Origin of the sequence: Paenarthrobacter sp. NPDC089675 (assembly GCF_044749185.1) — a bacterium.
Taxonomy (GTDB): Bacteria; Actinomycetota; Actinomycetes; order Actinomycetales; family Micrococcaceae; genus Arthrobacter.
In genome coordinates this window covers 165,821-210,712 of record NZ_JBIVHM010000008.1, presented here as the reverse complement: position 1 = coordinate 210,712, position 44,892 = coordinate 165,821, and the positions used below count along the sequence as shown (strand labels likewise).

Genomic DNA, 44,892 nt, shown 5'->3' with positions numbered 1-44,892 from the left:
ACCGCCGGACAACCATTACAGGCTGGAGCCCCGACCACGACGGTCGGGGCTCCAGCTACTTAACCACCACAGCACCACCAAAGACCCAGGCTCCCCCTACGATCTTGTGAGACTACCCAGGGTGACGCCCAGGGCAACCCGTAACCCTAGCCCGAGAAGAACCCGGCCAATTCCGCAATCAGCTTCTCCGGAGCCTTGTTCGGCCCGTCATGGCCGAAGCCGGGCAGGATGGTGTAGCTGGATCCGGACAGGACGTCATGGATCTGCCCGCAGGCCACCCCGAAGTATGCAGGGCTCTTCTCGCCCACCACAATCAGTGTCTCCAACGGCAGTTCCAGGAACGGCTCTGCGGGCATGTCGGCAGCAATGACAGCCTTGATCTCCCGTACGCCGCAGGACATCAACTCCCGCATTTGCTTCCCCAGTGGAGTGCCGGCGGTGAGTTTCGTAGCCAAGGTCAGCATCGACAACGGCATCCTGGCGAACGCCCCTCCAGTCTCCACTCCCTTGATAAGGACGGCGAGGGCGCGGTCGTAGTCTCCTGCCGCCGTCGCGCGTTCATACTCAGGCGCCCAATCTGCCTTGACGCTGTGGTTGACCGAGACCGCGGGGTCGTAGACCGCGAGCCGTTCCACCGGCAGCGTCCGGGCGGCGTGCAGTGCCACTGCCCCTCCGAAACTGTGCCCAAAGACGTCTGTGCTGGAGGTGTGCTTCATGACTGCGTTGAGGTCGCGGATATCGGCTTCCAGCGTGTAGTCCTCAGCCTGGGGCGAAGACTCTCCCCGCCCGCGTCGGTTGAAGGTATGGACGGGGCGGCCGAGCGCCTCGCTGAGCTTCTGCGCGAAGCGCGTGTAATCGGAGGCCGTCACCATCGACGCGGGCACGACGACGACGCCGGAACCTGCCGCTTTCAGGTCACCGCCGGTGGTGAGTACTTCGAGGTGTCCGCCGTCAGCTGTGGTGATGATCTCGCGAGTCATGACACGAGCCTAGCCGAGCCGCCTGAACGGGAGCCGGATACCGCAGGGATTCAGCCCTTGAAGTAATCGGAGATGTCGCTGACGAGCTCCTTGACCGCCGCCGGAACTGATCCGTGGAATCCTTTGGGAGAAACTTCCATGGTGCTGCCGGGGACGGCACGGTTCAAGCGGGCAGCGGTCACTTTATAGAACTGCGGACTTTTCTTGCCCACCATGAAGTGTGTGGTTGGCGGGAGTGCGGAGAAGTCCTGGGGTGTCTCCGCGGCTTCAAAGGCGGCCTTCAACTCGCCAACGCCCGATGGCAGGAGTTCCCGGAACAATTTGTTGACCTTGGTTCGCGAGACTACCGCCATGAGGCCGGCGAGCATGGGCTCGGGAACCCGCGCGAGGGCGGTACCCGGCTGCATCCCGCGCTTCATGCGGGCCATGGCACGGCTGATGTCGCCCTCATTGACTGCATCCTCGAAGCCAGCCAACCAGCCGGTGTCCATGCTGCCGTCGATGTTCACGGCGGCGTCGTAGACGGCGAGTTTTGCAGGCTCATGGCGGGTGCCCACGAAGGCCTGCGCGGCGTTGAGGGCCACCGAACCTCCCAGGCTGTGGCCCAGGATGTTCCTGGCGTTGGTGGCATCCATGATGGTCCGGACATCGGCGATTTCCGTGGCCATGGAGTAGTTGTGCGGCTGCGCGGTGGATTTGCCGCGGCCCCGGCGGTCGTAGACATCAACAGCCCAGCCATCCCCCAGGCCTTTCGCCAAGGCAATGGAGAAGGGGCGATAGATCAGGGCGGTGAGGAACGCACCGCCGACGACGATCACACGACGTTCACCGGGCGCGTCGTCAGCCCCGTACGTGTACAAGGCGAGGCGGCCGCCGTCGTGCGTCTTTACGTCCTGTTCCTTCACCGGTTCATCCTAGGTGCCCACGGCGGCCGATACGTGACCGCCGGACAGGAAACGGGCGATCCGTGTGGCCAGGCGTTTGCCGGGCCGCAGGGGTCCCTCGTGGAACTGCAGGGGCACGATGGCGAAGTCGATGGCTGGTACGGCGCCCGCCAACGCGCGGCCGGTTTCGGCGAAGTAGGACGGGCTCCAGCCGCCGCTGAGCATGAGGGTGGGCGTTTGGAGGTTCACGAAATCGGCAAGGTTGGCGTCGGCGGCCAGGACGGCGCGCATTTCGGTGACGGCCGTGGGCAGGAGCGAGCGCATTTCTGCGCCCAAACGGGTCTGCGCGGAAATGATGCTGAGCGTCCGCAAGGCGCCCATGGGCAGGTAGGAGATGGGGCCTGCGGTTCCCAGGCCTTGTACGAGGTGGGCCCACGCGTGATCGAGTTGCCCGGCCGTAACGGCATCCTCAAGCTCGGGCCGCCAGCGGCCGTGAAGGTTTCCGGACAGTGACACTGCGGCATCGTAGGTGACCAGCCGGTTGATCTTGGCCGACAGTACTGCGTTGAGTGCTACGAAGCCGCCGTAGCTGTGCGCCACAACGTCAGTGGAACCGCTGGCGCGCATCACGGCCTCGAGGTCGGCGATCTCTGTCTCCACGGAGTAGCCGGGTGGTTGGGGCGCGGAATGACCGCGGCCGCGCCGGTTGTAGCTGTGTACGGGCCGGCCAAGCAGGACGCTCAAGTGCCGGGCGAAGGGCCAGTACAGGGAATCAGTCACCAAGGTGCCGTGGACCATGACGACGCCGGATGGCTCCGCGGGTGCCTGCGAGCCGGGAATCGATGCTTTCGACGCGGGCCTGAAGGTGTGCACCTCAAGCTGGCCGCCGCCGTCGTCCGTTTCAACAGTCCATGTTTCCACCGTCCGAGTCTATGCTTTCCGCCGTTGCTGATGCCCGGAAGTGAAGGCCGGCAATCGGCGGTAAACTTAAGGATTGTGACTTCCGCAAACACCCCCGCCCCGAACACCTCCGCAGAACCCATCGATGCCAGCGAGCAGATGCGCATCCGCATGGACAAGCGCGCCAAGCTGATCGAGCGCGGCACGGAAGCGTACCCGGTGGGCGTGGAACGGACACACTCGCTGACTGAGGTCCGGGAAAAGTACGGCCACCTCCAGGCTGATGAAACCACCGGAGACATCGTTGGAGTCACCGGTCGTGTTGTCTTTGTCCGCAACACCGGCAAGCTGTGCTTCGCCACGCTCCAGGAGGGCGGTGTGGACGGCAAGGGCGTGCGTTTGCAGGCCATGCTGAGCCTTGCCAATGTGGGCGAGGAAGCGCTGGCCGAGTGGAAGGCGCTTGTTGACCTTGGCGACCACGTCTTCATCAAGGGTGAGGTGATTTCCTCCCGCCGCGGTGAGCTTTCCGTGATGGCAGACTCCTGGTCCATGGCCTCCAAGGCGCTCCGCCCGCTGCCGGTGCTCCACGCCGGCCTCAACGAGGAGACCCGGGTCCGCCAGCGCTACGTGGACCTCATGGTGCGCGACGAAGCCCGCGAAATGGTCTACACGCGCGCTGCGATTACCCGTTCGGTCCGCGACACCCTCGACCGCCACGGCTACGTGGAGGTGGAGACGCCAATTCTGCAATTGGTCCACGGTGGCGCAACGGCGCGTCCGTTCGAAACGCACATGAATGCTTTCGACCAGAAGATGACCCTGCGCATTGCCACGGAACTTTTCCTCAAGCGTGCAGTGGTGGGTGGCATCGACCGCGTTTACGATATGGGCCGGGTTTTCCGCAACGAGGGCGTCGATTCCACGCATAGCCCGGAATTCACCACACTCGAATGCTACGAAGCGTGGGCCGACCAGTTCGTCATGGCCGAGCGAATGAAGGAAATCATCCTGAATGTGGCCGACGTGGTGGGGACCCGTACCATCCAGACGGAAGCCGGTGAAATAAACCTCGACGGCGAATGGTCCTGGCTTGCCGTCTATCCGGGCCTTTCGGAGGCTGTTGGAGAGGAAATTACGCCCGACACCACGGTTGACGAATTGCTGGCCATTGCTGCCAAGCACGATGTCAAGGTGGACCCCAAGTGGGATGCCGAAAAGCTGGTTGTGGAACTGTTCGGCGAAATTGTGGAACCCACCCTGCTTAACCCCACGTTCGTTTACGATTATCCGCCGTCCGCCCAGCCCCTGGCCCGCCCACACCGAGAAGACGACCGCCTTATTGAGGCCTGGGACCTTATCATTGGCGGTATGGAGCGCGGTACGGCGTTCTCGGAGCTCATTGACCCGGTGATCCAGCGGGAGCGGCTCACGGAGCAGTCCCGCCGCTCCGCCGCAGGCGACGATGAAGCCATGCAATTGGATGAAGACTTCCTGCGGGCCCTTGAATACGGTGCTCCGCCGATGGGCGGTATTGGCCTTGGCATCGATCGCCTTGTCATGTTGTTCACGGGCGCCGGTATCCGTGAAACCATTCTGTTCCCCTTGCTGAAGCCTGAAGGTCACTAATCATGGAGTACATCGCAGTCCTGGCACCCTCAGTGGTGGTCGGTTTGATCTTCTGGTTTGCCATGAAGTCAATTTTTAATGCGGACAAATCGGAGCGGCAGGCCGAGGCGCGTGCCCAGGCGGAGGCAAATCTGCGCAATTCCGGTCCCGAAGCGGACGGTCCGGCCGCTAAATAGCCCCTAATTGGCGGGGAGTTAGCAGTAATCCACATATGCCTTTGACGTGCGCGCTTGCCGTGAACGATAATCATGATTAGCAACATGGGGATTTCTGAATATCCAACCCTCCAAAAGAGAGGCTACTCATGGCACAAAAAGTAAAAATCATCCTCGTTGACGACCTGGATGAAGGGGCAGCCGACGAAACTGTCCGCTTTGGCCTGGACGGCGTCAGCTACGAGATGGACCTGTCCACGGCAAACGCAGCTTCCCTGCGGAAAGCCCTGGAGCCTTACGTATCCAAGGCCCGGAAGACTTCTTCCGGCCGTGCGGCCCGGGGGCGCGCAACGGCAACCCGAAGCCAGGATTCCGCCCAGATCCGCCAGTGGGCGCGTGACAACGGTTACACCGTAAACAGCCGCGGCCGCATTCAAGCTGAAATCCAGGAAGCGTACCAGAAGGCCAATTCCTGATTCACTGCCTCAAAGCCCCGGCATCCGTGCCGGGGCTTTGGCGTTTAAAGGGTCTGCCAGTAGGGGCCCGGGATTATTCAAGGCCGTTGATAAATATTCGCTTCTGAAGTACCAGCTTGAATGCGCGGTAATAGGGGTACGTGGATATCAACGGAACCGCAGCCGGACTCTTTGCCTCGCGGGATCGGGCATGACGAGGCTGTCCGGCTGGGCGGCAACGAGGGAGGCTTAGAGGAGTGCAGGGGGTGCGCGGACTTCTCCCCGGATTTATTCCGCGGAGCGTCATGTTTCCCCTGTGGCGAACACGCTCCAAATCTCCCGCCCCGGCACGTAGCATCAAAGTACGTCGTAGCTAGGAGTGTGGCGAAATGTTTGAGAGATTTACGGACCGTGCCCGTCGCGTGGTCGTCCTTGCCCAAGAAGAGGCACGGATGCTCAATCACAACTACATCGGTACTGAACACATCCTCTTGGGTCTGATCCACGAGGGTGAAGGCGTTGCCGCCAAGGCGCTTGAGTCCTTGAGCATTTCGCTCGATGGCGTCCGCGAACAGGTTCAGGAGATCATCGGCCAGGGCCAACAGGCTCCGTCCGGACACATCCCCTTTACCCCGCGTGCCAAGAAGGTACTTGAGCTTTCCCTTCGCGAAGCTCTTCAGCTCGGCCACAATTACATCGGCACTGAGCACATCCTCCTCGGCCTCATCCGTGAGGGCGAAGGCGTGGCTGCCCAGGTCCTGGTGAAGCTCGGTGCGGACCTCAACCGTGTCCGCCAGCAGGTTATCCAGTTGCTGTCCGGCTACCAGGGCAAGGAAACCGCCGGTGCGGGCTCCGGCCAGGGCCAGCAGGAAGGAACCCCTGCAGGTTCGGTGGTGCTGGACCAGTTCGGCCGCAACCTTACCCAGGCCGCCCGCGAGAACAAGCTCGATCCCGTGATCGGCCGCGAGCAGGAGATGGAACGCGTCATGCAGGTCCTCTCCCGCCGCACCAAGAACAACCCCGTCCTCATCGGTGAGCCCGGCGTCGGCAAGACGGCCGTCGTCGAAGGCCTCGCCCAGGCGATCGTCCGCGGCGACGTCCCGGAGACCATCAAGGACAAGCAACTGTACACGCTTGACCTTGGCTCCCTGGTCGCCGGCTCCCGCTACCGTGGCGACTTCGAAGAGCGCCTCAAGAAGGTCCTCAAGGAAATCCGCACCCGCGGGGACATCATCCTCTTCATCGACGAGATCCACACCCTCGTTGGTGCAGGTGCCGCCGAAGGCGCAATCGATGCTGCGTCCATCCTGAAGCCGATGCTGGCCCGCGGAGAGCTCCAAACCATTGGTGCCACCACGCTGGACGAGTACCGCAAGCACATCGAGAAGGACGCTGCGCTGGAGCGCCGCTTCCAGCCCATCCAGGTCAAGGAGCCCTCGGTTGCGCACGCGATCGAGATCCTCAAGGGCCTGCGTGACCGTTACGAGGCACACCACCGCGTGACAATCACCGACGGCGCCCTCGCCTCTGCGGCGCAGCTGGCCGAACGCTACATCTCGGACCGCTTCCTGCCGGACAAGGCGATCGACCTCATCGACGAAGCCGGCGCACGCCTGCGCATCCGCCGCATGACCGCTCCGCCGGAGCTCAAGGCCATGGACGAGCGCATCGCAGACGTGAAGCTGGAGAAGGAATCGGCTATCGACGCCCAGGACTTCGAAGGTGCCGCTTCGCTGCGCGACAAGGAGCAGAAGCTCATTGCCGAGCGCGCGGAGAAGGAGCGCAACTGGAAGTCCGGCGGCATGGACGACATCTCCGAGGTTGATGAGGACCTGATCGCAGAAGTCCTCGCCAACTCCACGGGTATCCCCGTCTTCAAGCTGACCGAGGAAGAGTCCTCGCGCCTGCTCAAGATGGAAGAGGAACTGCACAAGCGCGTCGTGGGCCAGGACGAAGCCATCAAGGCCCTGTCCCAGGCTATCCGCCGTACCCGTGCAGGCCTCAAGGACCCCAAGCGCCCGGGTGGCTCGTTCATCTTCGCCGGTCCCACCGGCGTCGGAAAGACCGAGCTCGCCAAGGCACTGGCCGAGTTCCTGTTCGGTGAAGAGGACGCCCTCATCACGCTGGACATGTCCGAGTACTCCGAGAAGCACACGGTTTCGCGTCTCTTCGGTGCACCTCCGGGCTACGTCGGCTACGAAGAAGGCGGCCAGCTGACCGAGAAGGTCCGCCGCCGTCCGTTCTCCGTGGTGCTGTTTGACGAAGTTGAGAAGGCACACGCCGATCTCTTCAACTCGCTGCTCCAGATTCTGGAAGACGGCCGCCTGACCGACTCCCAGGGCCGCGTGGTGGACTTCAAGAACACCGTGATCATCATGACCACCAACCTGGGTACCCGCGACATCTCCAAGAGCGTCGCAACCGGCTTCCAGTCCGGCACGGACACCCAGACCGGCTACAACCGGATGCGTGCACGGGTAACGGAAGAGCTCAAGCAGCACTTCCGCCCCGAGTTCCTCAACCGTGTTGACGACGTCGTGGTGTTCCCGCAGCTGACGCAGGACGAGATCATCGAGATCGTGGACCTGTTCGTTACCCGCCTGGAGCGCCGCCTCAAGGACAAGGACATGGGCATCGAGCTCACCAAGGCCGCCAAGGTCCTGCTCGCCACCCGTGGTTACGACCCCGCGATGGGTGCCCGGCCGTTGCGCCGCACCATCCAGCGCGAGATCGAGGACCAGCTGTCCGAGAAGATCCTGTTCGGCGACATTCACCCCGGCGACATCGTTGTGGTGGACGTCGAGGGTGAAGGTGACGACGCCAAGTTCACGTTCGAAGGCAACGCCAAGCCGCGGATCCCGGAGATTGCTCCTACCGCGTAAGGAATAAGCTCTTCTGCAAAATGCCCCGCACATTCTCCTGGGAGTGTGCGGGGCATTTTTGTTCCTGGGCGGAGGGAAAGAGGAATCATGCGGGTATTGATGGTGGCTCCGGGAACCCGGGGAGATGTGGCCCCCATGGCGGGCTTGGGTGGTCGCCTGCAGGCGCATGGGTTCGAGGTCGCCATCGCGGCCAATCCGGCGTATGCCCCCTTGGTGGTGTCATCAGGTTGCGAATACCGCCAACTTCCCGGCGACCTGGGCAGGATCATCAAGCGCACGGCCCCGGCGGCGAAGGCCGCAGCACGAGACGTGCTCAGCTCCTGGCGGGACCTGAACGAGTACATGGACCAAGCCGCGTCGGGGACACTCGCGGCCGCGGAAGCCGGGGCCGATGTGGTCATGGCGAATTCGGTGGCTCCCTATGCCTATGACGTTGCGGAGGCGCTGGGAATCCCGGCCTTGGGCGCACACCTGCAGCCTGTGGAACCCAGCCGGGCCTATCCGCCGGTGCTGCTGGGCTCCGCGCGGAATCTGGGGCAGCTGGGCAACAAGTTGATCGGTAAGCGGGTGGCGGCAGGGCCTGCGCCGTATGACGCCCCGAGTGCCAAGATTCGGCGGGAACTTGGCTTGCCCCGGCAGTCCCGCCAAGCTGCCGACCGGCGTCGACGGCGGCAGCAGGCGACCATCCTGCATGGCATAAGCCACACCGTCCTGCCCCGGCCGGCGGACTGGCATCCCGGGCTGGTGGCGGCAGGATATTGGTGGCCGCCGGCTCAACCTCAGTGGCAGCCGGACGCAGAATTGGCGGATTTCCTGGCAGCCGGGCCGCCGCCGGTTTTTGTGGGTTTCGGCAGCGGGGCTAGGGTGGATTCGGACCTGGTCCTGGAGGCGGCGCGCAAGGCCGGAGTTCGGGCGGTCATCCAAGGCGGGGTTGTGGTCACCGATGACGCCGTCAGTGTGGGAGAGGTTCCGCACGAATGGCTTTTTCCGCGCATGGCGGCCGTGGTGCACCACGCCGGATCAGGTACGACGGCGGCCGGCCTCCGCGCCGGTGTTCCGACAGTGTGTGTTCCCGTGTTCACCGACCAGCCGCTATGGGCTTCCAGGGTTGCCGCGCTCGGTGCGGGACCGCCGCCGGTTCCTTTCAAGAAGCTCACGGCGGAGCGCCTAGGTGCGGCGATCGAGGCTGCGGTCAGCACGCCGGCATATACGGCCCGGGCCAAACTTCTGTCGGCGCGCATCGCCGCGGAGGACGGCGTTGCCCCGGTTTTGGCGGCCCTTCGAAGAATCTAAGGGGCAGTAAGTGTCGCCATGGACTGCCATTGGAAAAGGTGCTTTCCCTCTGCTGGGAGGGCAGGGATGTGAAAGTAGTGTTTCACTCTTAGTGAACCGAACTGTGATCGGCAACACATTCCGTGTTGAATCAAGACATGGATTCCACTGACTCCCACACTCCGCAACCCCCAACGCCCTTCCACGATTTCGACCACTACCTCTCCATCCCCAGGATTGGTGGCCTGACCCTGAGCCCTGACGGCGAACGGCTGGTGACCACCGTGACCACGCTGAACAGCAAGGGGACGGAGTTTGCCACGGCCCTCTGGGAGCTTGATCCCTCCGGCCGTAAGCAGGCCCGGCGCATCACCCGCAGTGCCAAGGGCGAAGCCGGAGCGACTTTCTCAGCCAGCGGCGACCTCTACTTCACCTCGGCCCGGCCGGACCCGGAGGAGCCGGACGAAGACCCTGTCAATGCCCTTTGGGTCCTCCCTGCAGGTGGTGGGGAGGCCCGGGTTGCCCACACGCGTGCGGGCGGAGTCGGCTCCGTCCTGTCAGCTGCGGACGCTGACGCCACGTTCGTCGTCGCCGAGGTCCTGGCCGGCTCCGCGGACGAAGAGAATGACGAAGAGCGCCGGAAAGCCCGCAAGGACAACAAGGTCTCGGCCATCCTGCACAGCGGTTATCCGGTGCGCTACTGGGATGCGGACCTCGGGCCCGCGGAGCCGCGGATCTTCGCGGTAGAGGCGGGCGAGCTCGGTGAACCTGGAAAGCCCGCCACCATCGACGCCCAACCGCCGGTCAAGCTCCGGAACCTGACTCCCGGCGTCGGAGGCTCGCTCCGGGAGGCGAAGACTGTGGTGAGCCCGGACGGCAAGACCATCTACACCAGCCTCAGCAAGCCGCTGGCAAAAGCGGACAGCCGCGAGGTGCTGGCCGCCGTCGACGTTGCCACCGGTGCCGTCAAGGTGTTGCTGGACCATGATGGCATGAGCTACTTCCCCGGCCCCGTCAGCCCCGACAACACTTCGCTGGTTGTGCAAAGCGAGAGCGACACCACGCCCACGGAGGCCCCTCAGGTGAAGCTGCACGTCCTGGACGTCTCCTCTGGCGGGACCACTGAACTTATGCCCCTGGCCCACGACTGGGACCGCTGGGGGACGCCGGTGGCCTGGCTTCCGGACGGCAACGCAGTTTTGGTCACCGCGGACGACGACGGCGCGGGGCCGGTTTTCCGGGTAGACGTCCGCAGCGGTGCGGTAACGCGGGTGACGAACGACGCGGCCGCCTATACCGACGTCGTGGTTTCCCGTGACGGAAGCGCTGCGTTCGCGCTGCGGAGCTCGTACGAGTTCCCGGCGGAGGTGGTTCGGATCGACCTCGCCACCGGAGCCGTGGATCGACTGCCGGCCCCCGCTGAACGGCCTGTGTTCGAGGGCCGGCTGGAACGGGTGGAGACCCCTGCCGAGGACGGATCGCGGGTGCCGGCTTACCTGGCTCTTCCGCCAGGCGCCTCGGCAGAGGCGCCGGCGCCGCTGCTTCTCTGGATTCACGGAGGGCCCCTGAACTCATGGAACGCCTGGACCTGGCGCTGGAACCCGTGGCTGTTGGTAGCCAAGGGCTATGCCGTGCTGCTGCCCGATCCCGCGCTCTCCACGGGCTACGGGCAGGAGTTTATCCAGCGTGGCTGGGGCGAGTGGGGCAAGAAGCCGTTCTCGGACCTGATGGCCATCACGGATGCCGTTGCTTCGCGCCCGGACATCGATGAAACACGCACTGCCGCGATGGGTGGGTCCTTTGGCGGATACATGGCCAACTGGGTTGCCGGGCAGACCGACCGTTTCAAGGCGATCGTCACCCATGCCAGCCTTTGGGCCTTGGACCAGTTCGGGCCCACCACGGATGCTGCACAGTACTGGCTCAAGGAAATGACCGCTGAAATGGCCATGGAAAACTCCCCGCACCGGAACGTCGGCAACATCAAGACGCCCATGCTGGTGATCCACGGAGACAAGGACTATCGCGTGCCGATCGGCGAGGGCCTGAGGCTTTGGTACGAACTCCTTTCCTCGTCCGGTCTGCCTGCCGGCGAAGATGGGCAGAGCCCGCACCGCTTCCTCTACTTCCCGGACGAGAACCACTGGGTACTTCAACCCCAGCATGCCAAGATCTGGTACGGGGTGGTGGAGCACTTCCTTGCCAAGCAGGTACTTGGTCAGGACGTTGCGCTGCCGGAGGAACTGGGGGTCTGAGGCAGCCTCGGGGTTAGCCTGCAGACATGCGGCGGATGCCTGCAGCGTAGGCGTCGAGCACTTCAAAGATGCCACGGTGCTGCCATATGCGCTTGCGGTCGCGCCCTGATGATTCGGTAAGTACACCGCGCTTGGTGAGCGCATCGAGCGCGCGCAGGGCTGCCATCTCGCCTAGCCCGAGCTGGTTCATGAGGTATTTGGTATTCACGGCAGGCTGGCCGATCAATGCAGGGAGGATTTGCCACGCTGCAGCGTCCGCGCGCAGCCCGGTCATCTTTGCACGGGACTCGTCGAGCTGTGCAACGAGGTCATCGACCAGCCGTGAGCCAGTGGCCGCTGCGATCCGGCTGGCCATCGCAAACTCCCGGACGATCGGACCGGCGTCGCCCTCGCGGAAGTAGTCCAGGGCAGCGAAGTAGCGCTCCGTGTTTACCAGCAGGCCCGCCGAGATCGGCACTGCCGTGGAGCCTACGAGTCCCTTGTTGCGAAGGATCGACTGCGCCAATGCCCTTCCGGTCCTGCCATTGCCGTCGGGGAAGGGGTGGATCGTCTCGAACTGAGCATGGCTGACGGCCACCTGGACCAGGATCGGGACATCCTGGCGCCCGATGAACGCGACCAAGTCCCCAATTGCCTCTTGGATGCGGTTGTGGTGGGGCGCGACGAACTCAGCCACCCGGGGTCCCGCTTGGCCGGGGCCTATCCACACCTGCTCGTCGCGGAACCGGCCGGCGCCGGCTGGATCGAAGCCGGGCTGGTGGAGCATCAGTGCCTTGTGCATCGCGAGGATGGAGTCCTCATTTATGTGATCGGCAAGCTGAAGGGCCGCCTCCATGGCGCGGACGTTGCCAATTACGGTCAGCGCGTTGGCTTTGTCGCCCTCCTCAATCTCGGCGAGTGCTAGTTGCTTGGCCGACGTGGTCAGCTGTTCGATCTGCGAGCTGGAAGCCGACTCGGTCCGCAGGAGGATGGCCGTCATCGGTCCAAGTGCGGGGTTGTTTGTGCCCAGGGTGCGTTGCGCGTGTTTATCGAATCCCACCAGTTGACGAGTGGCGTCCTCGATGTCAGCAGAGTCCTCGCCCGAGATGTGGGGCGTCCAGTCCGCAATCGAGGGCGTCACGCTGGCTTTATAGGGGCCGGTCTGCCGGTCCACCTCAGCTCTTGAGTACATTTCAGGAGCGCGAGGCTTCCAGTCGAAGGTCTCGAATGAGACCGGGTCAACTGGAATCCGGTTGTCTGGAGCCGTTGGCATGGGTGAAAGTTTACCAACACTTAGTGCCATAAGTGTTGGTTAGGCCACGCTTTAACCAACACCTGATCACGTAAGTGTTGGTAAAGTGTGGTTTCGCCCTCGGCTTTGGTCTTGCCGGGTCATCCATGACCTCACCCCGGCCGTTCAGACCGTCGCGGAACTGATGGAAAGCGGCAATCCGCAGAAATAGTCCTCCAAGCCGGGGGCACGCCCCGCTGGAACCTTAAGGAACTTGCCGAGGCCACGCTCGCGGAGGCGACTCTGAACGCGCAGCCGACGTCCGCGGCTCCGTGATGGAGGCGCTGGGAGGCAGCATCGCTGCCATCCGGCCCGGCTCGCATGAAGCCCGTGAAGTGAAGGAGGTGCTCAGCAAGCGGGGCATGTGGTCCCAATACCTGGAGGTCGGGCTCGGCCCGGACCCTGAAGTGTTCACGAAAGCGGCCGTGCTCTCGTCGGTAGGTTTTGGTGCTGATATCGGTATCCCCGATTTCTCGGAAGTGCTCCCCGGGAGTTCGCAAGTGACGATCTTCCGGGGAGCGGTCCGCATGGTCCTGGCGGGCCTCCCCGGCTGGCTAGGATGGGGGAGTGGATTCAGCCTTCAGCCTTCGCCCTGCCCGCACCAGCGATGTGGCGGCAATCAAGAGGCTCGTGGCCCGGTTGGCTGATGAACGGATCCTGATCTCCAAGGAGACGGTGGCCTACTACGAGAGCCTCCAGGAGTTCCAGATCGCCGAATCCGCGGACGGTGAAGTCATTGGTTGCGGTGCCTTGCATGTCATGTGGGAGGACCTGGCCGAGATCCGCACCCTGGCGGCGGCGGACTCCTGGCGTGGCAAAGGGGTTGGCCATGGTTTGGTGGAGAGCCTGCTGGAAAAGGCCCGCGACCTCGGAGTAAGCCGGGTTTTCTGCCTGACGTTCGAGGTGGATTTCTTCGTTCGGCACGGCTTTGAGGTCATGGCCGACCAAAGTGCCGTGGACCCCGAGGTTTACTCCGAGCTGCTGCGCTCGCATGACGAGGGCGTGGCCGAATTCCTGGACCTGGCACGGGTGAAACCCAACACCTTGGGCAACACGCGCATGATCAAGCACCTCCAGTAACAGCCGCCGCAAGCGGTGCGGATTATGGGCGATTTAAACTCTCTTCTTTTATCTAAATTTGATGGATAAACTGGTTGAGGCTTGCTGGGGAGCTTCCGCCACATCGGTTCACTCGAGAGAAGATCATGCAGTCCCACGCGTCCTTTTCAGGCATTTCAAGCATTTCAGAACTCCAACTCTCCGTGCGCGGCCCCGTGTTCACGCCCACGGATCCAGGCTTCGCAGACGAAGTCGCGGCATTCAACCTGTCCACTCAGCACCAGCCCGATGTTGCTTTCGGCGCCCTCGATGCAGAGGACGTGTCAGAAGCAGTGAAATGGGCGGCCGAACAGGGTATGCCGGTTTCGGTGCAGTCCACCGGGCATGGTGCCACCAACGCAATCCAAGGCGGCTTGCTGATCAGCACCCGCCGCATGCTGGAACTCAGCATCGACCCGGTCGAAAAGACCGCCCGTGTGGGTGCGGGCGTCCGTTGGAAGGCAGTGGTTGACCTGGCTGCCACTTTCGGGCTCATGGGTCTTTGCGGTTCCACAACCGACGTCGGCGTGGTGGGTTACACGCTCGGCGGCGGGCTTCCAATCATGGGTCGCAAGTACGGCTTCGCGTCGGACCACGTCATTGCCTTTGAACTCGTTACCGCTGACGGAACGCAGCGACGCGTCACCAAGGACGAAGACCCCGAGCTCTTTTTCCTCCTGCGCGGCGGCAAGGGAAACCTCGGCATCGTCACGGCCATGGAATTCCACCTCTTCCCGAGCCGGGATATTTTTGCCGGCGGGATCTACTTTGCCGGCGAGCATGCGGCCGCGGTCCTCCAGCAGTTCAGCGAATGGGTGCCGACGTTGCCAACTGAAGCATCGGCGTCGTTGGCTTTCCTTCGCCTGCCGGACATGGACATCATCCCCGAGCCACTGCGCGGCAAGTTCGTGGTGCATGTGCGCTACGCCTACCAGGGGGATCCGGCGCTGGCCACGCAACTGTTGGAGCCCATGCGGCGGAGCGCCCCGTTCATGATGGATGCCACCGGGCCCCTCGAATCGACCCGGTTCGATTCCATCCACCAGGATCCGGACCAGCCCGTGCCCGTGCGTGAGCGCGGCTTCCTGCTGAACCGTCTGGATGACCCCGCCAAGGAAGCCATCCTGCGGCACTTCGGGCCCGGCGTCGAAAGTCCCGTCCTGCTTGCCGAGGTCCGCCTGCTGGGCGGTGCACTGGCTAAGTGTGCAGACGGTGAGGACAGCGTGAACGGCCGCGATGCGGCGTTCAGCTTCTTCATGGCAGGGATGGCCGTCCCGCCATTGGCTGAGCTGCTTCCCGTGGTGTACGACGCCGTTCGCGAAGATCTCCGCGAAGCCTCCAGCGACAGCACTTTCGTGAACCTGCACGGGCACTTCGTAGACGCGGAGGACCGGGAGCGCGCCTGGGGCCCAGCGATCCGTGAACGCTTGCGCAAGGCAAAGGCCGAGCTGGATCCGCAGAACATGTTCAGCTTCGGGCACGTCGTGGGTCTTCCCGTCATCGACCAGACGGTGCTCCTGGAAGATGTTGTCAGCGCCGGCGGCGACGCCGTCCTGGGCAACTAGGAACATGCCATGCAGGATCGTGTGGTTTTTCCTGACTTCTCGGCGTTCCAAATAGACATCCCGCACGGCCCGTGGCCGCATGAAACCGGGTGGGCCGGGGCGGGGCATCCCCATCACGAGGTGTATGCCGATTTCTGGCCCGACGTCCAGGTGAGCCACGAGGGCGTGCCTTCGGAAGGGTCGGTGGAAGGGCCTGCGGAAGGCGGCTAAGGGCATTGCACACAAGGGACACTCCGGGCCTACCATGCCCCTGCCGCCGGTAGTAGGGTCAGAGCACCACACCACTGCAGGCCCAGGAGCATCCCATGAAAAAGCTCATCAATGATCCACGTGCGGTGGTGGACGAATCCGTTGAAGGTTTCGGCATGGCACATGCCGACCTCCTGGACGTCCACCCCGACCCCAAGTTCGTCGTCCGCAAGGGTGCGCCGGTGGCGGGCAAAGTGGCCCTCGTTTCCGGCGGGGGCAGCGGCCACGAGCCACTGCACGCCGGGTTCGTCGGACTGGGCATGCTGGACGCCGCCGTCCCGGGTGCCGTGTTTACCTCGCCCACTCCGGACCAGATCATCCCGGCGACGACGGCCGTCGACTCGGGTGCCGGCGTCGTGCATATCGTGAAGAATTACACCGGCGACGTCCTGAACTTCGAGACCGCCGCGGAGATGGCCCAGGCCGAGGGCGTGGCCGTCCGCTCGGTACTCGTGAACGACGACGTCGCCGTTGAGGACTCGCTCTACACGGCGGGCAGACGGGGCGTCGGCGGAACGGTCCTCGTGGAGAAGATCGCCGGAGCAGCCGCGGAACGCGGTGACGACCTCGACGCCGTGGCCGCCATTGCCGAGCGGGTGGTGGCCAACGTGCGCACCATGGGCGTGGCGCTCTCCGGCTGCACCGTTCCGCACGCGGGGACTCCCAGCTTCGAACTCGCTGACGACGAGATCGAAATTGGCATTGGCATCCACGGCGAACCCGGCAGGCACAGGATCGGCGTGGAAAGCGCCGATGCAATCACGGACCGTCTGTTGGAGCCGGTGCTGGATGACTTGTCCCTGGCGTCCGGAGAAAAGGTCCTGCTGTTCGTCAACGGCATGGGTGGCACCCCGCTCAGCGAGTTGTACATCGTGTACCGCAGGGCCGCCCAAGTGCTGGCCGAACGGGGCGCCACCGTGGAGCGCTCTTTGGTGGGCAACTACGTGACTTCCCTGGAAATGCAAGGTTGCTCCGTGTCGGTACTCCGGCTCGACGGCGAGATGACCACCCTGTGGGACGCTCCCGTCCACACGGCGGCCCTCCGTTGGGGAGTGTGACCGTGGGCTTGGGTGTTGACTGGGCCGTGAAGTGGCTGAAGCTTTCCGCGGAAACAATGGCTGATCATCGCACCGAACTCATTGAACTGGACAGGGCTATCGGTGACTCCGACCATGGAGAGAACATGGACCGCGGCTTCCAGGCTGTGCTCCAAAAGCTCGACGAGTCACCCCCTGAAACGCCCGGGGCTGCCCTGAAAGCTGCCGCCATGGCGCTGATGTCCAAGGTCGGCGGGGCCGCAGGGCCGCTCTATGGGACGGCGTACCTGCGTGCTGCCACCTCGCTTGGGGATGCCGCGGATATCGACGCCGGGAACGTAGTCTCCGCCTTGGCGGCGGCCCGGGACGGTGTTGTTGCCCGCGGTAAAGCCGAACCCGGAGACAAGACAATGGTCGACGCCTGGACGCCGGCCGTTGAAGCGGCTCAAAAAGCTGCCGACGATGGCGGCGATGCGCTCGCAGTGTTGGAAGCTGCGGCCGCGGCCGCAGAGTCCGGAGCGGAGGCCACCGAGCCATTGGTGGCACGCAAGGGCCGTGCGAGCTATCTTGGCGACCGGAGCGCGGGGCATCGTGATCCCGGAGCCCAATCCACTGCGTTGCTGCTGCGCGCGGCAGTAAACGCTGCCAAAGAGGGCGCGGCCGCATGACGGTTTCCATCGTGGTGGTCTCGCACAGCAGCAAGATCGCTGAAGGTGCTGTTGAACTCGCCGCCCAGATGGCGCCCGACGTCGTACTCGTCGCCGCCGGGGGAACCGACGACGGGCGGATCGGCACCAGCCTTGAGAAGGTGCTTGCCGCCGTCGAGCAAGCACTGGCCGACGCCGGGGGCGACGGTGTGGTGGTGCTGACGGACTTGGGCTCGGCCGTGATGACGGCAGAATCTGCCGTGGAGTTTGCCAGCGAACCGGACGCCCTGCGGTTGGCCGATGCACCGCTGGTTGAAGGTTTGGTGGCCGCGGCCGTCGCTGCCCAAGGGGGTGCCGGCGTCGAGGATGTCCGCAAGGCTGCCGAAGCTGCCGGCAGTGCTGCCGCTGCGGAGGCCGTGGATTTGGGTGAGCCTGAAGCCTCGGGGGATTTTGAACTCGTTAACGCCATGGGCATCCATGCACGGCCCGCGGCGAAGATCGCGGGGGGCTTGTCCGGGATGGACGCCGAGGTCACCATCAACGGGGTGGACGGAGCGTCCATGATGGAGCTCATGGCACTCGGCGCCGGACAAGGGGCCAACCTCCAGGTGAAGGCGTGGGGCAAGGATGCTGGGAAAGCCGTTGACTACCTCCGAAAGCTGGTGTCGGAGGGGTTTGGAGAGCTCTGACGCGCCGCAATTTAGGCCAAAAGATTGCTAAGTACCCTGATTAGTGATGTTGTAGAGGTACAGGTTCACTACGAGAAAGAGGTGCAACATGGGTGCAGATGACAAGGCACAGAACACGGGCGAGAAGATCGCAGGCAAGGCCAAGGAAGCTGCCGGCAAGCTGACCGACAACGAGCGACTCGAAGCCGAAGGCAAAGGCGAGCAGGCCAAGGCCGACCTCAAGAACGCCGGTGAAAAGGTAAAAGACGCCTTCAAGAATGACTAGGAATTCGGGCAGGGCCGCTGTGATGCAGCGGCCCTGCCTTGTTTCCGGACGTTTGAATTTGGCGGCCCGACGGCCCATGGAAGGAACTTCGTGAACATACTGGTGAAACTTTTCGGCCTGGCGGTCAGCCTCGGAGCCGGTGCCCTGGCAAACAAGACACTCGAGGGGCTCTGGGAAAAGAAGACCGGAAAGCCCGCGCCAAAGGACGGGACGGACCTGGACGATTCGCTGCCCGGTGTCCTCGTCTTCGCCGTTGTGTCGGCCGCGGTTGGTGCCGTGGTGCACGTCTTGACCCAACGGGGCACGAAGAGTGCCCTGGCACGTTTGAAGAACACCGCAGATGAGGTTTAGCGAATGGCTAAAGCAAAGCACCCCAGCGTCGTCATCGACTGCCCGGACGCCCGCGCCCTGGCCAACTTCTACGGCGAACTCCTCGGCTGGGAAGTCACCCGCGAGGACGGCGATTGGGCCGAAGTCCGTCCCGTCGACGGCAGTAACTGCATCGCCTTCCAGCAAGTGGAGGTCTACCAGGCGCCCGTTTGGCCCGGTCAGACCATTCCCCAGCAAATGCACTTCGACGTCATGGTGGATGACCTGGACGAGGCTGAAAAAGCGGTCCTTGAGATCGGAGCCACCAAGCACGACCACCAGCCCGGAGAAACCTTCAGGGTTTTCCTTGATCCGGCCGGTCATCCTTTTTGCTTGTGCGTTTCCTAGCCTTGTTGGGCGGCCCATTCCTCTACGCGGCGGTTGCTCTCTTCCTCTGAGAGATCCTCCACGCGGGTCATGATGGACCAGCGCACGCCGAACGGGTCGCGGATGCTCGCGTACCGGTCGCCTGAGACAAAGGTGCTGAGTGGTTCGCGGATAGTGGCCCCGGACTGCTCTGCCCGCTGGACAAGGGCGTCCGCATCCGCGCAGTAAAGGCCCATGGAATAGCAGTCGTCCTCGCCGTTCGGTGCGGGCACCAGGTGGTATTCGGGGTTCGGTTCACCCAGTTGCAGGTGCCCGTTGCCGAAGTCGAGCTCTGCGTGGACCACCACTCCACCCATCTCCGTGGCGCCTACGACGCGGGCTCCGAAAACGTCCCGGTAGAAGTCGATTGCTTCCTTGGCGTTCTTGACCGCCAGGAACGGAGTGAGGCTGGTCAGGCCCTTGGGGATTCCGTGGACGGTGTGCTCGCCGTGCGCGGCCGTGGTTGATTCGGTGCTTGTAGTATCGGTCATGTCTTTGACGCTACGCTTTCGCGCGTTGGCCTCGCTTGGAGATTTGCGACAGCCTTTTGTTCGGAGGGGGCGCATGCAAGGTTCGTACAAGGGGATCCTCTATCCCGCACGACTGCCCACCTTCAACAGGCTCCCCGCGCCTACTTCGGTGGAGCATCTGGTGCAGTGGTTCTGGATTCCCGAGTGGGACATCGAGCCCGGGCGTACGTCGCGGCAGCACGTGATTGCCTACCCTGCCTGCAACCTGGTGGTTGGTCTTGAGGGGGTGGTTCTTGCAGGACCTGCCACCCGTGCGGGCTACCAGGACCTGAGTGGCAACGGCTGGGCTGTTGGTGCGTTGCTGCGGCCCGCAGCGGTCCCGCTCTTAACGGAAGACCCCGCTGGCTGCCGCGACGCGGAAGTGGACTATCCCGCCGTCGAACTTCACCGCAGTGTGGTTGCGGCGATGTCGCCTTTGCCATCGGATGCGCACGACGGCGGCACCCGCCGGGAACGCGCGGTGGAGGCGTTTGTTCTTTGGTTGGCCTCCTTTGCCGGTGCCGGGTTGTCCGAGGAAGCCGCGCTGGCCAACCGGATGATGGAGCTCCTGGCAACTGATCCGGCGGTTCTGCGGTTGGAGGACGCGGCTTCAGCCTTGGCAGTCTCACCGCGCACTTTGCAGCGCGTGGCCAGGAAGTACATCGGCCTCAGCCCGGCCGCGCTCATCCGCCGTCGAAGGCTGCAGGACGCCGCCGAGCGGGTCAGGCTTAACCCCTCGGCAGATCTTGCGGCAATAGCCGCTGAGTTGGGATACGCCGACCACGCCCACCTCAGCAACGACTTCCGAAAATACCTGGGATTTACGCCCAGCCGCTATCGCACATCAGTTGGTGAGGGCGGCTAGTCACTGGGTGTCGTCGTCGTCCGTGTCCTCAAGAAGCCCCCGCTGGGCGAGGTCGGCTTCCTCCGAGGCTTCCTCTGGTAGCGGGTCCGTGGCGTCGGGCACTGCGCTGGGTGCATAATCGGCCAATCCTGCGGCCACGCGTTCCTGCTCGACTGCTTCCTGGTAGGTGTCGTCGTCGATATTCTCCGGCATCTTTCCGTGGCCCGTCCGGGAGGGGGCCGGCAGTGCATCTTCCTGAGGGATGATGACGCCTTCTGCGGCAGTCGGTTGTTCATTTTGGTTGGACATGACTCTCCTTGGTTGTTTAGTCGTCTGCTGATCCTGGTTCGCTGAGCCGCCGGCCGAACGCTGCGCCGGCGGCGTCGGGAAGTATGTTCGAGCCGAGGCCCAGCGTGCGGGACTTCACTGAGCCGCCCAACACGTTTCCTTCCCCTTTCATCAATGCCTTGAAACCCTGTTCTGCCACTCTTGGGCGGCATCGTCTTTCTCTTCCGCGCCCACCTTCGTGTCCAAAAGGTCTGCCTTCTCGAAGAACGGTGTTTCCGTGGGTCCGGGAAGGAGCATCGTGACGGTGACTCCTGTGTCCTTCAATTCGTTCCGCAGGGCCTGGCCGAACGACTGGACGAAGGCTTTGGAAGCCCCATAGATCGCCTGGAAGGGCGCGGGGGTGCGGGCGATGATCGACGATGTGAAGAGGATCCGCCCTTTGTTGCGCGCGGCCATGTCCCTCGCCACCCACTTGGCGATAGCCACGGTTGACGCCACATTGAGGTCGATGATCCGGAGTTCCTGGGCCAGGTCCGTTTCGATGAACGGTCCGCCTGTTCCGATTCCGGCGTTGATGGCGGCCGCTTCCAGTGGTTTGCCGAGCACGCTGACCGCGGACTGCAGTGTCCCTGGTCCGTGCCTGTCGGCAAGGTCTATCTGCAGTGGCGTAGGGATTCCACCCAAGCCGCTGAGGCTGTCCGCGGCGTGGCGGATGTCTTCGCCGTCGGCCACCATGACGGTATCGAAGCCGTTGCTGAGGAACTGCCTCGCCAGCTCGTAGCCGATGCCGGAGGATGCGCCAGTGACCATGGCCAAGGGGCGTTGGGTGGCTGTCATAATAGACAGCCTACTTACTATTCCGTCCGAACGGCAGGGTTATTTTGGGAACTCCACAGCCAAAATCGCCCGCGACAGGGTCACGGCGCGCTCGGCAAGCGTTTCAAGCTCGGCGTCGGAGCAATCAGTGGGAGCCCAGCGGGTGGCGCCTTCAAGGAGCGTGACCACAACCCGGACATGCTCCGCGGGATCGGCACACCCCATGTCGCGCGCCGCCGCCTCATACATCTGCTCGTGAAGGGCAACCCATTCGTCGACCTGCGCTCGCAGGTCCTTGGGCAGGACTCCCGCCATCCTGTCCGTGGCAACCAGGAGATCCCAAAGATTGCTCTCGGGGAGCCTTACCTGCCGGGTGAAGTGGAGTTTCACCATGGCGTCCCAGAACTCTTCCGCATTTCCCGCCGGAGCAACAGCCTCGAGCAGGGCGACACCAAAGCGGTGGAAGTGCCAGCGCAGCGATTCGGCAACGATTTCGTCCCGGCCGTCCGGGAAGTGCGAGTAGAGACTGGGTGGCTTGATGTTGACGGCGTTGGCGATGGTCCGCATGGAAACGGAGTTGAAGCCATTGGCAATCGCAAGTTCCAGGAATGCTTCGAGGATGTTCTGCCGGCCCGCCTTCTGGCCCGTCCAATTCCATTCCTTCAGTTGCGATTCGAAGGCGCGGGCGGCGGCTTCGTATGACGTCACGCTCATAATTCGCCATCCTAACAGTCGTTAGCTTTTGTTCGCGTGGAAGCGGCAAAACTCTTCCCTAACGTCTGTTAGTTAGGTACTCTGGAAATGGCATCAAGCAGTACCGCTGCCGGTGCATCTCAAAGCGTTGAGCGGGAAGAGAAAAGCAATGGTCACCGAAAACACGAGCCTGGGGGCCACTCGGAACAGCAACGTCATCCTCGGAAGCGGTCTTTCCGGAATGGTTGCCGCGTACATCGGCGCACGGGCGCTGGAAGACAACGCCGCGCAGGATGAGGCTTGGCAGGCGCAACTCGCGTTCCATCCCAAGCGCTCCCGGCGGCTGCGCCACAGAAGGACCACATCGGGCGGACCCGGCCCGGCACTGGCATCCTGAACCGCCAACCCAGAGAGAACTCCCCAATGTCAGCAGAAGTACTGTCTCCGTGGCCGAATGAGACCCCGCGCGAAACCAACCGCGTCCGCGAGCTTTTCCTCATGCAACCCCATGCCGATCTCAGCGGTATCCGCCCCATCGTTGCCCGCTCGTGGTACCGGAGCCGTGCTGCGGGCGTCGATGCCTTCGCCGACCGCGGTTTTTTCGACGAGGGGCGGGTGGACGAGTACACCATTGCGGCTGCCGGCCCGCACCTTCAGAAGCTGGATGAAGTGGCTGCCGATCTGGGCGGTTACGTCAACATCACGGCCCCCAACGGTGTCCTGGTCAAGGCCAGCTTCCTGCGGGATGACGGGTTCCCCGCCGGGTACTCCTTGCTGGAGGAGAGCTGCGGAAGCAACGGCGAAGGCCTCGCCCTGGAGGAAGGGCGCGGCGTCTGGCTGGCCCCGGAAGAACACTTCCGCGAGGACATGCGCGGCAACTGGTGCTTTGCCTCCTTGGTACGCGACCCGTTCCATAACCGTGTGCGGGCCGTGATCGGGCTGACGCTCCCGGCAAACCGGGTCAGCACGCTGGAACCATCGTCGACCCTGCTCATGTTGGAGGGCGTTGCCTCCCGGATTGAGCGGGACATTGAGGTCCGTACGTCATCGAAAGAGCGGGCACTCCTGAGCGAGTACCTCAGAATCTCGCGCCGACGGGGCAACCGGGCCGTGATCGCCGTCGACGGCAAGAACTCGCTCCAGAACGCATCGGCGACGGCGACGCTGGTGGACAGTGATTTCTCGATCGTCTCCGGCTACGCCAAGGCGGTCATGGCCTCCGGCCGGGAGATGAACTGCGAAGTCATGCTCGAGGGGCCGGGCTTGTCCACGTTGGAGATATCACCAGTGACCCTGTCCGCCGCAAACGTCGGGGCAATCGTCGTGGTCCGCCCCCATGCCCCGGCCAAGGACCGCGCCGTCAACTCCACCAGTGCGCCACTCCAGCTGGCGTCGGCGCCACAGGGGACTGCCGAGCGCTTGTTGAAGCACGTGGACGGCACCAGTACGGAGTTCAAGCGCACACTCAACCTGGCGCGGAAGGCCGTGGACCAGGACAGGTCCGTGGTGATGATCGGTGAACTCGGCAGCGGGAAACTGCGGCTGGCCGATGCCATAGCATCACTGCGGGGTGGTCGGATGGTTGTGGACGCGCGCAACGGAGACCTCAGGAATGCCAACTTCAGGGACGTCCTGCATCGGGTGGCCACCGAGCTCCCGGCCACGTTGATCGTGGAGCACGCTGATGAGTTGTCGCAGAACGAAGCCAGCGAGATCGCCCGAAACCTTCGCGGCAACGCCACCACCAAGCTGATCTTCACCGTCGCCCGCCCCACGGATGCCACTCTCCTGCTTTCGGAGGCGTTCGACGTCCTTGAGGTCTCCGTGGCGCCCCTGCGCAACAGGCGCGAAGACATCCCCCAACTGGCCAACGCCATCGCAGGGGAGCTGGGGGAGCGGCGCTTGTCCCGCAGGCTTATCACCACCCTCACCCATGCCGACTGGCCACGGAACATCGACCAGCTGCGGGCCGTGGTCTCCAACGCCGTCGAACGCGCGGAGGGTGGCGAGGTGACAGTCGACGACCTGCCCCAAGGATTCCACCGCGTCCTGACGAAGGGCCGGCTGTCCCGTCTGGAAGACGCCGAACTCAGCGAACTGCGCACGGCCCTGCAGGAAGCAAAGGGCAACCGCAGCCTGGCCGCGGAAACCCTGCAGATCGGGCGGTCCACCCTGTACCGGCGCATGGACTACTTCCGCAGCCGCGGCTTCGACCTCTAATTGCACGCAGGGAACAGCAGCCGACCCCTAACGGGGTCGGCTGCTACGCGCTGCCCAAGAACGAAAGCCCGACGGCGGGTGGCCGCGTTTGCGCGGCCGAACATCCCACCCCCACGGCCGCTGGGACAGTGTCCCACCCCGGTGTCTCGATCTGGCACGGATGGCCGCGCCGATATCGCGTTGTACTGGAAATCACCCGACACCGGCACCCGTCCCAAGGAGTGTCCGGCAGCGACCAAGGGTTCGAAGACGAAGAGGACGACTGACTATGACCCGCGATGCCAAGGGAACCATTCTTGTGGCCCCTCACCATTTCCCGCACCTGGACCGTGAGCACGCGCTCGCGGAGGAGTTCGGTTACACACTCAACCCCGCGGCAGACACAGACGCCTTCCGTGCAGGGCTGCCCGAAGCCGACATTGTGATGATCACGCCCTACGCCAAGCTCACTGCCGCCGACTTCCCGCTGATGGCCAAGTGCCGTGCAGTGATCCGGTACGGAATCGGCTACGACAACATCGACGTTTCAGCGGCCACCGAAGCGGGCATCCCGGTCTCGATCGTTCCCGGCACGGCGTCGGAGGAAGTCGCCTCCCACGCCTTCGCGATGGGGCTCGCGCTGGCCCGCCGCCTTCCGGCCGGGAACGCCGCGATCAGCAACCTCGGCTGGGCCGGAACCATCGGCTATGACACTCCTGTCCTCTCCGAGCTGGAAGTCGGCGTCCTGGGCATGGGACGCATCGGCCAGCACGTAGCCCGCATGTACTCGGCCGTCGGAGCCAGTGTCCGGGCCTACGATCCCTTCGTCACGGAGAGCTTCGTGGAGATGACCGGGCTGGAGGACATCCTCGAGAATTCCGACGTCGTTTCCCTCCACCTGCCGCTGAACGACGAGACAGCGGACCTCATCTCCACCGATGTCCTCGCCAGAATGCGCAAGGGGACAGTGATCGTCAACGTGTCCCGCGGCGGGCTCATCGATGAAGCCGCGCTGGCCGAGGCGCTCGCCTCGGGTCACATCGCAGGCGCCGGCATCGACACTTTCGCCCAGGAGCCGCTCGCTGCTGAGCACCCTCTGCGCACGGCACCCAACGCCATCCTCACGCCGCACATTGCCTGGCGTTCCAACCGGTCGACAGGTGCCCTGCAGGACGGCGCCGTGGAGCGGGTACGCCTCGCGCTGACCGGCCAGCCGCTCATCGATCTTGTGAACTGAAAAGACTGGAGAAACCCGACTTGGCTACCACCAACCATTTGGAAGACCTCGCTGCATTGCAGAACCCCGTGGAAGACCCACACCTGCGCCGCGGACCGCGCGGTTTCCCGCTGCTGCCTGGCGGCTACGGCCGCTCAACGTACTACACCGGAGCGCCCAGCCCCTACGCCATCAAGGGCGAAGGCTACCGGGTGTGGGACGACCGCGGCCGTGAACTGATCGACGCGAACAACAACTTCACGTCCCTGATCCACGGCAACGCCCACCCGGAAATCACCGAAGCCGCCACCAAGGCCCTCACCACCGGGGCGAGCTGGGGCATCCCGAACCTCTACGAATGGGAACTCGCCGAACTCCTGCTCGGACGCCTTCCCGAATTGGACCAGGTCCGCTTCGCGAACTCCGGCACTGAGGCCGTCATGTCCGCGATCCGCATCGCCCGTGCCAGCACAGGTCGTGAGCGCGTCATCGTCACCAAGGGCGGTTACCACGGAACGTCCGAGGTTGCACTGGTCCCGGGCGGACCGTCCTACCAGCGCGGCGTCACCCGCGGCGTGATCGACGACGTCACAGCGGTGCCGCTGAACGACGTCGAATTCCTGCGCCAGGCGGTTGAAGCCGCTCCGGACGCCTACGCCGCCATCATCCTGGACCTGCTGCCGAACCGCGCCGGCCTTCTCACCATCAATGAGGAATTCGTCCAGACCGCCCGCGAGCTGGCTACCCGCTACGGCATTGTGCTGATCATCGACGAGGTCATCAGCCTCCGCCTGGGCTACAGCGGCTTCAGCGGTGAGTACGGGGTTTCCCCGGACCTGCTGACCACGGGCAAGCTCATCGGCGGCGGATTCCCCGTTGGGGCAGTCTGTGGCAAGGCCGAGCTCATGGCCGAGGTGGACCCCACGCGCCCGGGCAGCCTGCCGCACGGCGGAACGTTCTCCGGTAACCCGGTGAGCATGGCCGCAGGTTCCGTGGCCCTGCGCCTCTACACCGAAGAGGAGGTCACGCGCCTGAACCAGTTGGGCGACACCGCCCGCGAAACGGTCAACGCCAGAATTGCCGACGCCGGCTGGGAGATCCGTGGCCGCGGCTCGCTCCTCCGCGCGGTTCCTGCCGGTGCGGAGAAAGTGGACGAGCACACCCAGCACAAGCTGTGGTGGGCCTCCTACGAGCGCGGCCTGCTCGGCTCCCCGGCCAACCTGCTGTCCCTGTCCACGCCCATGGACGAAAAGGTGGTGGCTGACATTACCGACCGCCTGGCCGACGCCGTCCTTGCAGTCGCCTCGGAGGCTCCCACTACGGAAGGTGCCAAGTAACCATGAAGATCGTTTCCTACGAACACGAATCCGGCATCCGCGGTGGCATCCTGATCGAGGACACCGTCTATGACCTGGAACTGCTGCTGCAGGGTTCCAGCCAGGCAGTGCACGGAGCCACCACGTCCGTCCGGGAATTCCTGGAACTCTACGGCGACCGGCTGGAGGCCATCTCCTTGGAAATAGCCGCCTTGGCCGGACAGGATCCGGAAGCACACGTTGGTGCCCGGGCGGACGTCCGCCTGACCACGCCGGTGCCCAATCCCTCCAAGGTTCTCTGCATCGGCCTGAACTACAAGGACCACGTTGCCGAGACCGGCCGCGCGTTCCCGGAGTACCCGGACGTCTTTGCCAAGTTCGCATCCACCCTGGTTGGGCCCGAGGACGAGATTGGCGGTGCGAAGGTCAGCGAAAACCTCGACTTCGAGGGGGAACTGGCAGTAGTCATCGGGCGCAAGGCCAGCGAGGTCACCGAAGAAGAAGCATTGAACTACGTTGCCGCACTCGCCCCGTTGAACGATGTGACTGCCCGCGACCTGCAATACCGCGGCACCCAGTGGCTGGCAGGCAAGGCCGTTGATGGGTCAACCCCGTGGGGTCCGGCCCTGGTCACCCTGGAGGAAGTGGGCGATCCCCAGAACCTGGACCTCACAACCCGCGTGAACGGCATCGAAGTCCAGCGCTCCAACACCAGTTACCAGATCTTCCCGATCGCGCGGATCGTCTCCTACCTCTCAAGCTTCCTCACCTTGGAACCCGGCGACGTCATTGCCACAGGAACCCCGCAGGGCATCGGTGCCAAGCGGAACCCGCCTGTCTGGTTGGAACCGGGAGACACCGTGGAAATCGAAATCGACAAGGTAGGTCTGCTCCGCAACACCGTGGGCAAGCCCCAGCTCTAACCCCCTGCAAGCTCTACGAAAGTAATGAAGACCATGAGTGATGTACAAACACAACCAGGCGAGGCCCGGTACCGCATCGCCGTCGACACCGGCGGTACCTTTACCGACGTCGTGGTCGGTTCCAATAGCGGTGACATGGCTGTCGGCAAGGCGCTGACCACCTACGACCGCGTGTTCACCGGCTTCGAAGCCTCGGTTCGCCGTGCGGCCGAGTCTGTTGGCTGGAGTGGCGACGACGTGCTGCGCAACGCCGACGTCATTGTCTACGGCACCACCCACGCCACCAACGCAGTGCTCACCGGCAAAGTGGCCAAGACCGCACTGCTGACCACCGACGGTTTTGCCGACACCCTGCTGCTCCGCGAAGGTGGCCGCCGCGACGCCTTCGATTCCAAGGCCGCCTATCCACCGCCGTACATTCCCCGCCACCTGACCTTCGAAATTACCGAGCGCATCTCCGCCGAGGGCGACATCCTGGTGGAACTGGACGAAGAGCAGGTCCGCGAAGTCCTCGGTTCCTTCAAGGAACAGGGCATCGAAGCCGTTGCGGTGTCCTTCCTGTGGTCCATCATCAACGACGCCCACGAGAAGCGGGTTGCCGAGCTGATCCAGGAAATCCTCCCCGGGGTTCCATACACGCTCTCCAACGCGGCCAACCCCACCATCCGCGAATACCGCCGCTCCTCGGCAGCCTCGATCGACGCTTCCCTGAAGCCGTTGATGGCCGACCACCTGGGCAAGCTCCGCTCGGACCTCCAGGAATACGGCTTCGCTGGCGATCTCCTGGTGGTGACCTCCGAAGGTGCCGTGCTCGACGTCGCCGATGTCCTTGACCGTCCCGTCCTGCTGCTGAACTCCGGCCCGTCCATGGCACCGCTCGTGGGTGCGGCGGCGGCCCCGGACCACGACACCGTGGTTGTCTGCGACATGGGCGGCACCACCTTCGACGTGTCCCTGGTGGAGAACGGCGTGGTCCGCCACACCCGCGAAGCCTGGCTGGGGGAGCCGTTCGTCGGTCACCTCACCGGCTTGTCCTCCGTCGCCGTGTCCAGCATCGGCGCCGGCGGTGGCAGCATCGCGTGGATCGACGGCGGTGGCCTCCTTCGCGTGGGCCCGCAGAGTGCGCGCAGCACTCCCGGTCCGGCGGCCTACGGCCGCGGCGGCGAGGAACCAACCGTCACCGACGCCTGCGTGGCGCTTGGCTACCTCGACACGGAGGGCTTCGAAGGCGGGTTTACCTTGAACCGCGAGGCCGCCGTCAAGGCCATCGACACCCGCATCGCCGGGCCACTGAAGATGGACACCCTGCAGGCCGCCCAGGCCATCCTGGATGTCTCCGCCAACCACATGGCCACTGCCATCCGCCAGTCTGCCTTGGAACAGGGCGTTGACCCCCGTGGCGCGCTCATTGTTGCCGGCGGTGGCGCAGGCGCCATGGTCGCAGCGATCATTGGCAGGCTCCTGGAAGCCGACACCGTGCTGATCCCGGCGACCGCCGGCGTCCTCGCCGCCTACGGCGCCCACCGCGCCCCGATCGCCACCGAGTTCCTCTCCCCGCTGCACAACGACACTCGCAGTTTCGACGCTGGTTCGGCCTCCCGCGCCGTGGAGGACCTGACAGCCAAGGCTGAGGTCTTCGTGAAGCGCTTCGATGGCGTGGGCGAAGCACCCAAGGTCACCTACTTCGTGGATGCCCGGTATCCCGGCCAGGCCTGGGACCTCCGCGTCTACCTCGACGCCGCCCCGGACACCTCCGGTGACGCGGCAGGCATCATCGAGCGCGCCTTCCACGAAGAGCACGACCGCCGCAACGGCACCCACGATCCGGACAGCCGCGTGGAGCTCATCACCTGGGGTGTCCGCGTGGAGATCCCGCGTCCGGAGCACACCAAGTCCGAAAGCGAACTCAGCCGCACTGCGGAAATCCACCGCACGGACAGCATCGTGTTTGGCGGCGAACCTTTCAGCACCCAGCGCTACCGCGGTGTGACGCTCGCTCCGCGCGACAAGATCGTGGGACCGGCCGTCATCGACCAGCCCACCACCACCATCGTCGTGCCGCCGGAATGGGACGCGACGCTCGATGAACGATCCAACATCTACCTCACCCGTAAGGAGGCGTAACCGTGACCCGCGAATTCGATCCCGTAAAGCTCTCGGTCCTTGCCAACGCATTCGACGGCATTGTCCGCGAGATGACCAGCGGCCTGCTCCGCTCCGCCCGCTCGTCCGTCATCAACACGGCCCGCGACTTCTCCTGCGCCGTGCTGACCGCGGACAACCAGTTGCTTGCCGCGGCTGAAGGTGTGCCGGTGCACGTCTTCGGTGCCGGTCCGCTGGGCGAGGACATGGTGGAACTGCATAAGGACATCCGCGAAGGCGACGCTTTCCTGCACAACGACCCCTACATGGGTAACTCCCACGCAGCGGACCACGTGATCCTGGTGCCCATCTTCATCCAGGGCCGCCACCTCTTCACCGCCGTGACCAAGGCCCACCAGGCCGACTGCGGCAACTCGCTTCCCACCACGTTCTTCGCCACCGCGCGGGACGTGTACGAGGAAGGCGCGTTGATCTTCCCCTGCGTGCGGATCCAGCGCGACTACACGGACATCGACGACATCATCCGCATGTGCCGGTCCCGCATCCGTGTTCCGGACCAGTGGTACGGCGACTACCTGGCCTCCGTCGGTGCCTCGCGCATCGCCGAGCGCCGCATCCACGAACTCGCTGAAAAGTTCGGCGTGGATGACCTGGTGGACTTCGTGGACGCCTGGTTCGACTACTCCGAGCGCCTCACCGCCAGCGCGATCGAGAAGCTGCCCGAGTACGTCCTCCACGGCACCTCCGCCCACGATCCATTCCCCGGAACCGGCCCGGAGGGCGTGCAGCTGCAGGCAACCCTCGAGGTGAAGCCCAAGCAGGGCAAGGTGGTGATCGACCTCCGCGACAACCCGGACAACCTGCCCAACGGCCTGAACCTCACCAAGGCAACGGCTACCGGTGCAGCACTGGCCGGCATCCTCTCCGGCATCCCGGAGAACCTGCCGAGCAACGCCGGGACCTTCCGCCGCGTCGAGGTGCTGCTGCGGGACGGCTGCGCCGTAGGCGTTCCCAAGCACCCGTACTCCTGCTCGTCCGGCACCACCAACCTTGCTGACCGCGTGGTCAACATCGTCCAGGCCGCTTTCTCCCAGATCGACGACGGCTACGGCACCGCCGAGGGTGCGGCCGGCCAGGCACCCGCCAAGTCGGTCATCTCCGGGACGGACGAACGCAACGGCAACCCCTACGTCAACCAGATCCTGGTAGGGGGCGTCGGTGGTCCCGCAACACCGTACGTTGACGGCTGGCCCACCTACCAACGTCCAGTGTGCGGCGCCCTGCTGTACCACGACAGCGTGGAAGTGGACGAGCAGCGTTACCCGATCCTGGTCCACGAGCGCACCTTGGTTGCCGACTCCGGCGGAGCCGGCCGCCAGCGCGGCGGACTCGCAACACGCGTCACCATGGAGCCCCGGGGGGAGAGCGTCACCCTCACCTACGGCATCGAAGGCAAGATCAACCCGCCCAAGGGCGTCCGCGGCGGGCACGACGGCGCCGAGCCCTCAGCCTGGGTGGAAGACCTCAAGACCGGCGAACGCCGCGAAATCCCGGTGGTGGGCCGCTACGACCTGCAATCGGGCGAGAAGGTTGTGTCCATCACTCCCGGCGGTGGCGGCTACGGCGACCCGCTGGAACGCGACGTCCTGGCAGTCCTCGATGACTACCGCGAGTCCCGCGTCACCCTCGACGCCGCGGCGGCACACTACGGCGTGGTCATCACCGACGGTGCCGTGGACGAGGCAGCGACGGCGAAGACCCGTCAGGAACGCCTGGCCAGCTAGCTCTCGCAACCCATCCCGGGGCGAGATATCCTCGCCCCGGGATGTTCCAACAATCATCAAACGGAGATTCACATGGAACCCATTCGAGTCGGCATTATCGGCGTCGGAAACGTCCTCAACCAATACCTGGACAAGATCGGCGTCCACCCCGACGTCGACATCGTGGCGCTCGCCGACGTGAACCCCGAGGCCGTGCGGAAGCGTGCTGCCGAGTACGACGTTCCCAAGGCCCTCACCCCGGACGAGTTGCTGGCAGATGAGGACGTGGAGCTTGTCCTGAACCTCACACCGCCCAAGCTCCATGCGCCGGTCACGCTGCAGGCGATTGCGGCCGGCAAGCACGTTCTCTCCGAGAAGCCTTTTGCTACCTCCCTTGAGGAAGCGAAGCAGATCCTGGACGCGGCACGGGAAGCGGGCGTCAAGGTAGGTTCCGCACCCACCACCTTCCTGGGCTCCGGGATGCAGACCAGCCGCAAGCTGATCGACGATGGCTGGATCGGCCAGCCGGTTGCAGCCTTCGCGTCCTTCGCCTGCCGCGGATATGAGCACTGGCACCCGAACGTGGACCCTTTCTACAGCCCCGGAGCCGGCCCCATGCTGGACATCGGACCGTACCTGATCACCAACCTGGTGAACTTCTTCGGCCCGGTTTCCCGCGTCTCCGCGACCACGCCGCGTTCGTCCGAAACCCGGCCCCGCCCCGGCAAGGACGGCGAAGTCATCCAGATCCAGACGCCCACGCACGTCACCGGCACCCTCGATTTCGAGTCCGGCGCTGCTGCCACCGTGATCGTCAGCTGGGACATCTGGAACCACAACCTGCCGCACCTGGAGATCTACGGCACCGGTGGTTCCCTGGCGGCACCAAACCCGGACCACTTCTCCGGCGCTCCGGTGTTGCGCCGCGGCGAGCCGGGCGACCTCGCGCTGGACATGACGCCTCCCGGTGGCGGTGATTGGCGCGAAACGCCCATCACTCACCGTGACGACGCCTACCGCGGCATCGGCCTGGCCGAATTCGGCTACGCCATCCGCAACGGCGTGGAACCCCGGACGGGCGGCGACTTCGCCTACCACGTCCTGGAAGTCCTTCTCGCCTTCGAGGCCTCCTCGGAGCAGGGCAAGCACATCGCGATCGAAAGCACCTGCGAGCGGCCCCGGCCGCTGCCCTCAGTAGGACCGCAGGAGCCTTACCGCTTCGACTAAGAGAAGCGAAAACAAACAGCAGCCGACGGCGGTACGCACGTACCGCCGTCGGCTGCTGTTTTGTTGCGAGCAAGAGATCTAGGAAGCGGCATCTGAAGCCTGCAAGGTCCACCGCCCTCACAACAGACGGCAAATGCCGCTTGCCCTCGGAAGGGCCGGTTACGGTTCAATGTCCTGGGAATGGATACCGAGCTTCAAGCAGAGACCACTTTTGGTGCTGTGCGCAGGGATTCGTATAGCCCTGCCAGTTCCGGATGCCGGTAGCCTATGGACCCGATCTGCTTGGTGCGCATCAGCACACGGGGATCCCTGAGCACCTCGCTGTTATGGATGTCGCGTTCGCTGCCAAGCAGACGAATTTTGGACTCATAAGTGAAAGAACCGGTTAGCTTGGCCGAGAATTTTTCCTCCACCCAGGTGAAGCTCGAGTCAGCGATCAGCTGGTAGTCAGCTGCACGGCCAACCAGACCGCAGACCCAATCGGCGAACTGGACACTGGAGTTCACCTTGCTGTCCACGTGCAAAGGAGGCTCAACAATGAGCCGCATTTCTTCAAAGGTTTTTGTTCTCGCGTAGATGTGCCCGTACATTTGCGCGACGAGTTCGCGGCGGGACTTCTCGGTGAAGTCGTCCATCAGAATGACAACTTCCTCGCCTTTATGCTCGGCATACCGGCAGATTCGGTTGATGGTTTCTCGAAGGGCGTCGACGGTGTAGTCCTCAGAGGTTTTCTGCGTTTGTTTGACGGTGCCGCGGCGCTTCTCGTCGCCGTAGAAGAAGAGGTTGCCGCCCGTAGCCACCAGTTTGGTCACTAGTCCTGTGAAGGCACGGACCTGCTCGGGCCGTTTGGTAATGCTGCCAGTGCTGAAGTACTCCGCGCCTTTGCGCTCCCACTGGGCGGGCTACTGTCCTGCTCGATTTCGGTCTTGAACAGGGTTCGCTTAACCCGCAGGAACTCAGCTCCAAAGTAGCGGGCGTGCTGGGCCGGAATGATGTATCCGGCGTACCCGAACACTGGATGATCCTTGTACTTGGCGTGGTCCCGGCTGACGTACGGACCAACATGCCCGAACTCATCCAAGTAAGCAATCAGCAAGCCTAGTTCCCCATCGATCTCTTAACGCAAGAACCCACGCTCAGGGCGTGGGCTCTTCGAAGTGGTGCGCAATCCATTATTTCAGGAACCGCTACCGCGCTAATACTAGGCAGGGTTGTATTAAAAACACAAACCCGCATCCCGTACTGTTCGGTGCCGTCGACTGTGGCCTGAGGTCCGGGGTGAAGAGCTTCACTGCCTACTACCCGTGTGGCCTGCGTCCCAAACTGGGACACAACTTTGCTTCCCCGCGGTGAAAACCTGATGTTCGGGCGAATCGGTTTGCAAATGCCGACGCACCTACGAATTTAGGAGAACGCATGACTAGCACAGCCGCTGCTGATATCGGCACCGAGGTCAATATCGCAGCCGATAAAAAGGCCGTCCGCCGCCGCACTGTCGCACAAGCGATCGTCGAGTATTTGCAGGTCCAGTACAGCGAGCTCGACGGCGAACAACGTCGCCTTATTGCCGGCATGTACGGCATTTTTGGCCACGGCAACTCCGTAGGCCTGGCCCAGGGCATTGACGAATACGGCGTGGACTTCCCCCACTACCAAGGCAAGAACGAGCAATCCATGGTCCACGCGGCCATCGGCTTTGCCAAGGCCTCCAACCGTGCCGCCACCCTGGCCTGCACCGCTTCCGCCGGCCCCGGATCAACCAACATGGTCTCCGGTGCGGCCACGGCCACTACCAACCGGCTGCCCGTGTTGCTGTTCCCCGCGGACATCATCAACAACCGCTTCGGTGACCCGGTGCTGCAGCAGATCGAGCACCCGGTGGAACGTGACGTGTCCGCCAACGACTGCTTCCGTCCTGTCAGCCGTTACTTCGACCGCATCACGCACCCCGCCCAGTTGCTGTCCACGCTCCCTGAGGCAATGCGCGTCCTCACCGATCCCGTGGAAACCGGTGCCGTGGTGGTTTGCCTGCCGCAGGACATTCAGGGTGCGGAGTTCGACTTCCCGGAGTCCTTCTTCGCCCCGCGCGTCTGGCACATCCGCCGTCGTCCGGCTGTTGAGGACGAACTCCGCGACGCCGCCGAAATCATTCGCAACGCCAAGAGGCCGCTGCTGATCGCCGGTGGCGGCGTCCGCTACTCCAAGGCCCAGCAAGAACTGGCCCGTTTCAGCGCCGAGTTCGGAATCCCGGTCTCCGAGACCTACGCGGGCAAGGGCAGCGGACCCATCACCGACCTCAACCTCGGTGCGCTGGGTGTGACCGGAACCGTGGGCGCCAACGAGATCGCCGATGGTGCGGACTGCGTCATTACCGTGGGCTCGCGCCTGCAGGACTTCATCACTGCCTCGCACTCGCTGTTCCAGAACCCGGACGTGAAATTCGTGAACCTCAACGTGGGTTCGTTCGACGCCCACAAGATGGGCTCATTCCCGGTGATCGGCGACGCCAAGCTGAACCTGGCCGCCCTGCGGGAGCGGCTCGCCGCCGTCGGGTACTCGACGTCGGACGAGTTCCGCAGCGACATCGCGGACGCCCGCAAGGCCACGCTGGAAGTTCGCAAGCACGACCTCCAGGCCTTCCCGGGCGAGATCATGAGCCAGGCCCAGGTGATCGACGTCCTCAACAAGCGCACAAACAGCGACGACGCCCTGATCCTAGGCTCCGGCGGCGTAGTTGAAGGCATCCACAAGGCCTGGGACCCCTCCAACGGCACCGAAATCCACTTCGAGTATGCGAACTCATGCATGGGCCACGAAATCCCGGCCGGCCTCGGCTACCGTCTGGCCCGCCCAGACGCCGCTGGCGAAGTGTATGTCCTGATCGGTGACGGCACTTACTTCATGCAGCCCACGGAACTGGTCACGGCCGTCCAGGAACGCAAGAAGATCATCACGATCGTCATCGACAACCGCGGACACCAGTGCATCTGGCCCCTCCAGGTTGCCAAGGGTGGCCCGGGCCGCGAATTCGGCACCCAGTACCGCGAACGCAGCAAGGAATCCGGTCGGCTGGACGGGGCGGTCCTCGAGTTCGACATCGCCGCCAACGCGGCCAGCATGGGCTGTGCCGCCTGGTCCACGACGACGATCGAGGAGTTCTCGGCCGCCCTCACCGAGGCGCAGGAAACCGAGGGCCCCGCAGTGATCGTCGCTCGGGTGGAGCCCTGGCGCTACCTGTCAGGTAACGGCGCCTTCTGGGACGTCGGAGCTCCGATGACCTCGGAGCGGCCCGCCACCCTGGAGGGTGCTGCCAAGCACCTCAAGGGCCGTGAGCGCCAGCGCTTCTACGCTGCCACCACTGCACCTGAAACGCGCTAAGCGCACCGGGCGGGACCGCTACGCAGCGGTCCCGCCCGTCGTCTTACGGGCTTACCCGTTTTTCTGATTTTCGTAACAAAGGAGCATTCATCATGAGCGCATTTGCCGTTACTGATCCGGCTACCGGAACCATCCACGCCGAGTACCCCGCGGCCACCGACGCTGAGGTCCAGGCCGGACTCAGCGCAGCCCAGAAGACCTACCAGGAGTGGTCACGAACCACCACGGTGGCCGAACGGGCGGCCCTGGCCAAGCGTCTTGCGGACCTGTTTGTAGAGCGCAAGGACAAGCTGGCAGCCATCATCAACCGTGAGATGGGGAAGCCACTGCAGCAGGCCGTGGGCGAGGCAGAGTTCTCCGGTTCCATCGCAGCTGCCTTCGCTGAAAATGCCGAAGAATGGCTGGCCGACGAGCAACTCGAGGTAGCCGACGGCCTCCGGAGCTTCTTCCGCTACCAAGGCCTCGGCGTGATCCTGGGCATCATGCCGTGGAACTACCCCTACTACCAGGTGGCACGGTTTGCGATCCCCAACATCATCCTGGGCAACACGGTGATCGTCCGGCATGCGAGCCAGTGTCCGGAGTCGGCGTTGGCGTTGGAGGAACTTTTCCGCGACGCAGGTTTCCCTGAGGGCGCCTACGTCAACCTGTTCGCCACCCATCAGCAGATCTCGGACATCATTGCCGACGACCGCGTGCAGGGTGTCTCGCTGACCGGCTCGGAGCAGGTGGGTGCGATTGTTGCGGAGCAGGCCGGCCGTGCGCTGAAGAAGTGCGTCCTGGAACTCGGCGGCGCCGATGTGTTCCTGGTCCTGGACACGGACAATGTTGACCTTGCCGTGAAGAAGGCCGTCATGGGCCGCATGGGCAACACAGGCCAGTCCTGCAACGGTTCCAAGAGGATCGTGGTGCTGGACAAGTACTTTGACGAGTTCTCCGAAAAGTTCAAGGCTGCCATCGCCGGCCAGTCTTACGAGAACGGCGATTTTGGCCCGATGTCCTCGGACTCGGCCACCAGATTCCTGGCTTCCCAGGTGCAGGGTGCCTTGGACCAAGGCGCAGAGATCCTGGTGGGGAACAATGAGCCCCAAGGTAACGTCTTCACTCCGACGATCATCACCAACATCACCCCGTCCATGGACGTCTACAGCGAGGAACTTTTCGGTCCCGTTGCGCAGCTGTACAAGGTCAGCAGCGACGAGGAAGCGATCAAGCTGGCCAACTCCTCGCCGTACGGCCTGGGTTCGGTAGTGATTTGCGACGACGTTGAACGCGCCGAGCGCGTCGGCAACCAGCTCGACGTCGGCATGGTCTTCGTTGGTGCCTACGACCTCAGCGGTGCGGACGTGCCGTTCGGTGGCGTCAAGAAGTCCGGGTACGGCCGCGAACTGGGCAAGGTGGGCATGCTGGAATTCGCCAACAAGAAGCTGTTCCGCTTCGCGAAGTAGTTCTTAAGCACAAAAGGAGGCCGGATCACTCTCCGTGATCCGGCCTCCTTCTTTGCCCTGGAAGACTAGGCTCCGTACGTGGTGTTCCCTGTGACTTCCGGGACCTCCACCCAAGCTGAAGAGTCTGCGCTGCGCAGCGAGGCATCAACCAGCTCCGATGCCGACCAGCCATCGGCCACAGAGGGGCCGAGCTGCTTGCCTTCGGCGACGGAGCGCAGGAACAGCGCAGCCTCGATTGTCTTCAGATCGTTGAACCCAATGCCAGGGCCGGCATTCGGCTGGAAGCGCCCGAACTCACCGTAGGACGGCGGGGTCATGATGGTCCGGTAACCGCTGCGGTCGGTGGCGACCTCCAGCTGGTTCATGCGCTCAAAGTTCCAGCGGATGGATCCTTCCGTGCCGTAGACCTCCACAATGTATTCGGCGTGCGGGCCGATCGCCACACGGGTTGTCTCGAACATGCCCACTGCACCACCCTCGAACCGGGCAAGCATGGCCGTGTAGTCCTCATTCTCCACCTCACGGGTCACATCCGAAGCTTCACCCTTGTCGAAGGAGTTCGACGACGTTCCCGCCGGCAGCGGACGTTCCTTGATGAAGGTTTCCGTGACGGCGTTGACCGAGGTAATGCGGCCAACCAGGAACTGGGCCAGGTCGAAACCGTGGCTCAGGATGTCGCCCAGGACGCCGGAACCAGCACGCGCCTGCTCGTACCGCCATGTGAACACCTGGGTCGGGTCCGAGGCGTAGCTGGTCAGCAGACGGATCTGCACGTTGGTTACCTTGCCCAGCGCCCCGGAACGGATCAGCCGTCGTGCTTCAGCGATGGACGGTGCATGCCGGTAGTTGAAGCCCACCGAGGTAATCAGCCCGGCAGCTTCGGCGCCCTGGGCAATTTCGCGGGATTCCTGGGCGCTGCGGCCCATGGGCTTCTCGATCCAGAAATGCTTGCCGGCCTCGATGGTGGCCAGGGCGATTTCGTGATGCAGGAAGTTGGGGGAGCAGATGGAGACGACATCGACGTCCGGGTTCTCCAGCACTTTGCGATAATCGGTGGCCGTTTCCTTGTAGCCGAGCGCGTCCTCGGCGTGGTGACGGCCGGCGTCGTCGGGGTCTGCGGCGATCACAAGCTCGGGGTGGCGCGGCAGTTCAGGGAAGAACTGTTTGGTGGCGAGGTAGGCGCGGGAATGCAGGCGCCCCATCCACCCAACCGAGATGAGGCCAACGCCAATGCGGTTCTGGTCTTCCAAAGTGGACTCCTTAGGTTGTGCCGCTTTTCGGCGGTGCTGTGCCGCGCAGAAAGGCGGCATCTGCGGATCAGCCTATGAACGCAAGGAGTGTGCGCTGTGTCTCAATCTGAGACATCCGGCGAAGGCCTGCGGCTGTTTGAGTAGAACGTACTAGTCCAGCAACGCCAACCAAGAGGAGCCCGTCGACGATGATGGACCGCAACAAACGGATTCGAACGGAACCCCTCCGGGTACTCGTCACGGGTGCGACATCCGGCGTTGGAGAGGCGACCGCGAAACTCTTCGCGGCGCGGGGTGCGCGGGTGGCGCTCATGGGGCGCCGTGCCGGAGAGCTGCAACGGGTTGCGGAGGAGATCGACGGCGGTGCTCACCAAGTGGTTACGGACGTCGCTGACGCCGCATCGGTCCGGAACGGTGTCCGGGGAGCGATTCACTCCCTCGGGGGCCTGGACGTGGCGGTCAACGCTGCCGGGGTTGCCGGCTACGCACCCCTGGAGGACCTGGACGAGCACCGTTGGCGCGAGGTGCTGGATACCAACCTCTCCGGAACGTTCTACGTCGCCAGGGAAGCGGGCCTCCACCTGCGCAGAGCCGGGGGAGGGGCAATCGTCAACGTTGCCTCAGACCTCGCAACCATGGGCGTAGCCGGGCTGGCCCACTACTGCGCCGCGAAGGCAGGCGTCGTGGGGCTTACCAAGGCGCTCGCCGTGGAGTTGGCGCCCCATGTCCGCGTCAACGCTGTCTGCCCGGGCCCGATCGACACTCCCATGCTGCGTTCCGGCCTGGACGCCGAGCCGGACCCCGTCCTGGCCCTGCAAGAGAAGGAAAGCACCGTGCCGCTGAACCGGCTCGCAGACCCGGAGGAAGTTGCGGCAGCCATCTACTTTCTGGCGGTCGAGGGCACCTTCGCCACCGGCACCAGCATGGCGTTCGACGGCGGCACGTCCGCCGCGTAGCAGTCTCACCCAAGACCTCATAAAGACAAACAAGCCAAGGAGCTTTGAAGGATATGTCCGAGTCGAACTACAACGATCTCCGCAGCGCACGCTGGTTCGCGCCGCACGACCTCACGGGATTCGTGCACCGCACCGCCATCCAGGCCGAGGGCTTCTCGCGCTTCGCCATCAAGGACCGGCCGGTGATTGGCATCGCCAACTCCTGGTCGGAACTGGTCAACTGCAATATCCACTTCAAGCTGCTTGCCGAGGCCGTGAAACGCGGGGTGCTCATGGCCGGAGGCTTGCCGCTGGAGTTCCCCACCATCTCCCTGGGCGAGAGCCTCATGAAGCCCTCCGCCATGCAGTTCCGCAACCTGATGGCCATGGACGTCGAGGAATCCATTCGCGCCTACCCGCTTGATGCGATCGTGCTGCTGGGCGGTTGCGACAAGACAGTTCCCGCGCAGCTCATGGGTGCCGCCAGCGCCGACATCCCCACCATCATGCTCACTGGCGGTCCGCAGGAACCGGCGCACTTCCGCGGCAAGCAGCTTGGCGTTGGCACGGACACCTGGAAGTACGCGGATGAGCTGCGGGCCGGTAGGATCACCGAGGCCGACTTTGACGAGCTCGAATCCGCGGCGAAGCCTTCCGCCGGCCATTGCAGCGAAATGGGTACGGCGTCCACCATGACGTCCCTCGTTGAAGCTTTGGGCATGTGCCTGCCCGGCAGTGCCTCCATTCCCGCCGTCGACTCACGCCGCGGGCAGGCCGCGGAAGCTACCGGACGCCGGGCGGTGGAAATGGCCTTGTCAGGTCCGAAGCCCAGCGAGATCCTGACCAAGGAAGCGTTCGACAACGCCATCACCCTGCTCATGGCCGTGGGTGGGTCCACCAACGCCGTGGTTCACCTTCTGGCACTGGCCCGCAGGGTCGGCTACGAACTTCAGCTGGACCGGTTCCACGAAATTTCGCAGCGGACCCCGCGCATCGCCAACGTCCGCCCTTCGGGTGAGTACCTGGTTAAGCAGCTCTTCGAGGTTGGCGGCATCCCCACGGTGCTGAAGGCCCTGGACCCGCTGCTGAACCGTGATGCCCTGACCGTTACGGGCGAGTCCCTCGCAAAGGGTTACGAATCGGCACCCGAGCCGGACGGCGTCGTCGTGAGCACGCTCGACGCGCCCTTCGACGCTTCAGGCGGTATCGCCGTCGTCCGTGGCTCCCTGGCCCCGAACGGCGCGGTGATCAAGCGGAGCGCTGCCTCCAAGGACTTGCTGCAGCACAAGGGATCGGCCATTGTCTTCGACGACATCTACGATCTCGGGCGGCGGATCGACGATCCTGACCTGGACATCACTGAGGACTCGGTCCTGGTACTCCGCAATAGCGGTCCTGTGGGTGCGCCCGGTATGCCGGAGTGGGGAATGCTGCCCATCCCGCAGAAGCTGCTGCGCCGGGGCATCCGCGACATCGTGCGCATTTCCGATGCCCGCATGAGCGGGACCGCATTTGGCACGACCGTGCTACATGTCTCGCCTGAGGCTGCGGTGGGTGGTCCTCTGGCGATTGTCCGCGATGGGGATCCGATCGTGCTGGACGTCGAGAACCAGCGCCTTGACCTGGATCTTCCCGAGGAAGAAATTGAAGCCAGGCTTGCCGAGCTCAAACTGCCTGAGCCGAAGTACCGCCGTGGCTACGGACGCCTCTTCATCGACCACGTCAACCAGGCGCATGAAGGTTGCGACTTCGACTTCCTCAAGGGCCTGCCGGACGAGGAGCCCCAGCGGCTGCCCTACGGCCTGATGAGCGGTTGGCAGGGCGGCTGGTAAGAAGCCGCAACGACCGAGAAGACCAGCCAGGAGGAAACAAGCGTGTCACGACCTAAAGTAATTGTCATTGTCCAGGAGGGCCGGCCTGTACCACCGGTGGAACGCCTGGAAGCGGAAGCCGATGTTGTGGTGGTCCGGACGGCGGATGAATTCCGGGCTGCGCTGCCCGGAACGGAGATCCTGTTCCTCAACGATTTCCGGACCAAGCTACTGCGCGAAATTGGTCCGGGGGAGCTGCGCTGGATCCACACCTCCAGCATTGGCGTGGACAGCCTCATGACCGAGGAGATCATCAACAGCGACATCGTGGTCAGCAATTCCCGGGGTGTTTGTGAACGCCCCATCGCAGAATGGGTCCTGGGCGTCTTGCTCATGTTCACAAAGGACCTGCGCCGCACCATCGAGTTGCAGCAGGCCCGGACATGGCAGCACCGCGAAACCGAGCCACTGCTGGGCCGCAAGGTGCTGGTGGTCGGTCCGGGGCCGGTGGGACGTGAAACGGTGCTGCTGCTGCGCGCTGCGGGCATGGATGTGTCGGTGGTGGGTCGGACCGCCCGCGAGGATGCCCAGCTCGGAGCGATTGCGTCCTTTGACGAGCTGGACGTGCTCCTTGGCGAGGCCAAGGATGTGGTGCTCACAGTTCCGCTCACTGAGGAAACCCGTGGCCTGTTCAACGCTGCCCGCTTCGACAAGATGCGTCCGGGTGCCCGTTTGGTCAACGTGGGACGCGGAGCAGTGGTTGTGGAGCAGGACCTCCTTGATGCGATCGATGCGGGGCACCTGGGAGCTGCGGCCTTGGATGTCTTCGAGAACGAGCCCTTGACGGCAGAAAATCCGCTGTGGAGCCGCAGCAACATCCTGGTCTCACCGCATGCCTCAGGAGACTTAATCGGATGGCGCGGGAAGGTTGTGGACTGCTTCTCGAGGAACCTGCAGCAGTGGAAAGCGGGCCAGCCGCTAAACGACATCGTGGACCTGAAAAAGCTGGGCGGAGCCGCTCCAAAAGCGCTGTCCCAAGCTGGTACAGTGCTCCCACAATCCGCGTCGATAGTGTGATTCAGCACTCTAAATTTCGTGACGAGGATTACATGTCTAGCTCAACAAAAGGGAAGCCGATAACGCCTACCCAGACCCAGGAACACAAGCTCAGCGGCAACATGGGGGTCGGCGAGCTCGTGATGAACGTGCTCGCGTTCTCCTCCCCGCTGACCACCGTTGCGGGCACCCTGCCCGTGATGCTTCTTTTCAGCGGCCATACCGCTCCGGGAATCTACCTCCTGGTCACGCTGATGCTGCTGATTTTCTCGGTGGGGTTCGTCAAGATGAGCCGGAGCGTCGAGGCGCCCGGTGGCTTCTACTCCTTCGTCACGGCAGGCCTGGGCAAGCCGGCTGGCCTGGGCGGGGCGCTCCTGGCCTTGGTTGGCTATGTGTTCATCGGCTTTTTTGCGCCGTCACTGTTCGCGCTGACCCTGCAGGGCTTTGTGGTTAATACCCTCGGTGGCCCGGATATCCCGTGGTACTGGTACGGCTTGGGCATCATCGCCGTCACAACCTTGCTGGCCTACAACCGCATTGACCTTTCCGCGAAGGTGCTGACGGTGGTCATGCTGCTCGAGTCCACGGTGGTCATCATCTTCGATGTTGCGGCGTTCGCTTCGGGTGACGTCTCACAGGGCGTCGGGTTCTCCATGCCGTGGATTACCGACGCCGGATTGGGCCTCGCGCTGCTGTTTGCAGTTGGCAACTTCTTCGGTTTCGAAGCAACGGTCATCTACCGTGACGAGGTCAAGAACCCGGACAGGACCATTCCCCGGGCAACGTACCTGGCCGTGGTGGGCATTGGTCTGTTCTACGCGGTGGCCGCGTGGGCGTACACGGCATTCCTTGGTGCTGACAACGTCCAGGAAGAGGCCAAGGCCAATACTGTGAACTTGTTCAATGACGGTGCCACGGTGCTGGTGGGCAAGATCTTCGCGGACATCGGGGTTGTCCTGCTCATTACGTCCATCTTGGCTTCCATGCTCTCGATCCAGAATATCGCTGCCCGCTACAGCTTCTCGTTGGCCGCCGACGGAGCGCTTCCGAAGGCCCTGGGCCGGGTGCATCCCCGCCACAAGTCCCCGTACGTTTCAGCGATGGCCGTGGGCATTTTGTGGGCCGTGGCCACCGTCGTTTTCACCGTGCTGGGGGTTGCTCCGGAGGCTCTTTATCCGATCGCCAGTGGCAGCGGTACCTTCTCTGTCCTGTTGCTGATGTTCATCACGAGCTTCGCCGTCCTGGTGTACTTCGTACGACGCCGTAATTTCGCACCGGAGTCGGTCTGGAAGACAATCGTGGCGCCGATCGTGAGCGTAGTCTTCCTCGGGCTGATTACTTACTTGGCGATCGCGAATTACCCCGAGCTGATCGGCGGCTCAACGGTTATGACGGCCATATTCATGACCTTCACTTTCGCCCTGTTTTTCGGCGGAATTGTCTATGCCTACTTCCTGCGCTCAAAGCGTCCGGACGTTTATGCCCGACTGGGTCGGCAAAAGGTCGATCAATAAACAACTTCAACATCTGGAGACATGCAATGACGCAACAGATCAGAGTTGGCCTGTTCGGGACCGGCAGGATCGGTCAAGTGCATGCCATGAGCCTGGCCACGTTGGAAGAAGCGACGTTGACCTGGGTGTGCGATCCCTTTATTGAGGGTGCCAAGCGAACAGCCGCTGAATACGGTGGGCGCGTGAGCGACGATCCGGTAGAGGTCTTTGCTTCCGGGGAAGTCGACGCCGTTATTGTTGCCTCTCCCACGGCCACTCACGTGGACCTGATCGAGCAAGCCATCGACGCCGGAATCCCGGTTCTGTGCGAGAAGCCGATCGACCTTGAGATTGCGCGGGTTGATGCACTCAGGGCCAAGGCGGCGGCAACCGACGTTCCCATCGCTTTGGGTTTCAACAAGCGCTTTGACAGGCATTTCGTGGAGCTCAGGCGGCGTGTGGGGGCCGGCGAGATCGGTGACTTGGAGCAGCTGATCATCACCAGCCGGGATCCGGGGGAGCCCCCGGCAGCCTACCTGCCCCAGTCCGGCGGAATTTTCCGGGACATGACCATCCATGACCTGGATATGACCCGCTACTTCATCCCGGACATCGTGGAGGTCTCGGCCCGGGGTGCCAACGTCTTCAGCGACGGCATCC

43 protein-coding genes (1 of these 43 running past the window's edge) are annotated in these 44,892 nt (G+C 63.7%); 31 read left to right on the top strand and 12 right to left on the bottom strand.

Features of this window, described 5'->3' with window-relative positions:
• Positions 1 to 146: 146 nt before the first annotated feature.
• The 3 genes from ACIPY2_RS17400 to ACIPY2_RS17390 are packed head-to-tail and all read right to left on the bottom strand — an operon-like array spanning position 147 to position 2,785.
• Positions 147 to 980 carry an alpha/beta fold hydrolase gene (locus ACIPY2_RS17400; protein WP_400267645.1) on the bottom strand — a complete coding sequence of 278 codons (834 nt, stop codon included), beginning with the start codon at positions 978 to 980 and terminating at the stop codon, positions 147 to 149.
• A gap of 50 nt (positions 981 to 1,030) precedes the next feature.
• On the bottom strand, positions 1,031 to 1,885 hold the full coding sequence (locus tag ACIPY2_RS17395; protein WP_400267644.1) for an alpha/beta fold hydrolase: 855 nt from the start codon (positions 1,883 to 1,885) through the stop codon (positions 1,031 to 1,033).
• 9 nt (positions 1,886 to 1,894) lie between these two features.
• Complete coding sequence (locus tag ACIPY2_RS17390; RefSeq protein WP_400267643.1) at positions 1,895 to 2,785, bottom strand: alpha/beta fold hydrolase; 891 nt, start codon at positions 2,783 to 2,785, stop codon at positions 1,895 to 1,897.
• A 75-nt stretch (positions 2,786 to 2,860) separates the two neighbouring features.
• Here ACIPY2_RS17390 and lysS point away from each other — a divergent pair, with 75 nt between their 5' ends.
• The 6 genes from lysS to ACIPY2_RS17360 all read left to right on the top strand — a co-directional run bounded on the left by lysS (position 2,861) and on the right by ACIPY2_RS17360 (position 11,409).
• Entirely contained in the window at positions 2,861 to 4,390 is a 1,530-nt protein-coding gene (gene lysS, locus ACIPY2_RS17385) for a lysine--tRNA ligase (RefSeq protein WP_400267642.1), read from the top strand.
• A 2-nt stretch (positions 4,391 to 4,392) separates the two neighbouring features.
• Complete coding sequence (locus ACIPY2_RS17380) at positions 4,393 to 4,566, top strand: hypothetical protein (RefSeq protein ID WP_400267641.1); 174 nt, start codon at positions 4,393 to 4,395, stop codon at positions 4,564 to 4,566.
• Between the two features lie 128 nt (positions 4,567 to 4,694).
• Positions 4,695 to 5,021, top strand: a complete 327-nt coding sequence (locus ACIPY2_RS17375) for an Lsr2 family protein (RefSeq protein ID WP_400267640.1) — start codon at positions 4,695 to 4,697, stop codon at positions 5,019 to 5,021.
• A 368-nt stretch (positions 5,022 to 5,389) separates the two neighbouring features.
• Positions 5,390 to 7,882 (top strand): ATP-dependent Clp protease ATP-binding subunit, encoded by a 2,493-nt coding sequence (locus ACIPY2_RS17370; RefSeq protein ID WP_400267639.1) that lies wholly within the window; start codon positions 5,390 to 5,392, stop codon positions 7,880 to 7,882.
• 87 nt (positions 7,883 to 7,969) lie between these two features.
• Entirely contained in the window at positions 7,970 to 9,175 is a 1,206-nt protein-coding gene (locus ACIPY2_RS17365) for a glycosyltransferase (RefSeq protein ID WP_400267638.1), read from the top strand.
• A gap of 137 nt (positions 9,176 to 9,312) precedes the next feature.
• The gene (locus ACIPY2_RS17360; protein ID WP_400267637.1) at positions 9,313 to 11,409 is read left to right on the top strand and encodes an alpha/beta fold hydrolase; all 2,097 of its coding nucleotides are present in this window, start codon (positions 9,313 to 9,315) and stop codon (positions 11,407 to 11,409) included.
• Positions 11,410 to 11,422: 13 nt separating this feature from the next.
• Here ACIPY2_RS17360 and ACIPY2_RS17355 read toward each other — a convergent pair whose 3' ends face one another.
• Entirely contained in the window at positions 11,423 to 12,661 is a 1,239-nt protein-coding gene (locus tag ACIPY2_RS17355; RefSeq protein WP_400267636.1) for a Fic family protein, read from the bottom strand.
• Positions 12,662 to 13,246: 585 nt separating this feature from the next.
• Here ACIPY2_RS17355 and ACIPY2_RS17350 point away from each other — a divergent pair.
• The 9 genes from ACIPY2_RS17350 (at position 13,247) to ACIPY2_RS17310 (ending at position 18,946) form a co-directional block, all read left to right on the top strand.
• On the top strand, positions 13,247 to 13,759 hold the full coding sequence (locus ACIPY2_RS17350; protein ID WP_400267635.1) for an amino-acid N-acetyltransferase: 513 nt from the start codon (positions 13,247 to 13,249) through the stop codon (positions 13,757 to 13,759).
• Positions 13,760 to 13,884: 125 nt separating this feature from the next.
• Positions 13,885 to 15,342 (top strand): FAD-binding oxidoreductase, encoded by a 1,458-nt coding sequence (locus tag ACIPY2_RS17345; RefSeq protein WP_400267634.1) that lies wholly within the window; start codon positions 13,885 to 13,887, stop codon positions 15,340 to 15,342.
• A gap of 9 nt (positions 15,343 to 15,351) precedes the next feature.
• The gene (locus ACIPY2_RS17340; RefSeq protein WP_400267633.1) at positions 15,352 to 15,552 is read left to right on the top strand and encodes a hypothetical protein; all 201 of its coding nucleotides are present in this window, start codon (positions 15,352 to 15,354) and stop codon (positions 15,550 to 15,552) included.
• A gap of 95 nt (positions 15,553 to 15,647) precedes the next feature.
• Positions 15,648 to 16,649 carry a dihydroxyacetone kinase subunit DhaK gene (gene dhaK / locus ACIPY2_RS17335; RefSeq protein WP_400267632.1) on the top strand — a complete coding sequence of 334 codons (1,002 nt, stop codon included), beginning with the start codon at positions 15,648 to 15,650 and terminating at the stop codon, positions 16,647 to 16,649.
• A 2-nt stretch (positions 16,650 to 16,651) separates the two neighbouring features.
• Positions 16,652 to 17,296, top strand: a complete 645-nt coding sequence (gene dhaL / locus ACIPY2_RS17330; RefSeq protein ID WP_400267631.1) for a dihydroxyacetone kinase subunit DhaL — start codon at positions 16,652 to 16,654, stop codon at positions 17,294 to 17,296.
• Positions 17,293 to 17,964: a dihydroxyacetone kinase phosphoryl donor subunit DhaM gene (dhaM, locus tag ACIPY2_RS17325; RefSeq protein WP_400267630.1), complete on the top strand. Its 672-nt coding sequence runs from the start codon at positions 17,293 to 17,295 to the stop codon at positions 17,962 to 17,964. The genes dhaL and dhaM overlap by 4 nt, the downstream gene beginning before the upstream one ends.
• A gap of 88 nt (positions 17,965 to 18,052) precedes the next feature.
• A complete protein-coding gene (locus ACIPY2_RS17320) occupies positions 18,053 to 18,229 on the top strand; it encodes a CsbD family protein (protein ID WP_400267629.1) in 177 nt (58 codons plus the stop codon).
• Positions 18,230 to 18,319: 90 nt separating this feature from the next.
• Positions 18,320 to 18,580, top strand: coding sequence for a DUF4235 domain-containing protein (locus ACIPY2_RS17315; protein ID WP_347109190.1), 261 nt, complete (start codon positions 18,320 to 18,322; stop codon positions 18,578 to 18,580).
• Between the two features lie 3 nt (positions 18,581 to 18,583).
• The gene (locus ACIPY2_RS17310; protein ID WP_400267628.1) at positions 18,584 to 18,946 is read left to right on the top strand and encodes a VOC family protein; all 363 of its coding nucleotides are present in this window, start codon (positions 18,584 to 18,586) and stop codon (positions 18,944 to 18,946) included.
• On the opposite strand, the gene ACIPY2_RS17305 is transcribed toward ACIPY2_RS17310, so the two are convergent.
• Positions 18,943 to 19,455 carry a VOC family protein gene (locus ACIPY2_RS17305; protein WP_400267627.1) on the bottom strand — a complete coding sequence of 171 codons (513 nt, stop codon included), beginning with the start codon at positions 19,453 to 19,455 and terminating at the stop codon, positions 18,943 to 18,945. The two genes, ACIPY2_RS17310 and ACIPY2_RS17305, sit on opposite strands and share 4 nt — an antisense overlap.
• Before the next feature lie 73 nt (positions 19,456 to 19,528).
• Between ACIPY2_RS17305 and ACIPY2_RS17300 the strand changes: the two genes are divergently transcribed.
• Positions 19,529 to 20,338 (top strand): helix-turn-helix domain-containing protein, encoded by an 810-nt coding sequence (locus tag ACIPY2_RS17300; RefSeq protein WP_400267626.1) that lies wholly within the window; start codon positions 19,529 to 19,531, stop codon positions 20,336 to 20,338.
• Here ACIPY2_RS17300 and ACIPY2_RS17295 read toward each other — a convergent pair whose 3' ends face one another.
• The 4 genes from ACIPY2_RS17295 to ACIPY2_RS17280 are packed head-to-tail and all read right to left on the bottom strand — an operon-like array spanning position 20,339 to position 22,135.
• Positions 20,339 to 20,626 carry a hypothetical protein gene (locus tag ACIPY2_RS17295; protein WP_400267625.1) on the bottom strand — a complete coding sequence of 96 codons (288 nt, stop codon included), beginning with the start codon at positions 20,624 to 20,626 and terminating at the stop codon, positions 20,339 to 20,341. It lies immediately after the preceding gene.
• Positions 20,627 to 20,642: 16 nt separating this feature from the next.
• On the bottom strand, positions 20,643 to 20,777 hold the full coding sequence (locus ACIPY2_RS17290; protein WP_400267624.1) for a hypothetical protein: 135 nt from the start codon (positions 20,775 to 20,777) through the stop codon (positions 20,643 to 20,645).
• Positions 20,777 to 21,442, bottom strand: a complete 666-nt coding sequence (locus ACIPY2_RS17285) for an SDR family NAD(P)-dependent oxidoreductase (protein ID WP_400267623.1) — start codon at positions 21,440 to 21,442, stop codon at positions 20,777 to 20,779. The genes ACIPY2_RS17290 and ACIPY2_RS17285 overlap by 1 nt, the downstream gene beginning before the upstream one ends.
• Before the next feature lie 39 nt (positions 21,443 to 21,481).
• Positions 21,482 to 22,135, bottom strand: a complete 654-nt coding sequence (locus ACIPY2_RS17280; RefSeq protein ID WP_400267622.1) for a TetR/AcrR family transcriptional regulator — start codon at positions 22,133 to 22,135, stop codon at positions 21,482 to 21,484.
• A 148-nt stretch (positions 22,136 to 22,283) separates the two neighbouring features.
• On the opposite strand from ACIPY2_RS17280, the gene ACIPY2_RS17275 reads away from it, so the two are divergent.
• The 8 genes from ACIPY2_RS17275 (at position 22,284) to ACIPY2_RS17240 (ending at position 32,861) form a co-directional block, all read left to right on the top strand.
• The gene (locus tag ACIPY2_RS17275) at positions 22,284 to 22,511 is read left to right on the top strand and encodes a hypothetical protein (RefSeq protein WP_400267621.1); all 228 of its coding nucleotides are present in this window, start codon (positions 22,284 to 22,286) and stop codon (positions 22,509 to 22,511) included.
• A gap of 26 nt (positions 22,512 to 22,537) precedes the next feature.
• Positions 22,538 to 24,334: a sigma-54-dependent Fis family transcriptional regulator gene (locus tag ACIPY2_RS17270; RefSeq protein ID WP_400267620.1), complete on the top strand. Its 1,797-nt coding sequence runs from the start codon at positions 22,538 to 22,540 to the stop codon at positions 24,332 to 24,334.
• 268 nt (positions 24,335 to 24,602) lie between these two features.
• Positions 24,603 to 25,550 carry a C-terminal binding protein gene (locus ACIPY2_RS17265; RefSeq protein ID WP_400267619.1) on the top strand — a complete coding sequence of 316 codons (948 nt, stop codon included), beginning with the start codon at positions 24,603 to 24,605 and terminating at the stop codon, positions 25,548 to 25,550.
• A 20-nt stretch (positions 25,551 to 25,570) separates the two neighbouring features.
• Complete coding sequence (locus tag ACIPY2_RS17260) at positions 25,571 to 26,866, top strand: aspartate aminotransferase family protein (RefSeq protein WP_400267618.1); 1,296 nt, start codon at positions 25,571 to 25,573, stop codon at positions 26,864 to 26,866.
• A 2-nt stretch (positions 26,867 to 26,868) separates the two neighbouring features.
• Complete coding sequence (locus ACIPY2_RS17255; protein WP_400267617.1) at positions 26,869 to 27,768, top strand: fumarylacetoacetate hydrolase family protein; 900 nt, start codon at positions 26,869 to 26,871, stop codon at positions 27,766 to 27,768.
• A gap of 33 nt (positions 27,769 to 27,801) precedes the next feature.
• The gene (locus tag ACIPY2_RS17250) at positions 27,802 to 29,892 is read left to right on the top strand and encodes a hydantoinase/oxoprolinase family protein (RefSeq protein ID WP_400267616.1); all 2,091 of its coding nucleotides are present in this window, start codon (positions 27,802 to 27,804) and stop codon (positions 29,890 to 29,892) included.
• A 2-nt stretch (positions 29,893 to 29,894) separates the two neighbouring features.
• Complete coding sequence (locus ACIPY2_RS17245; RefSeq protein ID WP_400267615.1) at positions 29,895 to 31,655, top strand: hydantoinase B/oxoprolinase family protein; 1,761 nt, start codon at positions 29,895 to 29,897, stop codon at positions 31,653 to 31,655.
• A 72-nt stretch (positions 31,656 to 31,727) separates the two neighbouring features.
• Entirely contained in the window at positions 31,728 to 32,861 is a 1,134-nt protein-coding gene (locus ACIPY2_RS17240) for a Gfo/Idh/MocA family protein (protein ID WP_400267614.1), read from the top strand.
• A gap of 194 nt (positions 32,862 to 33,055) precedes the next feature.
• On the opposite strand, the gene ACIPY2_RS17235 is transcribed toward ACIPY2_RS17240, so the two are convergent.
• On the bottom strand, positions 33,056 to 33,673 hold the full coding sequence (locus ACIPY2_RS17235; RefSeq protein ID WP_400267613.1) for a DUF3800 domain-containing protein: 618 nt from the start codon (positions 33,671 to 33,673) through the stop codon (positions 33,056 to 33,058).
• Complete coding sequence (locus tag ACIPY2_RS17230) at positions 33,673 to 33,957, bottom strand: DUF3800 domain-containing protein (RefSeq protein ID WP_400267612.1); 285 nt, start codon at positions 33,955 to 33,957, stop codon at positions 33,673 to 33,675. Before ACIPY2_RS17230 ends, ACIPY2_RS17235 begins: the two co-directional genes overlap by 1 nt.
• A 320-nt stretch (positions 33,958 to 34,277) precedes the next feature.
• On the opposite strand from ACIPY2_RS17230, the gene iolD reads away from it, so the two are divergent.
• Positions 34,278 to 36,239, top strand: coding sequence for a 3D-(3,5/4)-trihydroxycyclohexane-1,2-dione acylhydrolase (decyclizing) (gene iolD, locus ACIPY2_RS17225; protein ID WP_400267611.1), 1,962 nt, complete (start codon positions 34,278 to 34,280; stop codon positions 36,237 to 36,239).
• A gap of 92 nt (positions 36,240 to 36,331) precedes the next feature.
• Positions 36,332 to 37,687, top strand: coding sequence for an aldehyde dehydrogenase family protein (locus tag ACIPY2_RS17220; protein ID WP_400267610.1), 1,356 nt, complete (start codon positions 36,332 to 36,334; stop codon positions 37,685 to 37,687).
• A 65-nt stretch (positions 37,688 to 37,752) separates the two neighbouring features.
• On the opposite strand, the gene ACIPY2_RS17215 is transcribed toward ACIPY2_RS17220, so the two are convergent.
• A complete protein-coding gene (locus ACIPY2_RS17215) occupies positions 37,753 to 38,937 on the bottom strand; it encodes a Gfo/Idh/MocA family protein (protein ID WP_400267609.1) in 1,185 nt (394 codons plus the stop codon).
• Between the two features lie 188 nt (positions 38,938 to 39,125).
• Between ACIPY2_RS17215 and ACIPY2_RS17210 the strand changes: the two genes are divergently transcribed.
• The 5 genes in view from ACIPY2_RS17210 to iolG are tightly spaced (at most 53 nt apart) and all read left to right on the top strand, a layout consistent with a single transcriptional unit that may run on beyond the window.
• Positions 39,126 to 39,893, top strand: a complete 768-nt coding sequence (locus ACIPY2_RS17210; RefSeq protein WP_400267608.1) for an SDR family NAD(P)-dependent oxidoreductase — start codon at positions 39,126 to 39,128, stop codon at positions 39,891 to 39,893.
• Positions 39,894 to 39,946: 53 nt separating this feature from the next.
• Entirely contained in the window at positions 39,947 to 41,704 is a 1,758-nt protein-coding gene (locus ACIPY2_RS17205) for an IlvD/Edd family dehydratase (RefSeq protein ID WP_400267607.1), read from the top strand.
• Between the two features lie 42 nt (positions 41,705 to 41,746).
• Positions 41,747 to 42,760, top strand: a complete 1,014-nt coding sequence (locus ACIPY2_RS17200) for a D-2-hydroxyacid dehydrogenase (RefSeq protein ID WP_400267606.1) — start codon at positions 41,747 to 41,749, stop codon at positions 42,758 to 42,760.
• A gap of 32 nt (positions 42,761 to 42,792) precedes the next feature.
• The gene (locus tag ACIPY2_RS17195; RefSeq protein WP_400267605.1) at positions 42,793 to 44,253 is read left to right on the top strand and encodes an APC family permease; all 1,461 of its coding nucleotides are present in this window, start codon (positions 42,793 to 42,795) and stop codon (positions 44,251 to 44,253) included.
• A gap of 26 nt (positions 44,254 to 44,279) precedes the next feature.
• Positions 44,280 to 44,892, top strand: the 5' portion of a protein-coding gene (gene iolG / locus ACIPY2_RS17190; protein ID WP_400267604.1) for an inositol 2-dehydrogenase. Its footprint extends 398 nt past the window's final position; the window shows 613 of its 1,011 coding nt (coding positions 1-613); the start codon lies at positions 44,280 to 44,282; the stop codon falls past the right edge of the window.

Coding starts and splice junctions, on each gene's coding strand:
- ACIPY2_RS17400 (WP_400267645.1), bottom strand. CDS start 980: ATGACTCGCGAGATCATCACCACAGCTGACGGCGGACACCTCGAAGTA.
- ACIPY2_RS17380 (WP_400267641.1), top strand. CDS start 4,393: ATGGAGTACATCGCAGTCCTGGCACCCTCAGTGGTGGTCGGTTTGATC.
- ACIPY2_RS17375 (WP_400267640.1), top strand. CDS start 4,695: ATGGCACAAAAAGTAAAAATCATCCTCGTTGACGACCTGGATGAAGGG.
- ACIPY2_RS17370 (WP_400267639.1), top strand. CDS start 5,390: ATGTTTGAGAGATTTACGGACCGTGCCCGTCGCGTGGTCGTCCTTGCC.
- ACIPY2_RS17365 (WP_400267638.1), top strand. CDS start 7,970: ATGCGGGTATTGATGGTGGCTCCGGGAACCCGGGGAGATGTGGCCCCC.
- ACIPY2_RS17360 (WP_400267637.1), top strand. CDS start 9,313: ATGGATTCCACTGACTCCCACACTCCGCAACCCCCAACGCCCTTCCAC.
- ACIPY2_RS17355 (WP_400267636.1), bottom strand. CDS start 12,661: ATGCCAACGGCTCCAGACAACCGGATTCCAGTTGACCCGGTCTCATTC.
- ACIPY2_RS17345 (WP_400267634.1), top strand. CDS start 13,885: ATGCAGTCCCACGCGTCCTTTTCAGGCATTTCAAGCATTTCAGAACTC.
- ACIPY2_RS17340 (WP_400267633.1), top strand. CDS start 15,352: ATGCAGGATCGTGTGGTTTTTCCTGACTTCTCGGCGTTCCAAATAGAC.
- dhaK (WP_400267632.1), top strand. CDS start 15,648: ATGAAAAAGCTCATCAATGATCCACGTGCGGTGGTGGACGAATCCGTT.
- dhaM (WP_400267630.1), top strand. CDS start 17,293: ATGACGGTTTCCATCGTGGTGGTCTCGCACAGCAGCAAGATCGCTGAA.
- ACIPY2_RS17320 (WP_400267629.1), top strand. CDS start 18,053: ATGGGTGCAGATGACAAGGCACAGAACACGGGCGAGAAGATCGCAGGC.
- ACIPY2_RS17310 (WP_400267628.1), top strand. CDS start 18,584: ATGGCTAAAGCAAAGCACCCCAGCGTCGTCATCGACTGCCCGGACGCC.
- ACIPY2_RS17305 (WP_400267627.1), bottom strand. CDS start 19,455: ATGACCGATACTACAAGCACCGAATCAACCACGGCCGCGCACGGCGAG.
- ACIPY2_RS17300 (WP_400267626.1), top strand. CDS start 19,529: ATGCAAGGTTCGTACAAGGGGATCCTCTATCCCGCACGACTGCCCACC.
- ACIPY2_RS17295 (WP_400267625.1), bottom strand. CDS start 20,626: ATGTCCAACCAAAATGAACAACCGACTGCCGCAGAAGGCGTCATCATC.
- ACIPY2_RS17290 (WP_400267624.1), bottom strand. CDS start 20,777: ATGAAAGGGGAAGGAAACGTGTTGGGCGGCTCAGTGAAGTCCCGCACG.
- ACIPY2_RS17285 (WP_400267623.1), bottom strand. CDS start 21,442: ATGACAGCCACCCAACGCCCCTTGGCCATGGTCACTGGCGCATCCTCC.
- ACIPY2_RS17280 (WP_400267622.1), bottom strand. CDS start 22,135: ATGAGCGTGACGTCATACGAAGCCGCCGCCCGCGCCTTCGAATCGCAA.
- ACIPY2_RS17275 (WP_400267621.1), top strand. CDS start 22,284: ATGGTCACCGAAAACACGAGCCTGGGGGCCACTCGGAACAGCAACGTC.
- ACIPY2_RS17270 (WP_400267620.1), top strand. CDS start 22,538: ATGTCAGCAGAAGTACTGTCTCCGTGGCCGAATGAGACCCCGCGCGAA.
- ACIPY2_RS17265 (WP_400267619.1), top strand. CDS start 24,603: ATGACCCGCGATGCCAAGGGAACCATTCTTGTGGCCCCTCACCATTTC.
- ACIPY2_RS17255 (WP_400267617.1), top strand. CDS start 26,869: ATGAAGATCGTTTCCTACGAACACGAATCCGGCATCCGCGGTGGCATC.
- ACIPY2_RS17250 (WP_400267616.1), top strand. CDS start 27,802: ATGAGTGATGTACAAACACAACCAGGCGAGGCCCGGTACCGCATCGCC.
- ACIPY2_RS17240 (WP_400267614.1), top strand. CDS start 31,728: ATGGAACCCATTCGAGTCGGCATTATCGGCGTCGGAAACGTCCTCAAC.
- iolD (WP_400267611.1), top strand. CDS start 34,278: ATGACTAGCACAGCCGCTGCTGATATCGGCACCGAGGTCAATATCGCA.
- ACIPY2_RS17220 (WP_400267610.1), top strand. CDS start 36,332: ATGAGCGCATTTGCCGTTACTGATCCGGCTACCGGAACCATCCACGCC.
- ACIPY2_RS17210 (WP_400267608.1), top strand. CDS start 39,126: ATGATGGACCGCAACAAACGGATTCGAACGGAACCCCTCCGGGTACTC.
- ACIPY2_RS17205 (WP_400267607.1), top strand. CDS start 39,947: ATGTCCGAGTCGAACTACAACGATCTCCGCAGCGCACGCTGGTTCGCG.
- ACIPY2_RS17195 (WP_400267605.1), top strand. CDS start 42,793: ATGTCTAGCTCAACAAAAGGGAAGCCGATAACGCCTACCCAGACCCAG.